Below are 57,671 nucleotides of genomic sequence, written 5' to 3' on the forward strand. Positions count from 1 at the left end.
GTCCTATCTCTAGGATTGTCAGAGGATGTCAAGACCTGGTAAGGTTCTTCGCGTTGCTTCGAATTAAACCACATGCTCCACCGCTTGTGCGGGTCCCCGTCAATTCCTTTGAGTTTCAACCTTGCGGTCGTACTCCCCAGGCGGAGTGCTTAATGCGTTAACTTCAGCACTAAGGGGCGGAAACCCCCTAACACCTAGCACTCATCGTTTACGGCGTGGACTACCAGGGTATCTAATCCTGTTCGCTCCCCACGCTTTCGCGCCTCAGCGTCAGTTACAGACCAGAGAGTCGCCTTCGCCACTGGTGTTCCTCCACATATCTACGCATTTCACCGCTACACGTGGAATTCCACTCTCCTCTTCTGCACTCAAGTCTCCCAGTTTCCAATGACCCTCCACGGTTAAGCCGTGGGCTTTCACATCAGACTTAAGAAACCGCCTGCGCGCGCTTTACGCCCAATAATTCCGGACAACGCTTGCCACCTACGTATTACCGCGGCTGCTGGCACGTAGTTAGCCGTGGCTTTCTGGTTAGGTACCGTCAAGGTACGAGCAGTTACTCTCGTACTTGTTCTTCCCTAACAACAGAGCTTTACGATCCGAAGACCTTCATCGCTCACGCGGCGTTGCTCCGTCAGACTTTCGTCCATTGCGGAAGATTCCCTACTGCTGCCTCCCGTAGGAGTCTGGGCCGTGTCTCAGTCCCAGTGTGGCCGATCACCCTCTCAGGTCGGCTACGCATCGTCGCCTTGGTAGGCCTTTACCCCACCAACTAGCTAATGCGCCGCGGGCCCATCTGTAAGTGACAGCAAAAGCCGTCTTTCATCTTTCGGACATGCATCCAAAAGTATTATCCGGTATTAGCTCCGGTTTCCCGAAGTTATCCCAGTCTTACAGGCAGGTTGCCCACGTGTTACTCACCCGTCCGCCGCTCGTTCCACAAGCGCACGCCCCGAAGGGCGATTGCTTGCTTCCCGCGCTCGACTTGCATGTATTAGGCACGCCGCCAGCGTTCGTCCTGAGCCAGGATCAAACTCTCCAATAGATTGTTTGATTAAGCTCATAAATAGTAAATGGTAATGTAAATTACCGAATTGACGTACTGGTTGTTTTGTTCAGTTTTCAAGGTTCAAATGTTTATCGCCTTCTCAAAAGCGACTTTATTATCATATCAAAACGGTAACTTTAAGTCAACTGTTTTTTATAAGTTTTGAAATCACTCATCAAAGCGACGTCAATTAATATAACACATCTAGTTAATAAAAATCAATAGGAAATTTTTGTTTACTTCATTTCACCACCGTTATTCGCGGTGGATTAATAATATATCATGTAAGATACAGAATATCAATACAATTATCCCATGAAAATAATACCAATGATATTAACAAGTACTCCTAAATTTTTTCATTAAAAGAAAATAAAATAGCCATTCCTTATAAACGAAAAAGGGAATGACTATTAGTTATCAAACCATCGATGTTAAAAAACTACTTCACCTTTCCATTCTAACATACCACCAACCATGTTTCGAACGTTAAAGCCTTCTTTTTCCATATATAGACATGCATTTAAACTCCGTCGACCAGAACGGCAAACCAATACATATTCTTTCTCTGTATCTAAGTTAGCAATCGCTTCGGGTATATTTTGTAACGGAATATGCTTTGCACCTTTTATCATCCCATTTGCCACTTCCTCATCTTCTCTTACATCTATAATGACATATTCGTTTTTATCCGTTTCTATTAGTTGATCTAATTGTTCCGGTTCTATTTCTTTTATATTCATTCTTCTACTCCCCTTTAATTCATTTTAAAAGGGATAGGGTAACCCCATCCCTTTTTATAACATATTAATTCGCGACAATGTTTACTAGTTTCCCAGGCACAACAATGACTTTTCGAATTGTTTTTCCTTCTAGCCATTCTTGTACTTTTTCATCTTCAAGTGCTAATTTTTCCATTTCCTCTTTAGAAGCATCTTTCGATATAACTAGCTTTGATCTTACTTTGCCCATTACCTGAATCACTACTTCTACTTCATCTTCCACAAGCATGCTTTCATCATAAGTAGGCCATGCTTCATAAGCAATGGATTCGTTGTGACCGAGTAGATTCCAAATCTCTTCTGCTATATGTGGCGCAATTGGAGAAAGCATTTTGGCAAAGCCTTCTGCATACTCCTTTGGAATATGTGTTGCTTTATAACAATCATTTATGAACACCATTAATTGTGAAATGCCTGTATTAAAACGTAGGGCTTCAAAGTTTTCGGTTACTTTTTTCACTGTTTCATGGTAAACACGTGATAATTGATTGTTTGCTTCATCTGTTACTTTTTCATCAAGCTCATGATTGTCATTTACAAACAATCGCCAAATTCGATCAAGAAAACGACGAGAGCCGTCCAATCCGTTTGTACTCCAAGCAATTGATGCATCTAACGGTCCCATAAACATTTCATACAATCTTAAAGTATCAGCACCATGAGTATTTACAATATCATCCGGATTTACAACATTTCCTTTTGATTTACTCATTTTTTCATTACCTTCACCTAGAATCATCCCTTGGTTGAATAGCTTTTGGAACGGTTCTTTTGTTGGTACCACACCAATATCATATAAGAATTTGTGCCAGAATCTTGCGTATAGTAAGTGAAGAACAGCGTGCTCAGCTCCGCCAATATAAATATCAATCGGAAGCCATTTTTCTAGTTTTTCTGGATCAGCAAGTTTTTCACTATTAGTTGGATCAATGTAGCGTAAGAAATACCAACAGCTACCTGCCCATTGCGGCATTGTATTCGTTTCACGACGACCTTTTTTACCGGTCTTAGGGTCTGTTACTTCCACCCAATCCTTTATATTGGCAAGTGGTGATTCTCCTGTACCAGATGGCTTGATTTCATTTGTTTCTGGTAGTAGTAACGGAAGTTCTTCTTCAGGAACTGCTGACATTGTTCCATCTTCCCAATGAATAATCGGAATCGGTTCACCCCAATAACGCTGGCGACTAAACAACCAGTCACGAAGTCGATATGTGATTTTGCGCTCGCCTACTCCTTTTTCAACAAGGGCTTCGATTGCTTTTGCTACTGCTTCTTCTTTACCTAGTCCATTTAAGAAGTCAGAATTAATATGTTTACCATCTTCAGTATAAGCTTCTTTTTCAATATTTCCGCCTTCTACCACTTCTACAATGGATAGGTCGAATTTTTTCGCAAATTCATAATCACGCTCATCATGGGCTGGAACTGCCATAATTGCACCAGTACCATATGTCATAAGAACATAGTCTGCAATCCAAATCGGCATTTTTTCCCCATTCATTGGGTTAATGGCATAGCTTCCTGTAAATACACCTGTTTTATCTTTCGCTAGGTCCGTCCGTTCCAAATCACTCTTTGCTTCCATTTGTTTTCGATAGCTCTCAATAGCATCTTTTTGTTCTGAAGTTGTAATTTCCTCAACTAATGGATGTTCTGGAGCTAATACAGCATATGTTGCCCCAAAAATAGTATCCGGTCTTGTTGTAAATACTTCAAATGTATGATTGGAACCATCAACAGTAAAGGTTATTTGTGCACCCTCTGATTTACCAATCCAGTTGCGCTGCATATCTTTAATGCTTTCTGGCCAATCAAGTTCTTCTAAATCATCTAGTAATCGGTCAGCATATGCAGTAATTTTCAACATCCATTGCTTCATTGGCTTCCGGATTACTGGATGTCCACCACGTTCACTTTTCCCATCAATAACCTCTTCATTTGCTAAAACCGTTCCTAATGCAGGACACCAGTTAACTGGAACTTCATCTATATAAGCGAGACCTTTTTCATATAGCTTCAAGAAAATCCACTGTGTCCATTTATAGTAATTTGGATCTGTTGTATTAATTTCACGATCCCAATCATAAGAAAAGCCTAATGACTTAATTTGTCGCTTGAATGTATTTATGTTTTTTTCCGTAAAGTCTTTAGGGTTATTTCCTGTATCTAGCGCATATTGCTCAGCTGGTAAACCAAAAGCATCCCAGCCCATTGGATGCAGTACTTCATAGCCTTGCATCCGCTTCATTCGTGACAGGATATCCGTTGCTGTATAGCCCTCTGGATGCCCCACATGAAGACCTGCACCTGATGGATACGGAAACATATCCAACGCATAAAATTTTTCTTTTGTGCTGCTCGTATCTGTTTTAAAGGTTTTATGTTCTTCCCAATATTGTTGCCATTTCTTTTCAATTTGGCGATGATTGAAATCCATTTTCCTTCCTCCTTTTTCGTATGTACGTGTTACTATTATCACTTTAAACCTTTAACGCTAAACTACTTTAAAGCAATAAAAAAACTCTCATCCCAATAACTGGGACGAGAGTTTATATTCCCGCGGTACCACCCAAATTAACACCATTTAAGTGTTCACTTAGTCTATCCTTAACGCAGATTCACGTCAGATACTACTAAAAATTCATATCTGCTACATCAAAGGCGAGTTCATGAGGATCAAGGATAGCTTCCACCAACCGCTATCTCTCTGATTTCCGTGATCGTTCACTACTAATCCTTCTCATCGTATTTGAGGAATAAGCAAAAAGTGCCACTTTCATTTTCTTGAGAAAGCACTACAACTAATTCTAGAATTAAATTTGTTATCGTAATCGTATTTTAATGAAGGATGGAAAGATTGTCAAGATAAGTCAGAAATTTGGGCTATATTTATCTTTTTTCACGTGAAAAGTCGGGAAAATTCCCGACTTTTCTATCAGCTATATTCATTTAAATCATTTTCATCCAAATACATATCATTTAACAGTCTAGAAACTTGTAAGTGTAATCGGTGCAGCTGCTCTTTTTGTTGTGCATTTGCACTGATTCTCATGCGCTCAATTTCTGCTTCTGCTTCTTCTAGCGCTAGTTGTGCTGTACTATACTCATTATCCACATTAAAACCATTCCGATTCGTCTCATCTAATTCTTTTTTGGCAATTTCCATTTTCTCGTTAATTTCTCTTAAAAAATTCTCCATAGAGTCACGAGTGGTCATTCACATCACCTCAATTGTAATTTTTACATTTGCGAAAAAACTATACGAGGTAGTTCTGTCCTTTTTGAAATTGCATCAATCGTGCTAAAATCAATTTAGATAAACGTTTTTGGAGGTAGACAATGTTACAACGAGTACTTACTTTTTCACACACTTTATTAAAACAATCTGTTGAAATTGGTGATTATGTCATTGATGCAACAGCAGGAAATGGACATGATACAGTTATGCTGGCTAAATTGGTGGGCGAAGCTGGTCACGTACTATCCTTTGATGTGCAAAAACAAGCTATAGTCAAAACGACTGAACTCCTAAACAAAGAAAGCATACATCACGTCACAGTCATTCAAGACAGTCACCAAAATTTGGAGAATTATTTTACAGAAGAAATGAAAGGAAATATTGGTGGAGCTATTTTTAACCTCGGGTATTTACCAGGAGGAAACCATACGATAACAACAAAACCAGATAGTACAATCCAAGCTATTGAGTCCATTTTACCACATCTAAAACCAGGAAAACTCCTTGTTTTGGTCGTGTATTATGGACATGAGGGTGGAAAAGTAGAAAAAGACCAGATACTGGCCTTTTTACATCAATTAAACCAACAGCAATACAATGTGCTACAATATCAATTTATTAACCAAAAAAATGATCCACCCTTTTTATTAGCAATCGAAAAAAGGCGTTAAGTTCTAATTAAATGATATAGCTTTGTGTTTAAATAAAAGAACTTAGCTTTAAAACCAGCCACATTCAATAATTGTTTCACCATTTTGCGGTAATTGTTTAATTTTTTCACTTTTTTGTCTGCTAAGTACATACCAATTAATCCATTGTGAACCAATTGGTGAAATCTTTTATGAGGAATAACATGTAAGTATTTTTTTGCTTGTTCCATAAAATATAAGAAGCGCTGTTCTAATTCCTGTTCAGTTTCATAGAAGCTGCAAAAGTTCAGATCACCTTCTTCCAGGTCCTCTTCTTGATCGATGTAATAATCGAGCATGATATGCAAGCCCTGCATATAAGGGAAATAACTATGATAAATGTTGTCAATATGGGCTTTTGTTAGCAATCCAGATAAACCGTATGAAACGAGACAAAAAACGCCTAGAGTAGAGCCAGCACACGCTGAAAATTCATACCAGGTCAGGTCTGGAATCGTTTCTTTATGTTCCTCATACCAAGATTGAAGGCGGGAAACTCTTTCTTCTAATGCAACATGCTTATGAACCTGTAAGTCACAATACAACGAAACAAGTTGAATAAGATATGGCAAAAGCTCATCGTAGTTCTTTATATTAGAAACTATTTCTTGACATTTTTTTACTAGGTCGACTAAATAATCACTGTCATTTTGATCACTACGGTAGGCATAATAGTTGCCACTAAGTCTACCTGGTGTAACCGCATCAATCATCGCTTCATGTAGACAAGAAAAGTCATCTGGGTCTAATGAAGTACTACGGTCACATAAATTATCTAAGTAATCACTGATGGTTTGAAAGGCAACGATAAACGCAATTGCATCCTTTCGATTCTTTTTAGCTAGCAACGCATAGATACCTCCACCTTCACAATGAAAGGTTTTCGTATCGATGCTTGCTAAGGCTTGTTTTCTTAATTCTTCATTTTCAATTTGTGATGCTCGTTTTTTCCAATATGCAAGTTCTTGGTGCACTTCAGGGAAGATTTTTCGATAAACAGCTGACATTAACAAAATAGGGGTTTGCGGTATTTTTAGGCTCAAAATAAATATCCTCCAATATTAGTTCTCCACGACCTCATCTACAAACTTTTTCGCATATTCGAATACTTCTTCACGTTCTGGTTCATTAAAAATTTCGTGATATAACTGCTCCCATTCATTGTACCTTTTTTCCGGTATGGTTAACTGATTAAACCAATTTCTTACATCCTTCACATTAATTAAAAAATCCCTGCCCGCTTGCATTAATAGAGTCGGAACAGGTGGATAGTTTTGTACTTTTTGAAAAGCGATTCGAATAGCACGTTCAAATTCATGATACCAACGAATGGATACCTTTTTCAAAAATAAAGGATCTTTTTGGCGATTATGGTATCGTTTATTTCTTGTGGATACGCATGGCTCAAGTCGTGTCCGAACCTGTAGCCTCGGGAAAATCTTCTCAAGTGTTCTCGATATAGGAATCACCCATTTGGGAGGTCTGGATGCGATTCCTAATCCAGGGGAGGAAAGGATAACTCCTTTAATATATTCTGGTTTTTTTTCTTCCATCATTCTTACAACAGCTAAGCCCCCCATACTATGCCCAAGCAATAATACTGGTTTATTGTATTTTTTGGCTTCAATTGTCCATTGCTCAATCGCTTCAATATATTCATCAAATGAATCGATATGTCCTCTTAACCCCTGGCTCATCCCTTGACCAGGTAAATCATCATAGATCACATTAAAACCTTCCTCATACCACTTTTTTGCAAGCCAATCATAGCGCCCCGCATGTTCAAAAGCACCATGAACAAGAACGATGGTCCCCTTATTTGATTCGCTTACCAATTTTCTCAAGGACAATGCCTCCTCATCATTTGGTATAATAATTTTAATATTGATAAAGGGAGGAAATAGATAATGATTCGTGAATATAAGGGCAAAACGCCCATAATCGATAAAACAGCATATGTCGCAAGCGATGTCGTGGTGACTGGTGATGTTGAAATTGGTGCCTATTCGAGTATATGGTTTAAGACCGTTATTCGCGGAGACGTCGCACCAGTTCGAATTGGGAAAAACGTCAATGTCCAGGACCAAAGTATGCTGCATGAAAGTCCAAATAAGCCTTTAATTTTAGAGGATGGTGTAACTGTTGGCCATCAAGTGATGCTACATTCTTCCATCGTGCATAAAAACGCATTAATAGGTATGGGCTCCATTATCCTAGATGGAGCAGAAATTGGTGAAGGTGCATTTATTGGAGCTGGAAGCCTAGTACCACCTGGGAAAAAGATTCCACCGAATACACTCGCCTTTGGACGTCCAGCTAAAGTAATTCGGGAATTAACCGATATAGATAGTAAAGAGATGAATCGAATACGCCAGTCCTATGTGGAAAAAGGGCAATATTACAAGAACAACTGACCTATAAAAACGAAAAACAATCCCCATAGTGACGGTAACTAAGTGGATGGACTTTTTAAGTATGAGACTAGTCAATCCCTTTTCTAGTCATAAAAACATTTACTCCAAAAATAGGGAAGACATCCTACTCTCCTTACATCTTTTGACACACGTATCAATGACGAAACTTCATACACTAATAACAGGAGGAGGTTCAAAAAGTTGTTCACCTTACTATTTACTTTTAGTATTGGGGTAACATTTTGGTTTTTATCTAATCACGTTAAATTTTTCCGCAAATCACTAAAAATATACGGGCTACTTTTTACAACCTTGGCTTTCACGTTAGTTATGGTTAACCTTTACGATACGAAAAATATATGGTACCCACGTCTTGAAACCATTTGGGCAGCGGAAAAAAATCATGTAAATGACGCTGTTCCCGTTACAAATATAACGGAAGAAAGTATTGTGAATTTAGAGGAACCAACATTCATTAAAGAAGAAATTCATTTAGAGGCACCACACATTTTGCAATATCCGGAGTTACCGCGGGGATGTGAAGTAACGTCACTTGCGATGCTTTTAAGTTATTATGATTATGATGTGGATAAGATGAAATTAGCCGAGGAAGTCAAAAAAGACCCTACACCTTATACAGTAAAGAATGGCAAAATCCATTTTGGTAATCCGTACGATGGGTTTGTTGGTGACATGTACTCTTTAACAACGCCTGGACTTGGTGTTTATCATGGGCCATTAGTCGAGCTTGCGAATCAATATGTAAAAGAGCATCATGAGGTTGTGGATTTAACTGGTGACTCCTTTTATAAAGTATTAGAGGCATTAAACAATGGGCAGCCTGTCCAGGTCATTATTAATGCAAAGTACAAAAAATTACCGGATAGCGCTTTTAAAACATGGCAAACCCCTTCAGGACCAATTGATATTACCATGAGTGAACATTCTGTCTTAGTTACCGGATATGACGAAGAACATATTTATTTTAATGACCCGTTAGATCGCCAATCCAAGGCGCCATTTGATGACTTTGTTGCTGCTTGGGAGCAAATGGGTAAACAGGCTATTACAATTGAAAAAGTAGAGGAACAAATCGAAATAAGTGAGATATAATCAAAAGCTGAAGAGCTTCTAATTGCCCTTCAGCTTTTATTCCTAAATTATTTACTTGCAGCTAGCTTGCTTAACGTTTTATCTTCATTACGAAGGTCTTCTATATTATATTTGCCTTCTATAAAAATTTGATGCCATTGCATAAAGACAAGAACAGTCCAGATTTTTCTGCTGTAATCCCCTTTTCCTTCACAATGGGCATGAAGTAAATCCAATACAACGTTTTTATGAATTAAATGATCTGTTTCACTTTCTTTAATTAATTGCTTTGCCCAGTCATGCAATTCATTTTTTAACCAATGACGAATTGGAACTGGGAAGCCAAGCTTTTTACGATTCAATACGTGATCAGGGACAATACCTTCTACCGCTTCACGCAAAATAGATTTTGTCGTTCCATTAGCTATTTTTAAAGAGACTGGCAATTCGCTTGCTACACGGAACACTTCTTTATCTAAAAATGGTACACGAAGCTCCAACGAATGAGCCATTGTCATTTTATCCGCTTTTAACAAAATATCCCCACGTAACCAAGTATGAATATCCACATATTGCATTTGATTCACAAGTGGTTCGTTTTTTACATTCTCATATAGAGGATTCGTAATCTTGTTATACGGGAAAGCTCCATTAAATGGTTTTAACAAGGAACGCTTTTCCTCCATTTCAAACATTTTAGCATTACCAATATAACGCTCGCTTAATGGTGTTGTACCCCGTTCTAAAAAGCTCTTTCCTTTGACTCCTTCAGGAAGTATTTGTGCAACTCTTCTTAGCAATCCTAAAGCAGGAGAAGGGATTGAGTGAAATACTTTTAAGGATTCTGGCTCACGATAGATGTTATAGCCACCAAACAACTCATCCGATCCTTCTCCTGAAAGCACAACGGTAACATGCTTGCTTGCTTCTCTTGCAACAAAATACAAAGGTACACAGGCTGGATCTGCTAATGGGTCGTCCATATGCCACATGATTTTTGGTAGCTTTTCAATATATTCTTCTGGAGTAATCACATAGGAGATATTCTCCACTCCTAATTTATCAGCAGTTTCCTTCGCAACATCAATTTCAGAAAATCCTTCACGCTCAAATCCTACGGAAAAGGTTTTTATTTGTGGGTTAAATTGTTTTGCTATGGCTACGATTATAGATGAATCGATACCACCAGACAAAAAGGAACCAACTGGAACGTCACTTCGCATATGAACCTTAACCGAATCCATTAATACATCTTGAATGCGTTTTTTCCAATCGGATTTTTCCATGATTAGTGGATTAAATTGTGCATGGAAATATCGATGTATTTCCAGCTCCGCTCCTGGTTTTTGAACAAAGTAATGACCGGGCTCCATTTTTTTTATGCCTTCTGTTAACGTAAATGGTTCTGGAACATATTGAAAGCTTAAATAATGATGCAATGCTTCAACATCTACAACTTCTTCATCTAATGCCAAACTTAAGCTTTTCTTTTCACTTGCAAAATAGGTTTTTCCCTCAACATTCGCATAGTACAACGGTTTAATTCCAAAATGATCTCTTGCACCATATAACGTCTCTTCTTCTTTATCCCAAATTAAAATGGCAAACATACCACGTAATTGTTCAAACGCTTTTTCGCGATACTTGTGGAACATTGCTAAAATAACCTCTGTATCGGAATCTGTCGCAAACTGAAAATCATCTTTTAAAAGCTCATTTTTAAGCTCTAAATAATTATAAATTTCTCCATTAAAAATAATCCAATACCGTTCATTTTGGTATGGTAACGGTTGTTGTCCACTCTCAATATCGATAATACTTAATCTTCTAAAACCAAAAGATATATATTCATTATGGTAATAACCTTCATCATCTGGTCCACGATGGGTAATGACATTGTTTTGCTTTTCAAAATGCTGTTTATTAACATCTTCACTGTTATGTCTTATTAAGCCGATAAAACCGCACATGTTTGTTATGTCCTCACTTTCATGTTTCAAATACTTGCCAAATTGAGTATATCATAAATTATTTAGACAATACGATATACATTCGTTTAGAAAAGAAAATAAAAGGGCGTAACTCGTTAGTAGGAGTTAGCCCTTCATTTAAACTTTATTTTTTACTGTACATGACTTTTTAATTCGTCCATTTTGTCTGTTTTCTCCCAAGGGAAATCAGCATCTGTGCGTCCAAAATGACCATATGCAGCAGTATTTTGATAGATTGGACGTCGTAAATCCAACATTTTAATAATTCCTGCCGGACGTAAATCAAATGTATTGCGAATCGCTTCAACAAGCTTATCTTCAGGCGCCTTACCAGTTCCAAAAGTATTTACAGAAATGGATACTGGCTGCGCAACCCCAATAGCATAAGCAAGCTGTACTTCACAGGATTCAGCTAAGCCCGCTGCTACAATATTTTTGGCAACATAACGAGCGGCATAGGCAGCGGAACGGTCTACTTTTGTAGGATCCTTCCCACTGAACGCACCACCCCCATGACGTGCATAACCTCCGTACGTATCAACGATAATCTTACGGCCTGTTAAACCAGCATCTCCTTGTGGTCCACCAATAACAAATCGACCTGTAGGATTTATAAAATACTTTGTTTCCTCATCCAGTAATTCTCTTGGAACTACTTCATTAATGACATGTTTTTTCAAATCCTCATTAATTTGTTTTAATGTAACTTCTGGAGAATGTTGAGTTGAAATGACGATTGTATCAATACGTACCGGTTTATCATTTTCATCATATTCTACCGTTACCTGAGTTTTACCATCAGGACGCAAATATTCTAATGTACCATCTTTCCGTACATCTGTTAGTCGCTTAGCTAACTTATGAGCAAGAGAAATTGGTAAAGGCATTAGTTCTTTCGTTTCATTTGTGGCAAATCCAAACATTAAGCCTTGGTCTCCTGCACCAATCGATTCAATTTCTTTATCGGACATTTGCCCTTCACGTGCTTCCAATGCTTCGTTTACACCTTGAGCAATATCTGGTGATTGTTCATCAATCGCAGTAAGTACCGCACAGGTTTCCGCATCAAACCCATACTTTGCTCTTGTATATCCTATATTTTTCACAGTTTGTCGTACAATTGTTGGAATATCAACATATGTTGAAGTTGTTATCTCTCCAGATACTAATACGAGTCCTGTCGTAACTGTTGTTTCACAAGCTACTCGAGCATTCGGGTCTTTAGATAAAATTTCATCTAATATGGCATCAGAAATCTGGTCACAAATTTTATCAGGATGACCTTCTGTTACTGATTCTGAAGTAAATAGCCGACGCTTAACAGCCATTCTTCTGTATCCTCCTTTATCATAAACCACAATAGTTAACGGAACACTAATTTGCATATTTAATGAAATATCCTATTAAAACGTAAGTGAAATTGATTGGGCGAACCCTAATTCCTACTTATGTTATCAGATTTTCCGTTCGCGAATTATCATAACGTTATCGGAAAAGATTGTCAATAAAGTGAAACTTATACTAGAATCTCTTTTTTCACCAAATCCAACTGACTATGGAATCAGTAACTGTTTATGTCTTAACTCGTCACCTTTGTCCATCTTATGAGTATACCTATATTAAAAACCTTCCCTCTATGTAGTCTTACTATTCAATTTCAGATGGGTTAAGCCCAATTATTACAATTGGAAATTATTTATGAAATTTTATGAAATTAGTATGGACTATTGAATATAATGTGTTATACTAATAGACAAATTGAAGGTTTGTATTATACAAAGTTTTGAAGAACAAATAGATGTTTGAGCGGAATATAATTATACCACAACTTATGTTAACTTCTATCTATTTGTATAATAATTCGGAGTAAAAGGATGGTATGTCATGACCAATTTTTTAAACGTTCGCGAAAGTTTGCTTGATGTTAGCTCATTAGAAAATTTACAACAAAATCTTTCGACACCAGCATTGGTTGAAAAAGTTTTATCTCGCCAAGAAGGTCAACTTGTAGCAAATGGAGCTATTCAAGCAAACACTGGAAAATATACTGGGAGATCCCCGAAGGATAAATTTATTGTTAAGGATGATACAACCGCAAACAAAGTAGATTGGGGAAATGTTAACCAACCGATTTCCAGAGATGTATTCTTGAACCTTTATAAGAAAGTAATGACTTTTTTAAAAAATAAGGATGAAGTATTTTCATTTCAAGGCTTTGCTGGAGCAGATAAAAATTTCCGCCTTCCTATTCAAGTTGTGACGGAGTATGCATGGCATAATTTATTTGCTAGTCAATTATTCATCCAGCCTACAGAGGAGGAGCTACAAAGTCATCATCCACAGTTTACACTTATTTCAGCTCCTAATTTTAAGGCAGATCCAGCCGTAGATGGAACCAATTCCGAAACGTTTATTATCGTTTCATTTGAGCATAAAGTCGTATTAATTGGTGGTACAGAATATGCGGGAGAAATTAAGAAGTCTATTTTTTCTGTTATGAATTATTTGTTACCAGAATCAGGGGTACTACCGATGCATTGTTCTGCTAATGTTGGGATAGAAGGGGATGTTGGTTTATTTTTTGGCTTATCTGGCACTGGTAAAACAACACTTTCTGCAGATCCAAATCGTAGTTTAATTGGTGATGATGAACATGCTTGGTCAAACAATGGTGTGTTTAATATTGAAGGCGGATGCTATGCGAAGTGTGTAAATCTATCACAGGAAAAAGAACCCCAAATATATAACGCGATTCGATTCGGCTCCGTTTTAGAAAATGTCGTTATTGATGAACAAACAAGAATGGCCGATTACGACGACACGACATTAACCGAAAATACGCGTGCAGCCTATTCAATAGCTAATATCGATAATGTCATTTTACCTAGTATTGCGGGGCATCCTAGAACAATCATTTTCCTAACTGCGGATGCATTTGGTGTTTTGCCACCTATTAGCAAGCTAACAAAAGAGCAGGCTATGTATCACTTTTTAAGTGGATACACGAGTAAGGTTGCCGGGACAGAGCGAGGGATTACAGAGCCAGAAGCTACATTCTCCGCATGCTTTGGAGCGCCATTTTTACCATTGCCTGCAGCTAAATATGCTGAAATGCTTGGAGAAAAGATAGATCAATTTGAAGTGAATGTATTTCTAGTGAATACCGGATGGACTGGTGGACCATACGGAACAGGAAATCGAATGGAGTTAGCTCATACACGAACGATGGTTCATGCAGCATTAGAAGGAGAACTAAATAAAACCGAGTATGTGAAGGATCCTATTTTTGGTCTTTCCATTCCTGTCCATTGCCCAGGAGTTCCAAGTAAAGTATTACTACCTTGGAAAACGTGGGAAAGTGAAACAGAATACACGGATAAAGCACAAGAGCTAGCGATGAAATTCCATGATAATTTTGCGAAGTTTCATAATGTCTCTACAAGTATTGCAAACGCTGGTCCACTGTATCATCGTTACTAAAAAATTGCTTCTCTCATATCTTTTATATATATTGTTGTGGCTATTCTTTCTAAATGGAAAGGATAGCCTTTTTTTTAACTCTCCAAAAGAATCTTTTCTTTCGAGATATACTGTAAGCAATTAGGTAATACACCATCTTTCATCATAAAACTAAAAGAAGGATTGTTCGTAATATTTTTGGGGAGGGTATCCAGTATTACCGGCCCTTCTGTTTCAAAGTAAGAGGGTTGATCGGTTAACTCAAGCACATGAGCAAAGTAAACATTTTTAATGACATTTCCACCTTTACCATCCACATAATACTGTCCAATGTAAGTTAACTCTTTAACCACACCGCCTGTTTCTTCCAACACTTCCCTTTTTGCAGCTTCTTCTGGAGTCTCTCCTTCCTCCACTTTTCCACCTGGAAACTCTAAGCCACGGTCCTTATGCTTTGTTAATAACCATTTACCAGCATAACGAGTAATAATCCAAACATGTTTTGGATTTATTGCAAATGGATTTCGTTCAAAAGACAATGTCACTTCATTATCGTAAAAATCATTAAATTTAAGCATTGCATTCACTACTTTCACTCTCTGAATACTAGAAGAATAGTTTAGTACTCATACGTTACATCATGCAAGATCCATCCTTGACTTTGCTTATAAACAAAGTCCATATGAATTGTATAAGTACCATATAAGTCTGATGTGTTTGTTTGCGTTACTACTTTATGGTTGTCCGTTACAGCATCAACCGAATAGTCATTTGATTCAACAAACCATGCAGGTGTTTCGGTTGGTACAATAAATAATTGGTTGTCATGTTCTCTATAATATAAATCCACCATTTTTTTTGCAAGTGAAAGGCTAGTATAAGGTGAAAAGCTTTCCACTAATTCATCCTTATTGCTGTAACTCAATACACGATAGGATTCATCTGTAGGTTGAACAAGATGGTTCATAACGTTTGTAGAAATGTCACTAATTGTTTCTTTTGTTAATGCCTCTTCAACCATTGCTACAACTGGTTCTTCGATTATAATACTTCCCGATAAATCTGAAATCGCTAACAACATCGAAATGCTAATGACAACAAAATTAATCTTAATCATCATAGATAAAACGCTCCCCGAAACAAGTCTTTATTCTATCTTTATGCAATAGCATTCAATCTATTTCTACTTTTCCTAGTATTTTGTATTAATTTTATGGAGAGCATGGGTAACCCCCTGTCCTTATTGGACAAGGGGGCATCATTAATTGTCTGGATTTTCTAAGATTCCCATTGATTTAATATGACTTCTTGTTTTCTCATCACCAAGGTCATAAAGCTTTTGAAATACGTTGATCATCCCTTGGTCAAATTGGTCATTGGAAGCATCATTATGATATTCCATTATTGGTACATGTGCACGTAAGAACGTTAAATTATCCGCATCATACATTTCATCAAATAATTCCCTGAGCTCTATGATTTCATGTGGATTGGCATATATAACAAAATCATCATTATTCTGAGCTTTTAATCGAGAAATTTCTTGCGTACCAATACTGACATAAAATCTCTCTTTACCTGTGTTTTCCACGTTCCAAACCCCCTCATTATAACGGTACCTTTATGCATTTAGAATAACCTAAAATGGTTAATTTATGAGAGCGATAGGAAGTAAACATACACATTATGTAAAAAGGGAAAGAATCGAGACATACTCGAATCTTCCCCTTATTGAATACTGCTAGCCTTACTGATTTCTTCTTTAATTAAACAACGTCCTTTACCATGAGGTATACACATAGGTGTCCCGAATAGTGGATCATAGGTAACATCACAGCTCATACGAAATACGTTTTTTACTAAGTCAATTGTAATAATATCTTCCGGTTTACCCTGTGCCCAAACGTTCTTATCTTTTAGTGCAACAATATGGTCTGCATAGCGACAAGCCAAATTAATATCATGCAATACCATAACAATTGTACGATTATCTCTATTATTTAGTTCGAATAATAAGTCCAACACTTCAATTTGATGGGTTAAATCTAAGTAGGTCGTAGGTTCATCAAGTAAAATCATTTCAGTATCCTGGGCTAATGTCATGGCAATCCATGCACGTTGTCGTTGACCACCAGATAGAGAATCCACAAGACGATCCTTTAAATCAATCAAATTTGTGGCAGCTAATGCATCCTGTACCGCTTTGTCGTCTTCCTCAGACCAACGTTTTAAAAATCCTTGATATGGATAACGACCTAGGCGCACTAGTTGCTCCACAGTTAATCCTTCTGGCGTAGTAGGACTTTGCGGTAAAATCGCCATTTCCTTTGCGACTTCCTTCGTTTTCATTTTCGCAATATCTTGACCGTCTAATACGACCTTCCCAGTTTTCGGCTCCAGAAGCCTTGCTAGAGAACGAAGTAATGTAGATTTTCCACAACCATTGCTCCCGATAAAGACGGTTACCTTTCCTTTTGGAATGGTTATATCTAATGAATCGATGATTATATCTTCGCCGTAACCTAACGTTAACTCCTTGGCCATCAAGGATTCCATTTTCATCTCTCCTTTAAGAGAAGTAAGAAAAGCGTGCGATAAACAATTTAAGAACACTCTCCGTTACCGTAACATATGATAATTCTTCTTACTATATACTTTAAATGAAAATGATTATCATTGCAATTGTTATATTTTCCATCTAATAGGTCCCTTTTTAATCTTCTCTTCTGTTCCCCTTCTCTACCCAATCCATTAAAGTACGTCGTAATAACTTTTTGGCAGCATTTCGAGGGAGTGAATCTACAAAATAATACGCTTTCGGTAATTTATATCTAGCTAAGTGCTTTGTTAAATATTCCTGTAAAAAGACCTCTGTTACTCGAGCTTTATCGTTTGTTACGATGAAGGCAACCGGTGCCTGTCCCCATCTCTCATCCTTAACTCCTACTACACCAGCATCCAAAACTCCCTCCATTCCCTTCAAGGCAGATTCAATTTCAGCTGGATATACATTTTCACCACCCGAAATAATTAAATCTTTTCGTCGATCCAGAACATATAAATAACCATCACGATCAACATACCCAAGGTCACCAGTATGAAGCCAGCCATCCTCAAATGTAGAGGCATTCGCATCGGGACGTTTATAATAGCCTTTAGTTACCATTGGACCTTTTACGACAATTTCCCCAACCTCATCGACATTCGCTTGTTTCTTGTCTTTTATAATTTTTAATTGCGCTGGAAATAATGCTTTCCCTGCCGAACCAAGCTTAGTTAATGCGTCTTCAGCACTTAACGTAACAATTTGGGAAGATGTTTCCGTCATCCCATATGACTGAAAAACCGGTATCCCCTTTTCTTTACAGGCTTCTAATAACGATTGAGGCGCTGGTCCACCGCCAAGAAGCATACACCGTAGTGAACTAGGATACCGTTCATTACCTAAATCTCGTACTAAGGATTCCAAAGTAACAGAAACTACAGACATAATGGTGATTCCTTCGTTCATAAGCTCCCTTTGAACATCCTCTAGAGAAAAGCCGGTATGTAAATGTACTGGCATCCCATAAATGACACTTTTCACTAAAATAGATAATCCACTAACATGAAATAACGGTAATGCTGCTAACCATCGATCCTCTTCATGTAAGCCTAAGTTTAGTGCTGATGACGTAGCACTCCAGAAATGATTGCCATACGTTTGCTGTACACCTTTTGGGAAGCCAGTAGTCCCAGATGTATACATAATCGTAAAAACATCATCCAAATCCATTTCAATTGGAAGCTCAAAATTTTCTGGAGTTTGTTTACGAACCGTCCCGAACGAAAAATATTTATCTTTTGTCAACGGAAGGATTTCTTTTACCTTCTCCGCCAATTTATCTTGATAAATAATACTTGTGCTTTCCGAATCTTCATATTGAAAACGTAATTCAGAAGGAGTTAATCGGGTATTTAATAAAATCACCTTTGCTTGAAGATAGCTAAGTGCATGAATGGCTACAACCATTTCATAACTATTTTTCGATAAAAGAGAAATGTGTTCCCCTTTTCGTATCCCTAAACGATATAATTGACTTGCAAAGCAAATAGCATCTTCTCTTAATTGTTGAAACGTAATTTTCGTTCTATCAATCAACTGAATAGCTGTTCTATGTGGTGTTAAAAAAGCTCTTTTTTCTAACCAATGTGGTATGACAGTCATAAAAACACCTCCGATGCAAATAGTGATGGCATAATGTATCTATCCTTTTTATAATGGTATAGTATCCAATTTATTGTAGCAATAATTTGGTCTTAAAGCGGATTCTTAATCAATTATCAATATAGACTATCCTACAAAGGAGCTGTGTAATGGGATTAACAACGAAGCGCGTGATATGTTACATATTTGGTTTGATGATAATGTCTCTTGGAGTAACACTAACCATAAAAGCAAATGTTGGCGTTGGCGCATGGGATGCTTTAAATGTCGGACTATCCAAGTATGCCTTTACGGTTGGGTCTTGGGTTATTATTATTGGTGTTATTTTAATTGTGATTAATGCCGTTCTGATGAAACGAAAACCAGACTTATATGCCTTATTTACAATTGTCATAGTAGGCTTATATGTGGATGGATGGTTATTTGTATTTAAATCATTCCAAATGGATTCCTTGGTTTTTCAAGTTAGTTTGTTTCTTTTAGGCATGTGTGTATTAGCATTAGGGGTTACTATATACCTGCAAGCAAAGTTTGCCCCTAATCCAGTAGATAATTTGATGATCGCTTTACATACGAGGTTTCATATGAAGTTAGGATTAGCTAAAACAGTCGGGGAAGTTATTGCCTTTATCTTTGCCTTGCTTGTAAAAGGTCCAATTGGATTTGGTACTATCGTTATTACGATTTTCATTGGACCAATTGTGCAGTTTTTCTATCCTAAGGTTGAAGGGATCATTTATAAGGATAACTAGTACTTTTTTGAAATTTATATTTAAGTTTATCTTTTTACCGTGGCTTTCTTAGGATATGGTGGCATTATTCAACAGTATCTATTAGGATTCATACAACATCCTGCGCTTTTTCTAATAAAACATCATATAATTCCATCAAAACTTCATAAAAAATACCCTTATCGCATAAGTGATAAGGGTATTTTTATCGTCATTAAGGGAAACGCGGGAATTGTTTAAAGTCTGGCTTACGCTTTTCTTTAAACGCATCTCTTCCTTCTTTCGCTTCATCTGTTGTGTAATAAAGAAGTGTCGCATCTCCACCAAGTTGTTGCAATCCTGCTAAGCCATCCGTATCTGCATTGAAGGATGCTTTCAAGAAACGTAGTGCTGTTGGCGATTTTTCTAGCATTTCCTCACACCATTGAATCGTTTCTTCTTCTAGCTTTTCAAGCGGTACTACAGTATTTACTAATCCCATGTCTAATGCTTCCTGAGCATTGTATTGACGGCATAGATACCAGATTTCACGAGCTTTTTTATGTCCAACAATACGAGCTAGATAGCCTGCACCATAGCCTGCATCAAAGCTTCCTACCTTAGGACCAGTTTGTCCAAAAATAGCGTTATCTGCAGCAATCGTCAGGTCACATACAACATGTAATACATGACCTCCACCTATTGCATAACCAGACACCATTGCAACTACTGGCTTCGGCATAACACGAATTAAACGTTGGAGATCTAATACATTTAGTCTCGGAATATGATCGTCTCCTACGTATCCACCGTGACCTCTTACTTTTTGGTCTCCACCTGAACAAAATGCTTTATCGCCAGCACCAGCTAAAACAATTACTCCAATATTCGAATTGTCACGAGCACGAGTAAATGCATCAATTAGTTCTTGCACTGTATGCGGTGTAAAGGCATTGTGAACTTCAGGTCGATTAATCGTAATCTTAGCAATTCCATTATAAGATTCATATAGTATCTCATCATAGGTGCGTTCCGTAGTCCATTCTACTGCCATATGTAATCCTCCTTACTAACATTTATGTTTTTCCTCATTTAAAATGAAGTCACTAACTATTTTACCAAACTTTTGAGATTCTTCCACATGAACTGCATGTCCAGTCTTTTCAACAATGCACAATTTGGCATTGTTAAACTTTTTCAGCATTTGTTGATTGAGGTTCATAAACTTTTGATCGTACTCCCCAACGATTAAGAGAATAGGAACTTGCAAGTTATGTAAATGATGCCACCATGAGGGCTGCATACCAGTTCCCATATACCGTAATGAATCGGCTAAGCCTTTGTCAGTATGACTGAGACGCTCCATACGAATTTGTTCTTGTTTTTCCGTTGCCAAATTCTTTTGTGTTTGAAATAAAGGAATGCTTTCCCAATATTCTACGAAGGCGCGAATTCCTTCCTTCTCTAGAAAATCAGCCAATTTTGTATCATGCTTCACTCGTTCCTCCCGCTCTTTTTTTACTTTTAAGCCTGGAGAGGAGCTTTCTAATATTAAGGTAGAGACAAGATTCGGATATAAGCATGCAAAGGATAAAGCTGTTCTACCACCCATAGAGTATCCTAACACATGTGCTTTATCCAATCCTAATGCCGTTAAAATAGAGGCAATATCACGACAAACAGACTCCATCGTGTATGGTGTATGTACCTCCGTTTTTCCATGTCCAGGTAGATCAATAGAAAGCACATGAAAATGCTTTGCCCATTCTTCTTTACACGCATCCCAGGTATGTGACGTGCCCGTAAAACCATGTAAAAGCAGTAAAGGTGACCCTTTACCTGCTTGTTCTGTCCAATAATCATTATTGTTTACTTTCACAAACATGTGGATCACCCTAATAAAGTTACTATATTTTGTTCAATTATTGCCCATTCTTCCCGATGCCAAATTACATTTTCATTCCGATTGGTGTTTATTTCTAACACATGAATACCACCAGTTTGATAGGCCTGTTTTAACTCTTTTTCAAAGTGCTCCCAAGAAGTAATATTCGCGTAATGCCCTCCATACATGTCAACCACCTTCTCAAAGGATAGGTTCAACGGGGTCCCAAACAATACTTCAAAATGGCTTTTATCCTCCGCTTGTGGTAGAAAAGAAAAAATTCCTCCACCATTGTTGTTTATAAGAACAACTGTTATATCAATATTGTATTGGTTGGCGACAAGTAAACCATTCAAATCATGGTAAAAGGACAGGTCCCCAATAAGTAGCGTTACTTTCCTACCATGGGATGCTGTTCCGATTGCTGTGGATACAATACCATCAATTCCATTGGCACCACGGTTCCCAAACACTTTAATATCTTTATTCGTCGACATAAAGAAGGTATCTACATCACGTACGGGCATACTATTCCCAGTAAATAAAATGTGATCGTTATCCATTGCTCGTTGCATAATGGTTACAGCATGTCCTTCTGTCAGCGTTGGAGAAACATTTTCCCATTGTTTTCGAACTATCTCGTTCATAGTAACCCATAAGGATGTCCAACTTTGTTCCATTTGCATAGGATAGTTCGCGAACCGATGACAAAATTCATGTGGGTCACAATACACAAATTGTGTTTTTGTCATCGTAGGCTCACGATGTCCCGCATCTGGTTCGATGACAAAATGGGGAACGCCACGATTCTCCTTCAAAAAAAATAGATAAGGCTTCGACACTGGCATTGCTCCAAATCGAATGATAAAATCTGGCTTTACCTTGTCTCTTACCTTTTTACTTTTTAAAATGGAATCATATCCTTCAATTAACAAAGATTTATCATGTTCACCTGCGCGAAGCTGTGACAAAGGGTCTGCTAATACGGGAATGTTCCATTTGCTTGCAAGTAGAAAAATAGAATCCCTAAAGGTTGGATCCATTTGTGGTCCACAAATAATTAATCCTTTTTTCTTATTTTCTAGCTGTTCAATTATGGCTTCCACTTGTACATTTGAAACAACCTTATTGCCAGGATAATAGGAGTGATAGCCACTAATTGAATCCTGCCAAAGGTCTGGTAAAGTGAAGTCTGGAACAAGCGGCTCTCGGAATGGAAAATTCAAATGAACCGGACCTGCATTTTGGTTTTTCGCTTCAAACACAGCACGAGCAGCGATACTACGAACGTAGGAAAGCATTTGATTTTCTGCCTCAGGCATAGCCATTTCGTGATACCATTTCACAAAGCTACCGTACATTTTAATTTGATCAATCGCCTGGGGAGCACCAACATCTCGTAGTTCCTGAGGCCGATCTGCAGTTAAGACTACCAAAGGCACCTGACTCAAATGAGCCTCTACTATTGCTGGAAAATAATTAGCAGCTGCCGTACCTGACGTACATAGTAATGCAACAGCTTTCTGTTGCTCCTTTGCCATTCCAAGGGCAAAAAATGCTGCAGAACGCTCATCTAAATTTACCCAATGTTGAATTTTACTATGCTCAGCAAAAGTTAAGGCAAGAGGAGTAGAACGAGATCCTGGTGAAATGACTACATCCTCAATACCACATTTCACTAATTCATCTACGAAATTAGCTACATAGTAAGTTAAATGTTCTGTATGATTCATGATTCTCCCCCTAGTGCGTGTAGCATCGGTTTAAATTTCATTTCCGTTTCTGCATATTCTGCTTCTGGATCAGAATCTTTAACGATTCCACAGCCCGCAAATAAGGAAGCATCTTTTCCTTTGACTAATCCTGAACGAATCGCAACTGCAAATTCACCATTACCGCTAGCATCTACCCAGCCTATTGGAGCAGCATACCAGCCACGTTTAAGCGCCTCTTCATCCTGGATAAATTGAAGGGCTTTTTCTCGTGGTACACCACCCATTGCTGGAGTTGGATGCAGTCGCTCTACTACGTCCAAAATGGAATATTCAGGAGCTAGCTTACCCTTCACTGGTGTATATAAATGCTGTAGGTTTTTCAATTGATATAGAACAGGTGAATCTGGTACCGTTACTTCATCACAACATCCTTCAATTGCTTCTTGAATCATACGAACAACAAAAGCGTGTTCTTCACGGTTTTTTTCATCGGTTAATAGTTGATTTCCGATTTCCTCATCCTCAGCCATTGTTTCTCCTCGAGGTGCCGTTCCTGCAAGACAAGTAGACAATAATTCATTTGCTTCTACTTTCACTAAACGCTCTGGAGTTGCTCCTAGGAAACAGTCATCTCCACTTTCAATCGCAAATAAATAGCTATGTTTTTGCTGTTCTCTTAATTGAAGCAAAACAGTAGGTATACTAACTTCACGATCAAACTTCACCTTTAGTTCACGGGCTAATACAACCTTTGAAAATGTATTTTCACGAATCAATGAGGTCGCTTTACGAATCGTTTCTTTCCATTCGTCCTGAAGTACCGCTTCTTTCTTAATGATGGAAGCCTGTGTAAAACTTGGACGTTGTTTAGCTAATGTATTTTTGAATGCATCTAATTTGTTCACATACGTAAGCATTGAGGAAGACTCTTCTAGTTTTGTTGTATAAGTCAGATAGGCTTCATCTCCACGAATAGCTAGGAGAAATTCTGGTACAACCATTCGCTGCTTTCCAAAATTACGCCACTCCCTGCTCACTTCATTTGGATTAAAGGAAAAGCCTCCAAGTAATAAAGGACCTGTACCAGGCAATTTATATGGATTATCTACATACCCGTTTTGAAGTAGTGCATCCCATTGTTTTTCAATTGAGATATATGCATCTGCTTCATCCTTTATACATTCAACTGCACCTGCACCTATTAAACATAAACGATCATCAGGTGTTGTCCAAAAGAAACGAGTCCCTTTATAAGGAGCTATGTTTGCAAAAATAGCGATGGGATCATTAGTCAGATTTATCTTTTCTGTATAACTATATAAGGAATTAGAATATTTAGCGTTAAGCTTTTGAAATGCTCTCACTAACGATTCTTCTATAGGTTTTTGCTTCGTGTTAATCATTATTCTTTACCCCCAAAAGGAAGACAAGTTTTCAATCTATAAAAAATTGTATCATTAAAAAAACATACTATGCCATTTCCGTAAAAATGCTAAGCACCAATCTTTATTTTAGTACCTTTTTCGTTTATGCTCAAGCAAATATCCTTACCACCATTTCTAAACACTTCCATTATTACCTAGAACTATTGAGAAAGCGACCTTAGACATGCCTGAAGTAAGTATTGTTATCCAGGCAGGGAGAGAAGTTATTTTTATAAAATATAACGCTGTTGTATAATTATTCCATAAACAAAATGGGAGGAATACATATGGATCTTTCAAATACGTTAATGGCCGCACTGGGGATTGAAGTAGAAGAATTATCAGCTGAAAAAGTAATACTAACGATGCCAGTTGGCCCAAAGACGCATCAACCGATGGGATACTTGCATGGTGGTGCAAGTGTAGCCCTTGCTGAAACTGCAGCTAGTATAGGAGCTTTTCTTCATGTAGACCAAACAGAATATAATGTTTTCGGAATTGAAATCAACGCAAATCATATTAAAAGCAAGCGAGATGGAATCGTAAAAGGAATTGCAACCCCAGCTCATGTCGGTCGAACAACAATGGTCTGGGAAATCAAAATCATCGACGAACAAGGAGAACTCATCTCCATCTCCCGCTGCACAATCGGAGTTGTGAAAAAGAAGTAAGAGGGGTGCCTGTATATGGGGGTGCCTGGCACCACCCGAAATTTGTCGAACGCTGGCGAATTGCAAATAATTATTCTCCGTTTCTACAAATAAAAAGACGGTACTCCATAACGAAGTACCGTCTTTTTTATCTAATTAATTTAAACTTAGCCGTTTTTTCTCAATCCATGGTTTTAGCTTTATAAATAAAGGAACAAGTAATAAGGCAACTACTATTCCTTTAATCGCATTAAACGGTAATATACCTATAAATACAGTTGATAGCTTCACTGCTGGGAGCGCCATATCTGGTGCTTCCACAAACCAAGCATAAGCAGGTAACACAACGAAATAGTTCAATACGGACATTCCAATTGCCATAACAACTGTACTTGCAATTAAGCCAGATACCACACTCTTCACTGTTTTAAATTTGTGATAAAGAATACCCACCGGAACAACAAACATAACTCCAGCTAGAAAATTAGCAGCTACTCCAATAGGATCACTAACGCCTGTATAAATAAGATGTAATCCGTTTTTCAATCCCTCTACAATAATACCCGCAATTGGTGAAAAAATAAAAGTAGCCATAATGGCAGGTACGTCACTAAAATCAATTTTTAAATAAGGCGGTAAAAAAGGAAGTGGGAAATTAAGAAACATTAATAAAAACGAAATAGTGGATAAAATTGCTAAAATAACTAGTTTTAAACTTTTGCGTGATGAATTCATTATTCATCTCCTCCTCCATCTATTATAGTTCGATTCACATCTCGATGAAGGGAAGCGTCTGCCTTCTAAAAACAAAAAACCCTAAAGCTTATAGGGGCTTTAAGGTTTAAGATCATAGGCAAATAAAAGCATTTTTTGCCGATTCCATTCGACAAAAGGATACTTCGCTTCGCATCTTCTCCCATCCAGACTTTAACTGTCGGTCCTGGACTCGCACCAGGTCAGCTAATAGATACCTATTAGGTCACGGACTTAAAACGTACATGTACGTTTATCACCGTCGGTCGGGAATTGCACCCTGCCCCGAAGATGGAATCGTATTAAATTATACTCCTATTATAAATCAAATCTAATTAAGTGTATATTGTTTTGCTCAAATTATTCATTTTCTAGCGGATTTAACGATTCACTTCCTGTTAAATTCTCAATCATTTTAACTAATAATGCAATTTCCTCATCCATGTCTTTTATACTCGCTGTTTCCACAGGGGAATGCATGTATCGTAACGGCAGGGAAACTAGTGCTACAGGCACACCCGTACCAGTATATCGCATTTTATCTGCGTCTGTGCCAGTTTGTCTAGGTGTTAGTTCATATTGAACATCAATATTCAATTGCTTCGCAGCGTTCTGGAGCATTTTATTAATTTTGCGGTTAATTGGTGCCCCTTTTGCTAAAACAGGTCCTTTTTCTAATCGGATGTCCCCATGCTTCGCTTTGTCAACACCTGGATAATCGGTTGCAAATGTAACATCACAAGCAATTGCCATAGTTGGATTTACACCTGATGCTGCAAAATATGCCCCTCCCAAATTTGTTTCTTCGTTTACTGTACTAGCTGCATACACGCCAACATTAATGTTTTTCTCCGATAGTATTCTTAATACCTCAGCTACCATAAAGGCACCTGTACGATTATCAAGACCACGTCCGGAAAGATATCGATCCATTAGTAATTCCGGTTCTCTTTTATATACTGCAAGGTCCCCAATTTGTACAAAGTCTTCTAGCTCCGCTTTCGACTTCGCACCACAATCTATGTATAAATCCTCAAATTCTAATTTTTCTTTTACACCGCCGTGATGCTCTGCATTTGCTCCAATTACACCGGTGAACGTTTTGTTTTCACCCAATACAATCACTTTCATGCCTACTGCAACCTTTGGACTGATCCCGCCCATTTTACTAAAGCGTAAAAATCCATCTTCCTCAATTTTGGTTATAACAAAAGCAATTTCATCACAATGCCCAGCTAATAACACTTTAAATTCCGCCTCAGGATTTAACACGCCAATAACATTGCCTGCATTATCCGTACGAATTTCATCAGCATAAGGCTTTACATACTCCATCCATTTCTTTTGAATTTCCATTTCCATACTAGATGGGGAAGGGGTTGATAATAATTCGAGTAAAAATTTTTGACTGCTTTGATCCATAAAAAGTCCTCCTCAATTGAAGTTACAATATTTTTCATCATACCAAATTTTTTAATATATTACTTGTTTTCTTGTACAAACTAATACTATGTTTTCGATCTTTAACAGAAAGTTGAGGCCTATTTCATGATCTTACGATTACTTTGGCGGAGGTATTTTCAATTACCTCTACTATTACGATTATTAATTACTGTTCTCGTTGCTATGTTATTTTTTGGGACTATCATTCATTTTATAGAGCCAAAGCAATTCCCTACCATTTTCGATGGCATTTGGTGGGCATTTGTAACCGGATCCACTGTAGGCTACGGGGATTTCGTACCGATATCAACAATCGGAAAACTAATCGGTATTTTAATGATTTTAACTGGTGGCGGGGTGTTAACCTACTATATGGTTACTATATCAACAGAAACTGTTCGACGGGAGAAGGAGCTAGAACAAGGAAAGACAGCATTTAAGGAATGCGACCATATTATTTTAGTTGGATGGAATGAAAGAACTAAGCAACTAATTAAAATGATTAAAGACTTGGTTCCAAACGATGACGTCGTCTTAATCGATAATACACTAAGAGAATCTCCACGAAAAAAAAATTACCATTTCCATTTTATTAGAGGAGACGCGTCCCACGATGAAACATTACAAAAAGCAAATATCCAAAAAGCGAAGTGTATTGTAATTACAGCCGATCAATCAAAATCCGAAAGACAAGCTGATCAATTAGCCATTTTAATGACTGTTGCGGCAAGGGGCTTAAATCCTAAAATATCAATCGTTACTGAAATTTTAACAAGTGATCAAATCGCAAACGCCAAACGAGCAGGAGCTAATACGGTAATACGATCGAATGATTTTATGAGCACATTATTTTTTCATGAAATGTATCGTTCTGAACCGATAAAGCCCTTTGATGCAATAGTAAAACAGCTTGAAAGTCAACAATATAATGAATATGTATTACCAAATACTTTAATTGGTACCTCGTTTGTAGAATGTTGTACGATTTATGGAAAACAAAACGAATTATTAATTGGGATTATTCGAGAAGGAAAGATTATGATCAATCCTCCTTCTCAAATAAAACTCCAAGAAGATGATCATTTAATTGTACTCACACCGTTACGTAAGTAAAGCACCTTCCACTCTTTTAATGATTTCATTCCCTTTCTCCACATATTCATTAGGAACATTTGTATCTGGATCTTTTGGAGCTTGGAACTGATTGATACTTGCAGTGAAGTTCCCAATCACTGCTTCCTCATCTGTTCCACTTTCGTATTGGTGACCTAAGATGAACGGCGCCCCCATTCGTACTTGTGCCCCTGGCTCATCTAATTGCCCTATTTCTGTGCGAAATGGAATACGTAAAAAGTAATACGTTCCATCATTGGTCATTTGATAATCGAAGTATCCATGGTCATATTCCCAATTACTTCCGATCACAAAGCCAAGTGATTTTAATTTCAATTCTAAATCATGTAATCGATAAATTTGATTTTCAATTGCTGATTCAATCGGTTTCATATTGAACTCCTTTTTTTCTCTTTTAGGATTATTGTATCCTCCTCTTATTTTCACATGAGCGTCAAAACTTATCCCCATTACCGGAAAAAAGGAAAAATGGAAGGACTTTGTCTCATCAACAAAGTCCTTCCATCAAGAATTATGCTTTAAATCGTTTCTCTAGCTCTTCTTTTTCCTTTTCATAACCTGGTTTACCTAAAAGGGCAAACATGTTTTTCTTATATGCTTCCACTCCTGGTTGATCGAAAGGATTCACACCAAGTAAGTAACCACTAATTGCACATGCTTTTTCAAAGAAATAAACCAAATATCCAAATGTATATGCATCTAATTGAGGAACCTCTACGATTAGATTCGGCACTTGACCATCTGTATGTGCTAGTAATGTCCCTTCAAATGCTTTTTGATTGACGTCATTAAATGTTTTACCGACTAAATAATTGAGACCATCTAAGTTCTTTTCATCTTCAATCATTTCTAGATCTTCTTTCGGCTTTTGCACCTGTAATACGGTCTCAAACATTTGCTTGTATCCATCTTGAATATATTGGCCTAGAGAATGCAAATCAGTTGAGAAATTAACAGATGCAGGGAAGATACCTTTTTGGTCTTTCCCTTCACTTTCCCCAAACAATTGCTTCCACCACTCAGCGAAATATTGCAATCCTGGCTCGTAATTTACTAAAAGCTCGATCGTTTTACCTTTACGATATAAGATGTTACGAATCGCAGCATATTGATAAGCAGGATTTTCCATTAAGGAATCTGTGCTTAATTCTTGCTCTGCTTTTTGAGCACCTTCCATAATCGCTTTAATATCTACACCTGTAACTGCAATAGGCAGCAAACCTACTGCTGTTAAAACAGAATAACGACCACCTACATCATCTGGAATAACAAAGGTTTCGTATTCTTCGTTCGTTGCTAATTGTTTTAAAGCACCTTTTTCCTTATCTGTAGTAGCAAAAATGCGATTTTTCGCTTCTTCTTTCCCATACTTATCTACCATAAATTTTTGAAAAATACGGAATGCCATCGCTGGTTCTGTAGTGGTACCACTTTTAGAAATAACATTTACCGCAACGTCCTTACCTTCTAATAAATCAAATAATTCTTTTACATATGGTCCACTAATATTATTACCAACAAAAATCACTTGAGGATATTTACGCTGTTCTTTTGGTAACAGATTATAGAAGGAATGGTTTAACATCTCCATTGCTGCTCTTGCCCCTAAATAAGAGCCACCAATACCAATAACAAGTAAAATATCCGAGTTTTGCTGAATCGATTTTGCTGCTTTTTCGATTCGCTGAAACTCTTCTTTATCGTAATTAGTTGGTAAATCTAACCAACCCAAAAAGTCATTACCTGCACCATTACGATTATGTAGTAATCCATGAGCAGTTTTCACTGCACTTGTCATATACTCTAATTCATGCTCCTCGAAAAAGTCCCCAGCATAATCATAGCGAAAACGAATATGTGTCATTTGCTTTACTCCTTTAATTACATGTTGTTAAATATTGTCTACTTTTTTCGTTTGTATTATAACACACGAAGACGAAACCCTAATTTAAAAACTCTTCCCTATCAGTTGAAATCACCTTTGCTCATATGAGTAATTATAAGGACATTTTTAAAATGGTTTCGACGTCTTGTCTTTCGAGCTTTGTAAAGTTACCAAATGGCCCGTTTAACATAGCACGATCAACCATTACATCCAGCTTCGAATCATCAATCTCGTAGTCGGCAAGCTTTGATGGCGCACCAATAGAATTCCAGAAGTTGATTAACGCATCAATACCTTCTAAAGCAATTTCCTTATCCGTTTTACCAGAAGGACTTATATCAAATACGCGAATGGCAAATTGCTTAAAACGCGCAACATCAACATCTACATTATGCTTCATCCAATTTGGGAAGATAATCGCAAGACCTCCACCGTGTGGAATATCATACACCGCTGACACTGCATGCTCTATATTATGAGTTGCCCAATCACCACGATAGCCCATTTGCAGCATACCATTTAAGGCAATGGTACCAGCATACATAATGGTTTCACGATGATCATATGAATGTAAATCTGCCAATAATTTTGGTGCTGTTTCAATAATTGTTTTTAGAACTCCTTCACACATTCGATCTTGCACAGGAGACAATGTAGCCTGATGGAAATATTGTTCTAAAATATGAGACATCATATCTACAATCCCATAAACGGTTTGGTTTTCCGGAACGGTATACGTATGCTCTGGATCCAATATGGAGAATTGCGGGAACAGTAGGGGGCTACCCCATCCATGCTTTTCATTTGTTTCCCAATTGGTAATAACAGCACCAGAATTCATTTCTGACCCAGTTGCAGCTAGTGTCAATACCGTACCAAATGGGATTACCTCTTGTGGTTTTGCTTTTTTTGTAACTAAGTCCCACGGGTTTCCATCATACTTTGCTGCTGCACTGATTGTTTTCGTACAATCAATAACACTACCTCCACCCACTGCTAATAGAAAATCAACGTTTTCTTGCTTACATATATCTGCACCTTTGATTACTGTTGTTAAACGAGGATTCGGCTCGACGCCAGACAGCTCCAAAACATCGATGTTTCTTGACTTCAAATATTGCAAAACTTGCTCATAAATTCCATTTTTCTTGATGCTTCCTCCACCATAAACAACTAAAACTTTCTGAACTTCGGCAGGGATCAGCGTAGGTAATTTCTCTAACTCGCCTTTACCAAAAACGAGTTTTGTTGGATTATAAAACATAAAATTTTTCATATGTATACTCCTTTCCAAACGATTTTCATTCTTATTATCAACTAAAGTTGGTAAAATTACAAAGAAAGACACAACCGAAATCGGCTGTGTCTTCCTACTTAATTACGAAATGTTTCTTCACGATCTTTTGATTGTTTAATCCAGTCCTCTAACTTATCTTTAAGGGTATTAAATCCAGCTGGAGAAGTGGATTCTTCTTGCGCAGCTTTTGCACTAGCTTTTGGTTTATTAGAAGGTTTCTTTGTTTGTTTCGGTGCTTCTTCTGTTGCACGAATGGAAAGAGAATATTTTCCTTCGCTTTCATTAGCACTTAACACTTTTACTTTCACTTCGTCCCCAACATTTAAATGCTCATTAATATCCTTAACAAAACCATGGGTCACTTCGGAAATATGAACCAATCCTTGTGTTTCCTCATCTAAAGATACAAAAGCACCATAAGGTTGAATTCCTGTAACTTTTCCTACTACAACGTCCCCAACTTGAAATTTTTCTGCCATAACGAACAACTCCCGACTTATTTTCTCTTTTTATATATACGCATTTAATGATTTTAACACAAACAGTAGTGACAAGCAAAAAAAGTATTATATAAAAAGGTTATTTAAAATTGGTTGATATCCCTCTCCCATATTTTTTTCTATTCTACTGTAAACATACGTAAGAACATTGTCGAACACTTTTTTATAAAAAAGTGGATTTACATGTTTAAAAATTATTGGAAACGGTAATAGTATTACTGTTAAGACTTTCTCGTATTCCCCCTGTGTAGCAAAGCGTTAAAATACGCTTTGCTCTTTTTTTTGCCCATCCATCCAATCGATAAAATAATTTTCAATTTTTCTAAGTATTTAGTAATATGAAAGACAAGAATATAAATAAAGGAGGGTTACGATGTCCGAAATTTTTCATAACCAATTAGATCGAAAAAATACCCGATCTGTTAAGTGGGATTTAGTGGAAGCCTTATTTAAGGATAAAGAGGTACTACCAATGTGGGAGCGGATATGGACTTCCCCACAGCACCTGCAGTCGAGGAGGCTATTATACAACGGGCGAAACATAATGTTTATGGATATAACGTTACAGATGATCTCTTGCATCAATCCATCCAGCAATGGTTAAAGAAACGACACCATTGGGAGATTGAATCGGATTGGATAAGCTATAGTCCTGGTGTTGTTACATCCTTACATATGATTGTACAAGCGTTAACAGAGGAACAAGATAAAATTCTCATTCAGCCTCCAGTGTATCCTCCGTTTTACGGTGCCATCGAAAAACATGGACGCACTGTCGTGAAAAACCATTTACAATTACATAATGGAAGATACACAATTGATTTTCGGGATTTCGAACAAAAAGTAATGGATAAACAAGTCACTATGTTTATCCTATGTAGTCCACATAATCCTGTGGGAAGGGTTTGGGAAGAAGAAGAGTTACGGAAAATGGCTGAGCTATGTTCTAAGCACAACGTAATCATTGTTTCCGATGAAATCCACGCTGACCTTACGTATTCCAATTATACACATAGGCCAATAAGCTCTTTACAAAAAGAAATTCAGGAAAATATTGTGACGTGTATGGCTCCTTCTAAAACGTTTAATTTAGCAGGCTTACAAGCATCCTACATTATTACACCAAATAAAAAGTGGAAAGCAAAAATTGACAAGCAATTTTTAAGCCAAGGTTTACATGGTTTAAATACATATGGGATTATCGCCATGGAGGCAGCGTATTTAGAGGGAGAACAATGGTTAAACTCCTTACTTCAAATTTTAGAGGATAATAAAAATTATGTAATGGAGAGCTTCCAAAAACACACCGACAAAATAAAGGTAATCGAACCAGAAGGTACGTATCTTTTATGGTTAGATTGCCGAGACTTAAAGCTTGATAATACCGCTTTAAAACAATTCTTTCAAACCGAAGCAAAAGTTGGATTAAATGATGGAGCCTCTTTCGGTGATGATGGGGAAGGCTTTATGCGAATAAATATCGCCTGCCCTAAACCTATTTTGGAGGAAGGTGTTACCCGGATTTTAAAGGCATTAGAGAAGAAATAAGCTAAAAGGTCTGGTCAATATATACAAAAAGCATGCGAAGCATATACGTTCGCATGCTTTTCCTTTATTCTTCCTTTTGTGGCCCATCATCTATTGGGTTGGACGGGGATTCGGATTTATCGTCTTCCTTTAATGTGATCTGACCACATGCAATTCGCGCTCCAGAATTTCCGGATGGTTGTGTCATTCCATCATCTAGTCCTTCCGTAATAACAAGTGATGTGCCCTCTCCTTTTAACAAGGAATATTTATCATCCTTTAACGAAGCCTGTTGTACCGTTACTTCTGTTTCTAACTTCCCTTTATCATCAACCTCTACATTGGGCAAATCTCCTAAATGGGAGCCTTCTGGGTGCATAAGCCCATGTAGTTTAGAGTCTGGATTTACATGATTACCTGCAGATTTAAAATCAGGACCTTCACACTTCGGGAATTCATGAATATGGATTCCATGCATTCCTGGAGGGAGTCCAGCAAGTTTTAAGGCAACTTTAACACCATCTGGTTGATCCGAAAGTGTTGCTGTACCTACCGAATCTCCATCAGGATTATATACGGTAATTTCCATTGGTGATCGCGTGTTGTCGGTACACGCTGTGAGAAACATAATAATACTTAGAAGGAAAGATCCTAATACTTTCATCATATTCAACTTCCTTTCTCACCTTCTTCCAACGTAGTTTTACCAAAAAGGACTCAGTTTATGAAAAACAACTTCTAAGGTATATGATTTGGGTGATTCACTTTCTTTCTAAAGATTGATGAATTCCGATTGCTATGTGACTGATATTTTATATATTCAACCGGTTTGCGTTCTTAGACGCTCCCTATGTGACCGGTTTTTACTCATTCATCCTGTTTCGGGTTCATAGGCAACCTCTAGCGGACCAGTTTTTACTCATTCATCCTGTTTCGGGTTCATAGGCAGCCTCATCAATAATGAAACGAGCAAGAGCTTTATATCATCTAAGTATTCCAGCCAAAAGTAACAAAAAAATCCAAACAAGTTACAACACTTTATTGAAAATGCTGTAATTTGCTTGGATTTCATTTAACTTATTTAGTTACCCTTATCTTTTTCACTAGTAAGCATTTGCTTCGAATACTTTTGCTCGATTTGTTTTTCCTCTTTTTTAGAAGCTTTAATAATGATACGAAAAACAAGTATTGCTGCTATCGCAAAAATAGCCATCATAAACAAGGAAGGTATATAATCTGTTTTATCCTCTGGAAAGTAAAGAAAATCCATCATTATGCATCACACCTTATTAGATTTACAAATATTATTATACTTACCAATACAGCCTGGAAAATGCCGATTTTTATTATTCTATATTTATTATACTAATGAAAAATGTAATTTACCAAGCTAAACGATTGAAATGCCAAATATTAACTTGGGACCTTTAAATCCTTTTTCGGTTTTTTTTGAGGCTTTCCATAGATAAGATTTGTTATTTTTGGTGCTTTTTCAAAAATAAGCAATCCAATAAAAGCGGATGCAATTATGTATACACCGGCAAATACTTTTATGACCCCGGTTGCAATACTAGCGATAACTACAGAAAACTCTCCCCTAGCACATATAGATAGACCAGCTCTTAAAGATAACCGTTTCGAGAGGCCATATAGACGGCCGCCTATTACCCCCACCAACACTTTGGCGATAATAGACCAAATTATAATTGTGATTAAAAAACCTATCATCGGAACACCATTACCAAATTCAACGGTCGTTCCAAAATAAATAAAGAAGGTAGGCAACATTAGATTTTTAACCGGCTCAACTGTATGTTCAACTTTTTCAATTTTATTAATTTCCGCTAACATCATACCTGCCAAAAAGGCGCCTAAGACTTCTGATAGCCCAAGGAATAACGCAAGTCCTCCATAAGCTAATGAAATACCAATTAACAAAGCAATTTTAAAATCTTCATCGGCAATTTTATCCAAAAAGTTCTCAAATCGTCTAAATAACGTTTTGCTTAGGAAAATGGCACCTAATGTTAAGGCTATTATTTTTCCTAACAAGAACAGAAAATCAAGAGAAGTAAAATCCCCACCAGCACTTAATCCCATTAAAACAGCAACGACAATAGGCGCCACTATGTCCTCAAAAATAAGCAATCCTAATATGAATTCTGTTTCCCTATTCGCCATTCGGCCTGTGTCTTGTAATTGTTTAGCTGTTATAGATGAACTGGTAGCATAAACAATACCACCAATTAAAAATGCCGTAAAAAAGTTAAGATTAAAAAGGAGACCCAGCAAAAATACTACACCTAAATTCAGGAGGACATCTATTAATCCCGCAGGCCAGATTTTTTTTGCAATACCACCTAATCGTGATAAATTAAACTCTAACCCTAAGAGAAAGAATAATAAGACAATACCAATTTCACTCGCAAAATGTAATAGTTCATTGTGGGATAAAGCACCAGCTAAAACAATACCGAATAAAATGTAAAGAATAACACTAGGAATCTTTATCTTTATACTTAAGTACCCGAGTAGGAATATACCTAATAAGATAAGACCGGCAATGAGTAAGCTTGGGAGTTCAATGGACAACTGACATCATTCCTCTCCTTTACAAAACGCTTCGACAAGGGATACTTGATCTTTCTTCCCCATCGTCATAATTAAATCTCCTGCTAGTAATACAGTACTTGGCTCTGGAGCAGCAATAATATCATCACCACGTACAATACCCATTACGGTCGCACCGGTTTTTTGACGAATGTCAGATTCCTCTAAAGATTTATTAACAAGCGGAGAGGAGTCTTTTAATTTGATCCAGTCCATTATGATTTGATTTTTAAACAATTTTATCTTATCAGCCTCAACCGGTTGGTATGTTGCACCTAATAATTGTGCACCAAGTTCTCGTGTTTCATCCGCGGTTAAGTCCATTGCAAAATCTGCTTCATCATTTTCCGCATCCTCAAAGAAGTACAATTCACGCTTCCCATTATGATGCACAACTAATACAAGCATGCTCTCTTCAGCTGTAATAAACGTAATTTTTTGCCCAATTCCGGGCAATGGCGCTACAGAAATATTCATCGTAACAAATTCCTTTCTAAGGATATTTTACTGCAATTTATTCGCACTTGTTTAATATGTGAATTTAGTATTTATGGTAATTGCAATTCACATCTTATCATAAAAAATATCCGGCTTCTATAACGATTCTAAATTTGTTTTTAAAACTGCGTTATGATACTTTTAAGTGGATAATATATGAGGAGGTCTTGTTCCATGAGTGTACATATTGGTGCAAGTAAAGGTGATATTGCAGATAAGATATTACTACCAGGAGATCCACTACGCGCTAAATATATTGCAGATACATATTTAGAAAATGTTACATGCTATAACGAAGTGCGTGGTATGTATGGATTTACTGGAACATATAAGGGTGAAAAAGTATCGGTACAAGGAACTGGTATGGGGGTTCCATCCATCTCTATTTATGTAAATGAACTTATTCAAGAATATGATGTTCAAAAATTAATACGAGTTGGATCTTGTGGTGCCATTCAAAAAGATGTAAAAGTGAGAGACGTAATTTTAGCACAATCCTCTTCTACAGACTCTCAAGTAAATCGAATGGTTTTTGACGGCATTGATTTTGCTCCAACTGCGGATTTCAATTTATTAAAAGCCGCATACGATGTTGGTTCTGATAAAGGGCTTCCATTACGTGTTGGAAATGTTTTCACAAGTGATAGCTTTTATCGAGACAAGGCGAAAGAAGTAAATGAATTACTTGCTGCATACAATGTTTTAGCAATCGAGATGGAAACAACAGCACTATATACATTAGCAGCGAAATACAATAGACAAGCTCTTTCTATTTTAACCGTTAGTGATCACATTTTAACAGGCGAAGAAACAACTGCAGAGGAAAGACAAACGACTTTCCATGATATGATGGAAATTGCGTTAGATGCTGTACTTAAGTAAAAAATCGTTAGCTGCCCATAGAGCGGGCAGCTTTTTTTATACTTTTTTCCATCCTTTCAAATTTATGCACATCCATTACAACACTTCATATATTGTCAACAAGGAGTTGATCATGATGAATAATTTCTATCTTTTACCTACTCAATATTATATTCCGAATCAAGGCTTTGTCCCAAATTTCACAAATCCCTATCGACAGCAATACCCACCAGTAGATACTGCACAATTCACAAAATCAGCAGAAGCTTTTCAAAGTTTAATGATCGATGCGAAACGGATTATTGACCAGTTTGCAACATCAAAACAATTCGCTAAAAACGTGATGGAACATGCCCAAAAATCAGATACAAAGACAGTGTCAAAGTTAATTAAAGAGACAGGAATCAAAAACCCAGTTCGAGTAAAATTTACTCCCGATGGAATTAATATTGAATTGGATGCTTCAGTTGAAGATGTGGATTGTTGTAAACTCGTAATGGCTTTACATTGGTAAACTAATTGTTAACCAAATAAAAATTATAGTTGACAATAGGTTTTAATCCTATTATGATAGGCTCTAAGAGAGGAGGACTTAGAAATGTACAAACACTCTAATTTTAGGGCTATCGATTTAACAGTAGGAGCATTATTTGTTGTTTTAATGGCTATAGGAGCGAATATTGCTATTTGGCTTCCATTTTTAAAAGTGACTTTAGGTGGAGCAACCGTTCCCATTTCTCTTCAAACCTTCTTTGCGATACTAGCTGGATTACTATTAGGGAAAAAGTTAGGTGCCTTTTCCATTTTTGTCTATTTACTTGTAGGTGCTGTTGGTGTTCCAGTATTCGCAGAAATGCAGGCTGGAATCGGACAGTTTATTACTCCAACAGGTGGATTTCTGATTTCCTTTCTATTCGTAGCTTGGGCTTCAGGTTGGATCACAGAAAAGGTAAAAGAACGTAACCTTCTTACATATATGATCGCTGCACTTGTAGGTCTAATGATAAATTATGTTATTGGTACTCCTTATTTGTATTTCATCATGAATAATGTAATGGAAACGTCCATTTCTTTATCGGGAGCTAGTATGATGATGCTACCGTTTTTTGTAAAAGATTTTATCCTTACCTTTTTTGTTGCTTCCTTAGCCAAAGTTCTCGTTCAACGGACTAATCCTATTTTTCCTACTCAACACATTCAACATTAAGTATTTGTTGATTGAAAAAGGTAGGTATACATTGTATACCTACCTTTTTCTTTAGTTTATGATGAGCTTTGCTAACGTCCGAGCCATAACACCAGTTGAACCTTTTGGCCCTAAATTATGATTTGTATCCGCCATAGCAGTTCCAGCAATATCTAGATGTACCCAAGGAGTCGCTTCAGCAAATTCCGCTAAAAATGCACCAGCTAAAATCGCATGCCCTTTACGTCCTGGTGAGTTATTTAAGTCTGCAACGTCGCTATTCCGTACTTGTTGTTTAAAGTGATCGTTATATGGTAATTGCCAAATAGGCTCATCCACATAATTTGCCGCAATTTCGACCTCCTTATAGAAGTCTTGGTCATTCGTCATAGCACCAGTTAGCTTGTCTCCTAATGCAGTGATCACTCCGCCAGTTAACGTAGCAACATCGACAATTTTATCTACATGAAAACGTTTTGCATATGTAATCGCATCGGCCAAAGCCAACCTGCCTTCCGCATCGGTATTACGAACTTCAATCGATTTGCCACTCATTGCAAAAATCACATCATCAGGTTTAAATGCATTACCACTAATCATATTATCTGTAGACGGGATAACGGCAATCACATTTTTCTTAGGCTTCAGTTTTCCAATTGTAGCCATTGCACCAAGTACAGCCGCAGCTCCACCCATATCGTTTTTCATGCCCATTAAGCCATTTTTCGATTTTATCGAGTATCCCCCAGTATCAAAGGTGATTCCTTTTCCGACTAATGCAATAGCATCCTTCCACTCTGCCTGACCCTGATATTTTAAAACAATCATCTTAGGGGGCTCTGTAGAACCTTGATTTACCGCAAGCAACGCCCCCATACCGAGTCTTTCCATATCTTCTTTTTCTAAAATTTCGTATTCCATTTGATATTCTTTTGCTATTTGAAGTGCTCGTTCCGCAAGCTTTGTTGCCGTTAGCATATTACCTGGAATGTGCACCAAATAACGGGCTAAGGTCGTGCCCTTTCCAAACGCATAGCCTTTTTCTAATGCTTTCTTTACTATTTCTTTATCTACATTTGAAATAATGGTCACACGCTCAATTGGAATGCGATTATCTTTCTTTATCGTTTTAAATACAGGTTGTGCGTAGGTAGCCATTGGTAGTGCTTCAGCTAAAACCTCCGCTACTTGTTCTATAGAAACGGAAGGGGTTGCAAAATAATCTAAGTCTATAACAATATGTTTATTCTTATCTTGATGCAGCTGCTTAAATAAAGTACCAAATACATTCCTTAGTTGATTCAATGTCAGCTCATTTTTCTTTCCTAAGCCAATAACGTATAAGCGCTTTTGCTCAAGTCGTTTATTTGTATATAGCTTCGTAATACTTTTATACGCTTTCGATAAATCTCCATCTTCCATCAACAATTCTAGCTCATTGTCTAGATTTTTATTGATATCATTGTATAAAGAATGATTACTTTGGCTCTCCTCAAATAGGCCAATAATAATCGCATCACCTTGAACACTCTTGTATTCACTTTTAATGGTAAACAATAAAATACACCTCCAATTCTATTATAACGAAGTTTCATAATATTTTTAATATGAATGAACAAGATACGTACCTTGATAGAAAATTAAATTTATCTAAGTCCTACAAAAAATAGTATAATGGGTGCAATCAAACGCTTACAGGACAAGTAAAAAATCCAAACCAATACATACCCATAAAAGCATGTTTTATCATGGTTTGGATTCTTCGCAAATGTTCCTCTTATGTTCATACAAAAAATTTCCTATGTTATTCAGCTAGTATTTTTTGACGGAATACTTGAAGGGATTTGGTTTCATTTAATTGATCTAATTGATCGCTTGTTAACCTTCCATTCCCTTTCTGTACCACATACACATCGATTTCTTTTTTCCCCCAATTTTTATAAACATCGTCAACAGTTTCATAGTAAAGATCAATTTTATTTCCAGTAATTGCTCCTCCTTTATCCGCTACAACACCGTATCCATAGCCAGGAATAAATAGTATGGTTCCAATCGGGAAAACACTTAAGTCTGCTGCAATAGTAGAATATAAATCTCGTCTTACCTCTACTCCCGAAAACGTGATTCCATACGTATGGTGTTCGGGACTTTTACCAGTCGATTCATATCCAGCAGTATAACCTGTAGCTATAACCTTTTGGCTAGGATATTGCGATAAATCAAGAGCTTCCTCTAACGTCTCTTGCTGAATCTTTTGACTAGATACATATCTTTTACTTGGTTTTAATTCTTTTAATTTCTTTTTACTTAAATTTGTAGCTCGTGTATTATGTGTTGAATTTTTCGCTGTTTTTTCAAGAGGAGTAGTTGAAACAATCTGCGTTTCCCCTTGATGAAACCATTCACTTAGGTCCTTTGTTGTAACATTGGATATAGTAGAATACGTTGTAAACAAAGCACCCAAAACTAACAATCCCATCAATATACCTCTGAAAATATTCATTTTCATTCGATAACACCTCTCCGTGTCATCGTTTCCAATATGAAAAAATATTATACATAGATTGATTGGTAATATATGGATTGGCTTTTCGGACTATTAGGGAAATTTTCATCAGGTATTAGACAAATCGGGGATTAGGTAAAAAAACACAGTACCATTTCAGATACTGTGTTTTTTTTGTTCTTAAAACATTCTGTATCCTCGAGATCGTAGTGTTTTAATTACAACACCAGAGACTATTGTCCCGAGAAATCCAAATAGTAAAAAGAGGATATCAACCATTTTTAAATGAATTAACCTATCTCCTAGTTCAGATAAGGCCCATATTGTATCCGTAAAGTATTTACTAAACTTAAAATCATCTACAATTAAAAAAACAATGATCGGATAAACGAAGGACATGACCCATGTTTTTCTTAATAACATATTTAGAATAAAAGAAATTCCGAAAAACAAGACAAAAAATAGTAGAGAACCTACAAATAAATGCAAAATATTCAAACCTAGTTTCCTCCTTAAACATCTACAACGGTGTTTACCTAATTTCTTTTCCGATATTACCATTGAATATCATATCATAAAAGAAAAGCAAAGACAGTGATAAACCGTCTTTGCTCTTGTCTAAAAATTTATAATGTATTTACGATTAATGGAAAATATCAAACTTACCTTTTTTCAATACAAGTCCAATTCCGCCTAATTTCATTAAGTAGCGGTTATCACTCATTTTCTTCATAAAGGATGCAGACCAGCCAAAGAGCTTCTTGTTACCAAATACAACTCCCATTGCATCACGTGAACCTAAGGATGCTAGAGTACCAAGAATGTTTGGTTCAAATTCTTGTAGCTCACCACCGCCTCGAATCAGTGTTTTCAGATTTTGAGCTACAACTGGACCTTGTTGCATTGCCATTTGAGCAGTTGGCGGGTATGGACGACCAGATTCTTCATTCATAATTAGAGCACAGTCGCCTACTACAAATACATCATCGTAGTCCGGCGTTCTTAGATCTGGGCGAACTTGTACTTTCCCACGATTCACTTCAAAGCCAGATTGTTCAACGATTGGGTTACCCTTAACACCGGCAGCCCAGATAAAGTTTTCTGTCTTAATCTCTTCTTGTTGGCCATCATGTTCCACAATAATACTATCCGCTTTTGCTTCTTTAACAGCAGTACTTAGTCTAAATTCTACACCCTTCGCTTCTAATTTATTAAGAGCGTATTCTACTAATTCTGGATCAAAACCTGCTAGTGCAGATGGACCTGCTTCCACTGTAATAATACGAACTTTACTACGATCGATATCATATTCTCTACATAGTTCTGGAACACGGTTCGCAATTTCCCCTGCAAACTCAATTCCTGTAAATCCTGCTCCACCAATAACGATTGTAAGTAACTCTGGACGATCTTCTGGTTCGTTATTGTAACGAGAGAAATTATATTCAATATGCTCACGAATCAAACGTGCATTATTCACATTACTAATCATAAAAGCATTCTCTTCTAAACCTTTAATACCGAATGTTGCAGATTCGAATCCTAAACCAATTACTAAGTAATCGTATTCTAATTCGCCATCTTCTAATTGAACTTTTTTCGCCTTCGGATCAATCGAAACAACCGTGTCTTGAACAAAATTTACTTTGCTAAAGTCCACAACATCTTTAATCGCAATTTTCACTTGCTCTTGTGGGGCTGTACCAGCAGATGTTTCATGTAATAAAGTTGTTTGATAATGATAGTCATGCTTATTTACTAATGTTATATCTGCTTCATTTGTGCCAATAAGTTTTTGTAATTTAACGGTAGTCATCATACCGCCGTAACCTGCTCCTAAAATAACCACTTTAGGATTCTTCATTTTTATCACTTCCATTTGTTTTTTTGATTAACCTTAGTATAAATCGAAGTTTGTGACAAAATTCACTTATGAATATATAATGAATGATATTAGATCAATAAATAAGTGCAGTGACTCATATTTGTCACAAAATCTTAATATATTTTTCTAAATTCAATCATAGAACTTTTCATCTATCTTTTCAACCCTTTACCTATCTTTCAGACTTTTCAGATTTTTATACTTCAAAATTGGCTTCAAAAGGTCAATTTGTACTAAGATTATGTTAAAATAAAATACGACCATACAGAATGGAGGAATTTTTTGTGACGGATAAAGTTTATGACATTACAATTATAGGAGCAGGTCCGGTCGGTTTATTTACAGCATTCTATGGTGGATTACGTCAAGCTAGCGTAAAAATCATTGAGAGCTTACCACATGTGGGTGGACAATTAACCGCACTATATCCTGAAAAGTATATTTATGATGTTGCAGGTTTTCCAAAAGTTCGCGCCCAAGAACTTGTAGATAACCTAACAGAACAAGCAAAAATGTTCGATCCTGAAATCGTATTAAATCAGTCTGTTGAAACAGTAGAACGATTAGAAGATGGGACATTAAAACTAACTACTTCTAAGGAAGTTCATTATACAAAGACAATGATAATTACGGCTGGAAATGGTGCATTTCAACCAAGACGCCTTAACATACCTGATACAGAGCATTTTGAAGAGACAAACCTACATTACTTCGTTCAAAATATGAGCGTTTTTAAAGATAGAAAAGTTATGATTTGTGGTGGTGGGGATTCAGCTGTAGACTGGGCTCTCATGTTAGAGCCAATTGCAGAAAAAGTTACCCTTGTTCACCGTAGAGATAAATTCCGTGCACATGAACATAGCGTGGAGCAATTAAAAAACTCTTCTGTTGAAATTATGACTCCATATAATCCTATACAATTAATTGGAAATGAAAAAATTGATAAAGTAGAATTACAAAAGCCGAAATCAGATGAAACCATTACGGTTGAGGTAGATGACTTGATCGTAAACTATGGCTTTGTTTCATCATTAGGCCCTATAAATGATTGGGGATTAGAAATCGAAAAGAATAGCATCGTTGTAAACACGAAAATGGAAACAAATATACCTGGTATCTATGCAGCTGGTGACATTTGTACATATCCTGGTAAAGTAAAACTAATTGCCTCTGGATTTGGAGAGGGACCAACGGCTGTAAACAATGCCAAAACGTATATAGATCCTGATGCTAAAGTACAACCGAAACACTCTACTAGCATGTTCGGACAATAATATAATGGAAACATTCTAAATGGAAGAGGCTGGGGTATAACGAAACCGTTTGAATCAAAAGGCAGATAATAGACTAAATTAGCGTAGTGTCTTCCCGAGCAGTATTTCTTAGCAAGTCAAAGTTCGGGGCTTCCTTTTTAGAAAAAACTATTGTCCCAGCATCTTTTTAGCAAAGTGAGAAATAGGAAGGCTTAAAAAAACAATTGCCACAGTCCAATTAGACTGTGGCAAAAATTTATCCGAGCATTTTAATTTAACAGTTTTCCGGTGCGCCTGCATTTGTAGCTGTTTTAAAGGAAGAGCCACAACCGCAAGATACAATCGCATTTGGGTTGTCGATGGTAAAGCCGCCACCCATCATGTTTTGTTTAAAGTCAATCGTAGTTCCATTTACTAAAGGAAGATCGTCTTTACGTATCACTACAGGGATACCTGAAGCTGTGAACGTCTCGTCCTTTTCACTCACTTCATATTCAAAACCTAAAGCATAGGATAGACCACTACAGCCTCCACCTTTTACTCCGAAGCGAAGATGAACTGTCTCTTGGTCCTCATCTTTCATCATTTCTTTAATTTGGTAGCTTGCACTTTCTGTAATATTTAAAGACATTTTAGCCTCACTCCTTTATCTATATTTTAAGTATACTGCCATCGCAATCGTATTTCAATGATCGGGATTCCAATAATAGTTTCCCTGTGCGATATATTCAGCGGGGCCCCGCATCCAAACATGCCCGTCTTTAGACCAAGTAATCCAAAGATCACCACCACTTAAATGAACACAAATTTCCTGTTCTTTACTCATTTTACCATTTAAGATGGCCGCCACAACTGCTGCACAGGCACCTGTACCACAAGCTTGCGTTACACCTGAGCCCCTTTCCCAAACTCGAAAGTTCAGTTCTTGCTCGTTAACAAGTTCGATAAACTCCACATTCACTTCTTCTGGAAAACGTTCATCTTTAGAGATAATTGGGCCAAGTTTATATAAAGGAGCCTCCTCAATATCTTCCACAAAGAAAACTGCATGAGGATTGCCCATCGAAACAGCAGTAACTTCTAAGCTTTCACCATTTATTGAAAAAGCTTCCCCAACCACTTTATCTATATTTACACCTCGCATTGGAACTTTGTGACGTTCCAATATTGGATGCCCCATATCAACGGTGATGGAATGTACACGGTCGTTCTTCACTTCCACATATGCTTTCACTATTCCACCTTTTGTTTCAATTCGAAAATCTTTATCCTTCACCAATTTGTGTTCATATGCAAACTTTGCTACACAACGTAGTCCATTTCCACAATTCTTACCTTCTGAACCATCTTTATTAAAAATTCGCATCCCTACATCTGCCACTGTTGAAGGCGTAATTAATATCATACCGTCTGATCCAATCCCAGTGTTTACATTTGATACAGAGCGGGCTATTTCTGGTAATTCCCCTTCTACTAACGGAAACTCAACAGTATTAATATATATATAATTATTCCCTAATCCATGCATTTTGGTGAATGGTATATTCATGCTTTTCATCCTAACTTTTTATAAAGTATATGTAAATTATAAATTTTACGGTTATGGTAAACAAGAAAATTCTCACAGTCCGTAAAAGGGATCATCCTCCAGTTCCCGATAAACCTTTTCCACTAATTCCTCAGGTGTTTCAGCCATAACACGTTCTCCATTCACAATAGCAAATAACGTCATTGCACAAATTCCACAATTCGTAGTGCAGCCGTATTCTACAACATCAAGATCTGGATCCTTATCTAATACTTCAAATGCCTTTTGAGAACCACTCGCTAAATTATTCACACAAAATTCTATAATAGGATTCATTCTGCTCACTCCTCTGCTTGTCCATCTTGATGTATTAAAACGACATTACTGAGATGTTTCGTATATTTAGGATCTCAAGTTCATATGCGCATAATAAGGAACGAAATTCCCGTTCCTGTTATACCGATTTAGAATTACCTAATCACTTCTTTAATTCTTTAAATCCCTTTTCATCTAATATCCGATAAATGGATTTAAGCTTTGGGTTTCCTTCTCCTACCACTTCATCGTTAACAAGAACGACAGGATAAAAAAACTCATCATTTAACACTCTTTGTGCAAAAGCCTGGTGTTTTTCATTCTCTGGTGGGGAAAATATATCGATATACGTATATTCAATTTGATCTTTACCATATTTACGTCCAATTGCTGCCTGTAACCATTCGTATGTTTCTTTGGAGCTTGGTAAGTTTACACAACTTGCACAAAGTTGTTCAGCACCATATACTGTAATTTCAACCGTTTCAGCCATTTATTATACCCACTCCTTTTTGTCACCACTACTTATCATTTTACAAAATGTTGCGAAAAAGATAAAATGATAAACATTCTCAATTAATTTAGTTGTAACAATAGATTTTTTTGTAAAAACATCTTATAATAAATATATAGTAAGAAAGGAGAAGATGGTCGATGTTTGAACAAGTAAATGAAGTTATAAGCAAACTACGTCCATTCTTACTGCGTGACGGTGGGGATGTTGAATTAGTAGATGTTGATGAAGGTATTGTTCGTCTTCGTCTTATGGGTGCATGCGGAAGCTGCCCAAGCTCAACCATTACATTAAAAGCTGGTATTGAACGAGCTTTAGTTGCAGAAGTTCCAGGAGTTCGTGAAGTAGAACAAGTATTCTAGTACAATCATAAAACAAAAGTAGCTGATAAAAATCAGCTACTTTATTTTTTGGGGCCAATTGTTTCAATCGTTTTTATTTGGACACCTGTTTCCTCCACTTGTAGGATTTGAAATTCTGCCTCAGTGAACCTTTCCTTCCATTGTTTCATTTTGTTTGCCGCTAAACCTTTTTCCATAATGCTAATCATGGTTGGTCCAGCACCGCTCAAAAAGGTACCATAGGCGCCTTCTTTTTTCATAAAGGTAGTAAGTTCATCAAAGTGCGGGATAAATTGCTTCCGATACGGTTGGTGAAAAAGCTCCTTTTCCAACACTTCCCCTAGTAATGCATAGTTTTCTTGGAAAATTGCAGCTGTGCATACATTCCCAATAGCGCTTCCTTCTATACTTTTAACAAATGGTAGCTCTTTTGGTAAGACATCTCTTGCCACCTTCGTTCGTAGTTCAAAATTAGGAATCATTGCAACAAATTCAATTGAATCCATCTTTTTCTTATTCACATAATAAAGTTCGTTCTCTCTATAATATGCTACTACACAGCCTCCAAGAAAAGATGGAGCTACATTGTCTGGATGCCCTTCCATGTCAGCGGCAATTTTTACTTTTTCATCTAACGTTAGCTCTAGACCTAAGATTTGATTCACTAACTCTATAGCCGCAACAGTAATAGCACCGCTGCTTCCTAAGCCTCTTGCAATCGGTATTTCACTTAAAACCTCGACTTTATATGGTGGTAGAGCAGTAAATCCAAATCTATGGGCTACTTTAATAGCCATTTCATAAAGCATGTTGTCTTTTCCTTTAGGTAGGTGTTGAAAATCTTTATCTTTTTGTATAAATACCCATTCCTCATTGGGATAACATTCAATTATCAAATATAAATTGAGAGCAATCCCGATAGAATCGAATCCTGGTCCAATATTGGATGTGCTACAGGGCACTTTTATCCGTACTTGTTTTTCCCTCATGCTACACAACACTCTTTCTTATCTCATCTACTATTTTTTCAGCATCATTTGGGAGCACTGTTGGTGTCACATCACTATTTTCAACTGCAACGATTGGATCTTTTAACCCATTGCCAGTAAGCACACAGGTTATAATGGCACCTTTTTCGATTTTACCTTGTTTAGACGCCTTAAGAACACCTGCAATGGATGCACACGATGCTGGTTCTGCAAAAACTCCTTCATGTCGGGCAAGCCATTTGTATGCTTGTAAAATTTCCTCATCTGTAACCTCATTTATTTCCCCACCAGATTGTTGGTATGCTTCCACTGCCAGCTCCCAGCTAGCTGGGTTACCAATCCGTATTGCCGTTGCGATCGTTTCTGGATTTTCGATAACTTGATTACGAGCAATGGCAGCCGCACCGCTTGCTTCATAGCCCATCATCTTTGGTAAACGATATGAATGAATTTCCGCATATTCTTTAAAGCCTTTCCAATAAGCAGAAATATTACCCGCATTACCAACCGGTATAAATAAATACTCCGGAGCATCTTCTAATTGATCGCAAATTTCGAACGCTGCCGTTTTTTGACCTTCTAATCGATATGGATTAACCGAATTAACAAGTGTAATTGGTGCGTTCTCACTTAGTTCGCGAACAATTTTTAATGCATCATCAAAGTTGCCATCGATTGCATATATTTCAGCTCCATACATAACGGCTTGGGCTAGCTTACCTTGAGCAATTTTTCCATTTGGAATGACAATAATGCATTTTAAACCTGCCTTTGCTGCAAAAGCTGCAGCCGATGCAGATGTATTACCGGTTGATGCACATATGACCGCTTCAGAACCCTCCTCCATGGCTTTGGCCATAGCCATAACCATTCCACGATCCTTAAAGGAACCTGTAGGATTTACCCCTTCCACCTTCGCATATACTTCCGCTTCCACAAGCTCAGATAATTTATCTAATTTGACTAATGGTGTGTTTCCCTCTTGCAATGTTAGGAAAGGTGTCTGATCCCCGATTGGTAATAGATTCTGATAATGCTTTAATAAGCCTTCCCATTTAGGCATTTATGCTCCCCCTCTAAAAAAAGAACTCTCCACATGTACATTTGTATGTATGTAGTAGACATTATAGCTTTTCATTTTTTATTTGGCAACAGGAAAAAGCAAAAGAATATTAAAATAGGTGCTTAGCACTCTGTAACTTTTTTCAATTACATTAGCGCCTTGCACCTATAGAATTCTTATTTGATTGTTTCAAGCCAATCTAGGCTAGGTAGAGTGTGGTCTACATTTCTATTTATGTATTGATGAATCTGCTTCAGGCAATATTCATATTCATTCTGATAAGAGAAAAAGGCTTTTAATCTTCTATATTCATAATCATTATCTTTAAGCTGACTAATAATTTCAGTTGAGTAATCAACGAAGTGTATAGGAAATATCAATCTAGCATAAAATAAACGCCAACTAAATAAACTTAATGGACGCTTTTGATTGTAGGCTGTAAGCATATTTCCAATTGTAGATAACCCATCTCTTCCCTGAGTTAAAATAATGTGACGTGTCAACTCTGCTAAATCTCTAGAGGGGTGGTCATAAACGATACGATTTGGGAGTATGGCTTCTGTGTTCGGAAAAGGAAGAATGCGCTCAAATGCAAAAACTGGCTGATCATACTGATTATATTGTTTTTCATGGTTGGTTTCTTGTAGGTATTGAATCGCATTTTCACCTATCCCGATGAAATAAAAACAGCTTTCTAGCCAAAGTCGTTCCATGTCTGTTAATTCATCTTTTTCGAGATAGCTTTGTTTAACAAAATCGAATTGATCCACAATCTGTTCCCAATTTTTCTTCCAATGACCGTATCGATTTACATATATCGGAGAATAAGGAAAACTGCGAGACGTATTGTGAAAACGTTCAAGAAAATGGATTAGTTCATTATAATCTTTTGGTGCCTGTACTGGTTGAAGTTGACATACGTAAACATGTTCTTCTTTATTAATGGGAACTCGATAACTTTCCGATACGGATTGGACTGGCACAGCCATATGGGGAAAACCGGACTTTTGAATAAAATCAGCGATAACATATTGCTCTGTTATTTCATTTTCATCTATGTAGTCACCTGGAAGCACGAGAACCCAGCCATCTGCTTCTTGAAAGGCTGTATAACCTGAGATGGTGGACTCATATTGAAATTGATAAGGATAAAAGCGCCTTAAAATGTCTTTCAAACTGCTCACTCCCTTATTTAATGAACGATAAAGGCATAGTAGTAGTTCATTTATCGTATAATAGAACGTTTCCTTCTAATAACTATATGCGGACAAACAATACGAAATGAGTAAGGTGGGATAAAAAATGGAAAATAAAAAAATAAAGCCTTTAGAGCAAAAAGCAAGGGAATGGTTAGAGCAAAGGGGAGTTACCATTCAGCATATAACCGAATTAGTTTATTATTTACAGTCCCCATATCATGAAAATCTTGAAATGGAAGAATGCAAATACAACGTGGAACGAGTTCTGGAAAAAAGAGAGGTACAAAACGCAATTCTTACCGGAATTCAATTGGATATGTTAGCCGAACAAAAGAAATTAGAAGAACCGCTTCAGACAACGATAGCAATTGATGAAAGCTTATATGGAGTTGATGAAATTATCGCGCTATCCATTATTAACGTTTACGGGTCAATTGGATTTACGAACTATGGGTATATTGACAAACAAAAGCCTGGAATATTGAAGAAGTTAAATGATAAATCAAGCGGAGAATGTCACACGTTTTTAGATGATATTGTTGGAGCAATAGCAGCAGCTGCTTCTAGTAGATTGGCTCATAGTCAAGAGGAATAATGAAGGAAAGGCAGAGGGAATGCTTAACGAGCATTTCCTCTGCCTTTTTACATGTTTTCTATCCAATCATTTAATGTTTGTACCGTATAGGTTGGTTGTTGCTCCACTCTAGCAAGGTCTTCCTTTGTAGACAAACCTGTATATACTAGTAGAGTATCCATCCCAGCATTCATACCAGCTTTTATATCCGTATTATAATTATCGCCAACCATTAACGTTTCTTCTTTCGTAAGACCTAGTTTTTTAAGTGCTAGCTCCATAATAATGGATTCTGGCTTACCAATGAAAATGGGCTCTTTCCCTGTTGATACTTGAAGTACCGCAGTAAGAGAGCCGTTCCCAGGAAGCATGCCTTTCTCAGTAGGGATTGCGATATCGCTATTTGTAGATATGAAAGTAGCACCACTTCTAATGTTTAAACATCCCTTTGCTAGCTTTTCATATGTAATATCCCGATCAATTCCCATCACCACATAATCGGCATCTTCTTCCACAAATTCTACATCAATGTCTGCCAATGCATCCATAATCCCAACTTCACCAATCGCAAATACTTTGGCCTTTTCCTTTTGCTCTTTTATGTAAGATGCAGTAGCTAAGCTTGCTGTAAACACTTGCTCTTCATCTGCTGGAATATCCATTTCTCTAAGCTTCTTTGCTACTTGGTCTGGTCTTTTTGATGAATTATTTGTCACAAATAAATGAGGAATACCACGTTCCTTTAATGCTTCAATAAATTCCTTGGCATAATGTATCCGCTCACTCCCTAGATACATCGTTCCATCTAAATCAATTAAATAGCCTTGATACTTTTTCATTCCAATTACATCCTTTTCTGAATCTTTATTCGGGTTTAAACGCTGTGTAGACACCTAGCTCATTATTTAAATAGTCCCTTACTCTTTCACTAAATTTCTCTAATGAAGTGAAATTATTTTTTAGTACATGAATTAAATTGTCATGAGAAATGTTTAAGTAATCCCGAACTAATACAACTCGTAATTGAAAAACTTCCTTATATTGATTACTTTCTTCTTCTGGTAAAACTTTTTCATCCACTAAAATATCAATGATATCCTCATAGCTTCCTGGATCACGCATGATAAAACCATCTATCATTAAATTCCCCACATCTATCATCGATTCTATGATCATTTGTGTAATGCGTTCTAACGCCATTTTTTCCTGCCATGTAGTAAATTCCTCTTGTTCAAACTGCTGCAAAATACCTTCCATGTATAGTAAGTGCCGTTCAATTTTGTTACGATCTACAAAATACATTCCTGTCACCTCAATTTTTCATGCTTACCATTTTCATCTTATCACACTTTTCATTCGTTGATAAATGCAGCAATGAGCATTTTCATCTTCTTCATTATTTGTTATGATTATCCTTAATAAATTGCTTCTAAGTCTATTCGTAAAACGAGAAAATAAACAGAAGCTGCCGGGGGCAATATTTTTAGGAGGAGATGAAATGTCAGAAGAGCGATTTTTCCTATATGATGAAAAGGAAAATGCGGATATTCGTTTTGTGAGCTTTATGGGAAATGCAAGCAGATATGATTTGGCCATTATTAAAACAGATAAATACTATGGTAAATCTATCGTACTCGATATTCAAGGCAACCGTTTTGCCATCATCGGGCAGGATGATTTAAACGAAAAAGGATACTTAGAGCACGCTTTTCAATTAACCGAAATTCAAGGTGAAGAACTACATGCCTTTCTCTCAGAAATAATCTAGTTATTTTAGCCTTGTTTCTAATATTTACAGTTCGAGAAAACAACATAATTTATCCTCCTTTGTGAAAAGTAATCATAAAGGAGGTTTTTTCTTGGGAAAAAATCGATATGATAAAGAATTTGATCACGACAAATTGGAATTTGATGACTTTGCAGATGTAGAGGTTCAACGGAAATATATGTCTGCTCAAGAACTTCCAGAAGGGCCGTATGGATCACCAATTGGTAAAAATGAGCCTTTGGAGAGTAAAAACACAATCGAAGGGCAACGACATTATACTCCATTTAATTACGAATACAAGAGTTTGCATGAGGATTTACCAAGGCAGTTTCCCGGTGCTCACCCAACCCATGATGAACCAGATAAGGACATAAAACCACCTCAAGACAATCAATAAAAAAACAACACCCCATGGTCTCATCACATGGGGTGTTTGTTAATCCATTCTTTTCATAACAAAATAAGCACAACCAAAGTTACAGTATTCATATAAATAATCCTTTAAGGTTGAAATTTTCGTATCAAAATTAGCCTTCGGATTTTGGTCATCATAAAATCCGCGCATGCGCAACTGACCATAGCCCCAATCGCCAACTATAAAATCATATTTCGTTAGTATATCACTAAAACGCTCTCGTACAACTTCTTCCTGGAAAGCATCCTTATACTCATCAAGTATTTCATATTTTTTTCCTAAAAGTTCAATCATCCTAATCACCTATCATAAGCATACCACGATATACTTATATTTTTACTTAAGTTTATCATATTTTTCCTAATAAGTTCGAGCATAATTTTTAGCATGAAGATATATTTTTGACACAACCTAGAAATAGTACGTAACTAAATAGACATTTGGTACTCTTTGAAGAAGGAGGCAATACATTGAAAAAATATTTAATGGTTGGAGCATGTGCAGCTACATTACTTATTTCGGCCTGCGCCAAGGATGAAGCAGGCTTAGGAGATGAAGATCAACAAGCATTACGAGGAAATGATATGGAGATTCGAAACACTCGAACATCTGAAGAACAGCAAAGTACTCAGTTTGGATATGTTCGTTATGACAAAAAACAACTAAATCAAGATCAGGAACAACAGAACGTACCAATGATGGACAGAGAAGCAACTGCTAATATGATTACGAGGACATTGCTGAAACTTAATGGCATTGAGGAGGCGGCAACTTTAGTTACGGATGATGCGACTTTCGTTGCCTATACAAAATCGGAGGATGCAGAACAAGAATGGGCAGCTGACACAGTAAAACGTACAGCATTAAGTATGCTCCCTAGCTGGTTTGATGTATATATTTCCGATCAACCAACTGCCTATGAAGATTTACAGGCATTAGGAAATAATAAAGTTACAGAGGCGGATGATAAAAAAGCAATTGATAATTTAAAGAAACGGTTCCGTTCCGAAAGCCCACAAGGACAGGACCCAGAAAATTATCAACATAATGGAAATGGAAACAATATGTGATGATTAAAACAAGCAACACTTTCGTTGCTTGTTTTTGTTTAACATATTTTTATACAAGTATTACCATTTATGTTTTTACCGGGGAAATCAAAAGATAGGAGTATGAACAGTTTACTCGGAGGGGAATCATATGAAAACATTGGTAAGCATTCTTATTTTAGGAATGTTACTTATATGCTCGATAACAATCGAAGCAACAGAAACACCTTCTAAAGAAGGTCTTTTCAAAGAAAGAATGGCCTTATATAAAAAAACAGAAGCTCTCACCCAAATTCCATGGTATTACTTTGCTGCAATTGATCAATATGAGCATAACGTAAATGATGAAGAAGCATCGAAGACAGATATAATTGGGATTACGATACCCTTAGAAAAATGGAACGGAATCGCAAACCCAAATGAGGCGAATGCACAACCAATAGCAGATGTTGACCTATTTAATGGATTTGGTAAGGATGGGAACGGAGACAACTACGCGGACCGCACTAATGATGAGGATATTCTTTATGCCTTTGCAGAGTTTATTTTAAATAATGGTTGGTCCAAGCAAGATATTAAAATTGCCTTATGGAATTATTATCAACGAGAACTAACCGTCCAATCCATCATGAACATGGCTAAAGTTTATAAAACATTTAATACGTTAAATTTAGAAGATAATGTATTTCCCGTCCCTTTACATGCGAACTATAGCTATCGAAACACGTGGGGCTCTCCAAGAGGATTTGGAGGCAGAAGAATACATGAAGGCACCGATATTTTTGCAAATTATGGCGTACCTGTTCGGTCCACAACTTATGGTGTTATTGAGATGAAGGGCTGGAACCGATTTGGTGGGTGGCGTATTGGGATTCGTGACACACATAACATCTATCACTATTACGCACATTTAAATGGGTTTGAGAAAAATGTAGAAGTAGGCAATGTAGTTAAACCAGGAGATGTCGTTGGCTATGTAGGCGCTTCTGGATATGGCCCGCCAGGCACCTCAGGTAAATTCCCTCCCCACTTACATTACGGAATGTATCGGGACAACGGTAAAACAGAATGGTCCTTTGACCCATATCCGTATTTGAAGAAGTGGGAAAGGCTGGAAAGAGTGAAATAAAATGAAGAGAACCCGAAGAGGAACTTCTCTTCGGGTTCATCCTTTTTATTCCGCTTTTTGTTTAGCAACCTTTCTCGCATGCATCACACTAACTGCTAAACCACCCCAGATAATCACAATACCCACTACTGCCATTACAATAGCTCCAGCTGTCATTATTGGGACACCTCCTTGCTGTCTTTTGAACTTGTCGGAGCTTTATAGTTATAGGATAAATCATTATTTGGCCATTTTTTCATTGCAAATACCGCTCCTATCGCCATCGCTCCAATTGCTACTAGCCAGCCATAATTGAACAAGAATTCGAGAGGATATCCACCATAGAAGGTACGGTCTCCTGTTGCAGGATCAACTGTCCCTACTAAATCTTTCTTAAGATTTTGAAGCATCATGTAACCAAGTACAATCGGTGTAATAACCCCTAAGCTGAATCGCCACCACAAACCTAGTTTGATGTCAGAAACAGAGTTTGCGTGATTTTGTAAATCTTTTAGCGATTTTGCATACCATGCGACTGCAACCACTTCAAACAGTCCTGCTAATGCAACACCATATGAGTTAATGAAATAATCTACAGAATCTAAGAAGTTTAAGCCACCTTTTGTTGCATAGATTAAACCAATAAGAGCAGCAAGACCTCCACCGGCAAATACTGCAGTTGACCTTGAGATATTTAATTTTTCTTGCAGCCCTGCAACATAGGTTTCGGAAATAGAAATTAAAGATGATAAACCTGCTAATACTAAGGATGCAAAGAACAAAATACCAAATGCATCCCCCCAGAATCCACCCATTTCATTAATAATAGTAGGAAATACCGAGAATGCTAAAATTACTCCATCGCTCACAACTTCTGTTACAGGTTGCTCTGTTGCTGAAGCCATAAATCCAAGAGCAGCAAATACCCCAATACCTGCTAATAATTCAAAGGAAGAGTTAGCAAAACCTGTAATGAATGCATTGTTTGTAATATCCGATTTTTTATCTAGATAAGAAGAATAGGTAATCATGATCGCAAAGCCAATCGATAAACTAAAGAAAATTTGACCATATGCCGCAACCCATACTTCACCATTCATTATTTCACTCCAGTTAGGTTGGAAGAATGTATTTAATCCATCCATAGCACCATCAAGAGTTAACGCACGAATAACTAAAATAAGAAATAATACCACCAATAAAGGAATGAAGATCTTGTTTGCTAGTTCAATACCTTTTCGAACACCTGCAAAAAGAACTCCTAAAACAACGAACCAAATAACAATTAAAACAACCAAAATAATTGGTACAAATCCACCGAATACTCCGGCATCAGCTACTTGAAGAAAATCAGATAGTAAGAACCCTTGTGTGTCATCTCCCCATTGTTGGCCAATAGAATAATATGCATAAATTGCAGCCCAAGCAATAATAACACCATAATAAGTGGAGATAACAAATGATACGAGTACTTGCCACCAACCAATCCATTCAAAGCCTTTACTTACTCTACCTAATGATTTAGGAGCAGATCCCCGATACTTATGACCGATTGTATATTCCATAATGAGTAGTGGAATACCAGCAGTCAGCAAGGCAAATAAGTAAGGAATAAAGAATGCTCCTCCTCCATTTTCATAGGCAACTGCTGGAAAACGCCAAATGTTACCTAATCCAATGGCAGAACCCATTGCAGCTAATAAAAAGCCTAATCGTGTTCCCCACTGCGCACGATTCATATTACTTCTCCTCCCTTTTTTTACATTTCCTTGTACATTACAAATAATATGACCCTGGTACAAGATAAATGTTTTAAAAATATTCATTTTTCTGATAATTAAAACTTGTCTGTATTATACAGTCTTATGGTACTAGTGTCAAAGGGAATTTTTGATTGTCCGTGGGCTATTAAAATTTATCGAATGATAAAGAAAAAGCCCCTATTTATAGGGACTTTTCTTCAATCTCATCTTTTAATAAATATTTCATCACAAAGGAAATAAGCAATAGTAAAATAATACTTACTAAAATGGACAGAAGGATTTGCTCTGTTATACCTAGAACGATATAACCGGTAGCAGCTACTACCGCTCCAATAATTGCATATGGGAGCTGGGTCATAACGTGATCTATATGATTGGAGCCTGCTCCAGTTGAGGACAA

The 57,671-nt window shown here is 37.1% G+C and carries 61 protein-coding genes, 1 rRNA gene, 1 riboswitch and 1 other annotated feature (1 of these 64 running past the window's edge); of the genes, 18 read left to right on the top strand and 44 right to left on the bottom strand.

Features of this window, described 5'->3' with window-relative positions; all coding sequences use genetic code 11:
• The 4 genes from C1A05_RS11995 to C1A05_RS12010 all read right to left on the bottom strand — a co-directional run.
• Positions 1 to 1,045 (bottom strand): 16S ribosomal RNA (locus C1A05_RS11995); the annotation flags it as partial.
• A 437-nt stretch (positions 1,046 to 1,482) separates the two neighbouring features.
• Positions 1,483 to 1,791 carry a rhodanese-like domain-containing protein gene (locus C1A05_RS12000; protein ID WP_102028484.1) on the bottom strand — a complete coding sequence of 103 codons (309 nt, stop codon included), beginning with the start codon at positions 1,789 to 1,791 and terminating at the stop codon, positions 1,483 to 1,485.
• A gap of 64 nt (positions 1,792 to 1,855) precedes the next feature.
• Entirely contained in the window at positions 1,856 to 4,270 is a 2,415-nt protein-coding gene (gene leuS / locus C1A05_RS12005) for a leucine--tRNA ligase (protein WP_102028485.1), read from the bottom strand.
• A gap of 97 nt (positions 4,271 to 4,367) precedes the next feature.
• Positions 4,368 to 4,586, bottom strand: a binding site (T-box leader).
• 182 nt (positions 4,587 to 4,768) lie between these two features.
• A complete protein-coding gene (locus tag C1A05_RS12010) occupies positions 4,769 to 5,050 on the bottom strand; it encodes a DUF2524 family protein (protein ID WP_102028486.1) in 282 nt (93 codons plus the stop codon).
• A 122-nt stretch (positions 5,051 to 5,172) separates the two neighbouring features.
• On the opposite strand from C1A05_RS12010, the gene C1A05_RS12015 reads away from it, so the two are divergent.
• Entirely contained in the window at positions 5,173 to 5,742 is a 570-nt protein-coding gene (locus C1A05_RS12015; protein WP_102028487.1) for a tRNA (mnm(5)s(2)U34)-methyltransferase, read from the top strand.
• Here the strand turns inward: C1A05_RS12015 and C1A05_RS12020 are convergent.
• Entirely contained in the window at positions 5,739 to 6,803 is a 1,065-nt protein-coding gene (locus tag C1A05_RS12020; RefSeq protein WP_373419476.1) for a tetraprenyl-beta-curcumene synthase family protein, read from the bottom strand. The genes C1A05_RS12015 and C1A05_RS12020 overlap by 4 nt on opposite strands.
• 18 nt (positions 6,804 to 6,821) lie before the next feature.
• Positions 6,822 to 7,604, bottom strand: a complete 783-nt coding sequence (locus C1A05_RS12025; RefSeq protein WP_102028488.1) for an alpha/beta hydrolase — start codon at positions 7,602 to 7,604, stop codon at positions 6,822 to 6,824.
• Between the two features lie 63 nt (positions 7,605 to 7,667).
• On the opposite strand from C1A05_RS12025, the gene C1A05_RS12030 reads away from it, so the two are divergent.
• Both C1A05_RS12030 and C1A05_RS12035 read left to right on the top strand, forming a co-directional pair.
• Positions 7,668 to 8,174: a gamma carbonic anhydrase gene (locus tag C1A05_RS12030; protein WP_102028489.1), complete on the top strand. Its 507-nt coding sequence runs from the start codon at positions 7,668 to 7,670 to the stop codon at positions 8,172 to 8,174.
• A 201-nt stretch (positions 8,175 to 8,375) separates the two neighbouring features.
• The gene (locus tag C1A05_RS12035) at positions 8,376 to 9,287 is read left to right on the top strand and encodes a C39 family peptidase (RefSeq protein ID WP_234998510.1); all 912 of its coding nucleotides are present in this window, start codon (positions 8,376 to 8,378) and stop codon (positions 9,285 to 9,287) included.
• A gap of 47 nt (positions 9,288 to 9,334) precedes the next feature.
• On the opposite strand, the gene asnB is transcribed toward C1A05_RS12035, so the two are convergent.
• Together asnB and metK are read right to left on the bottom strand one after the other, a co-directional pair.
• Entirely contained in the window at positions 9,335 to 11,236 is a 1,902-nt protein-coding gene (asnB, locus tag C1A05_RS12040; protein ID WP_102028490.1) for an asparagine synthase (glutamine-hydrolyzing), read from the bottom strand.
• Positions 11,237 to 11,388: 152 nt separating this feature from the next.
• Positions 11,389 to 12,585: a methionine adenosyltransferase gene (gene metK / locus C1A05_RS12045; protein ID WP_102028491.1), complete on the bottom strand. Its 1,197-nt coding sequence runs from the start codon at positions 12,583 to 12,585 to the stop codon at positions 11,389 to 11,391.
• 556 nt (positions 12,586 to 13,141) lie between these two features.
• Between metK and pckA the strand changes: the two genes are divergently transcribed.
• Complete coding sequence (gene pckA / locus C1A05_RS12050) at positions 13,142 to 14,737, top strand: phosphoenolpyruvate carboxykinase (ATP) (protein WP_102028492.1); 1,596 nt, start codon at positions 13,142 to 13,144, stop codon at positions 14,735 to 14,737.
• A gap of 74 nt (positions 14,738 to 14,811) precedes the next feature.
• On the opposite strand, the gene ytkD is transcribed toward pckA, so the two are convergent.
• The 5 genes from ytkD to C1A05_RS12075 form a co-directional block, all read right to left on the bottom strand.
• Positions 14,812 to 15,294, bottom strand: a complete 483-nt coding sequence (gene ytkD, locus C1A05_RS12055; RefSeq protein WP_102028712.1) for an RNA deprotection pyrophosphohydrolase — start codon at positions 15,292 to 15,294, stop codon at positions 14,812 to 14,814.
• 41 nt (positions 15,295 to 15,335) lie between these two features.
• A complete protein-coding gene (locus C1A05_RS12060; protein ID WP_102028493.1) occupies positions 15,336 to 15,836 on the bottom strand; it encodes a hypothetical protein in 501 nt (166 codons plus the stop codon).
• 141 nt (positions 15,837 to 15,977) lie between these two features.
• Positions 15,978 to 16,307 (bottom strand): hydrolase, encoded by a 330-nt coding sequence (locus tag C1A05_RS12065; protein ID WP_102028494.1) that lies wholly within the window; start codon positions 16,305 to 16,307, stop codon positions 15,978 to 15,980.
• Between the two features lie 137 nt (positions 16,308 to 16,444).
• A complete protein-coding gene (locus tag C1A05_RS12070) occupies positions 16,445 to 17,272 on the bottom strand; it encodes an ABC transporter ATP-binding protein (RefSeq protein ID WP_102028495.1) in 828 nt (275 codons plus the stop codon).
• A 157-nt stretch (positions 17,273 to 17,429) separates the two neighbouring features.
• The gene (locus C1A05_RS12075) at positions 17,430 to 18,923 is read right to left on the bottom strand and encodes an o-succinylbenzoate--CoA ligase (protein ID WP_102028496.1); all 1,494 of its coding nucleotides are present in this window, start codon (positions 18,921 to 18,923) and stop codon (positions 17,430 to 17,432) included.
• 149 nt (positions 18,924 to 19,072) lie between these two features.
• Between C1A05_RS12075 and C1A05_RS12080 the strand changes: the two genes are divergently transcribed.
• On the top strand, positions 19,073 to 19,675 hold the full coding sequence (locus tag C1A05_RS12080; RefSeq protein WP_102028497.1) for a YczE/YyaS/YitT family protein: 603 nt from the start codon (positions 19,073 to 19,075) through the stop codon (positions 19,673 to 19,675).
• 193 nt (positions 19,676 to 19,868) lie between these two features.
• On the opposite strand, the gene menB is transcribed toward C1A05_RS12080, so the two are convergent.
• Genes menB through C1A05_RS12100 form a run of 4 tightly spaced genes read right to left on the bottom strand, consistent with a single transcriptional unit; the run spans position 19,869 to position 24,636 of the window.
• A complete protein-coding gene (gene menB, locus C1A05_RS12085; protein ID WP_102028498.1) occupies positions 19,869 to 20,687 on the bottom strand; it encodes a 1,4-dihydroxy-2-naphthoyl-CoA synthase in 819 nt (272 codons plus the stop codon).
• Between the two features lie 15 nt (positions 20,688 to 20,702).
• Positions 20,703 to 21,518, bottom strand: coding sequence for a 2-succinyl-6-hydroxy-2,4-cyclohexadiene-1-carboxylate synthase (gene menH, locus C1A05_RS12090; protein WP_102028499.1), 816 nt, complete (start codon positions 21,516 to 21,518; stop codon positions 20,703 to 20,705).
• A gap of 5 nt (positions 21,519 to 21,523) precedes the next feature.
• On the bottom strand, positions 21,524 to 23,251 hold the full coding sequence (gene menD, locus C1A05_RS12095) for a 2-succinyl-5-enolpyruvyl-6-hydroxy-3-cyclohexene-1-carboxylic-acid synthase (protein WP_102028500.1): 1,728 nt from the start codon (positions 23,249 to 23,251) through the stop codon (positions 21,524 to 21,526).
• A complete protein-coding gene (locus C1A05_RS12100) occupies positions 23,248 to 24,636 on the bottom strand; it encodes an isochorismate synthase (RefSeq protein WP_102028501.1) in 1,389 nt (462 codons plus the stop codon). Before C1A05_RS12100 ends, menD begins: the two co-directional genes overlap by 4 nt.
• Positions 24,637 to 24,944: 308 nt before the next feature.
• Here C1A05_RS12100 and C1A05_RS12105 point away from each other — a divergent pair, with 308 nt between their 5' ends.
• Positions 24,945 to 25,328 (top strand): hotdog fold thioesterase, encoded by a 384-nt coding sequence (locus C1A05_RS12105; protein ID WP_102028502.1) that lies wholly within the window; start codon positions 24,945 to 24,947, stop codon positions 25,326 to 25,328.
• A gap of 135 nt (positions 25,329 to 25,463) precedes the next feature.
• On the opposite strand, the gene C1A05_RS12110 is transcribed toward C1A05_RS12105, so the two are convergent.
• The gene (locus C1A05_RS12110; protein WP_102028503.1) at positions 25,464 to 26,042 is read right to left on the bottom strand and encodes an ECF transporter S component; all 579 of its coding nucleotides are present in this window, start codon (positions 26,040 to 26,042) and stop codon (positions 25,464 to 25,466) included.
• 169 nt (positions 26,043 to 26,211) lie between these two features.
• Positions 26,212 to 26,357, bottom strand: a riboswitch (FMN riboswitch).
• 63 nt (positions 26,358 to 26,420) lie between these two features.
• The gene (locus C1A05_RS12115) at positions 26,421 to 27,482 is read right to left on the bottom strand and encodes a M20/M25/M40 family metallo-hydrolase (protein WP_102028504.1); all 1,062 of its coding nucleotides are present in this window, start codon (positions 27,480 to 27,482) and stop codon (positions 26,421 to 26,423) included.
• Positions 27,483 to 27,608: 126 nt separating this feature from the next.
• On the opposite strand from C1A05_RS12115, the gene C1A05_RS12120 reads away from it, so the two are divergent.
• On the top strand, positions 27,609 to 28,616 hold the full coding sequence (locus tag C1A05_RS12120; RefSeq protein ID WP_102028505.1) for a potassium channel family protein: 1,008 nt from the start codon (positions 27,609 to 27,611) through the stop codon (positions 28,614 to 28,616).
• On the opposite strand, the gene C1A05_RS12125 is transcribed toward C1A05_RS12120, so the two are convergent.
• The 4 genes from C1A05_RS12125 to yugI all read right to left on the bottom strand — a co-directional run bounded on the left by C1A05_RS12125 (position 28,605) and on the right by yugI (position 32,298).
• Entirely contained in the window at positions 28,605 to 29,009 is a 405-nt protein-coding gene (locus C1A05_RS12125; protein WP_102028506.1) for a YugN-like family protein, read from the bottom strand. The genes C1A05_RS12120 and C1A05_RS12125 overlap by 12 nt on opposite strands.
• Before the next feature lie 139 nt (positions 29,010 to 29,148).
• Complete coding sequence (locus tag C1A05_RS12130) at positions 29,149 to 30,501, bottom strand: glucose-6-phosphate isomerase (protein ID WP_102028507.1); 1,353 nt, start codon at positions 30,499 to 30,501, stop codon at positions 29,149 to 29,151.
• A gap of 133 nt (positions 30,502 to 30,634) precedes the next feature.
• A complete protein-coding gene (locus tag C1A05_RS12135; protein ID WP_102028508.1) occupies positions 30,635 to 31,798 on the bottom strand; it encodes an iron-containing alcohol dehydrogenase in 1,164 nt (387 codons plus the stop codon).
• Positions 31,799 to 31,896: 98 nt separating this feature from the next.
• Positions 31,897 to 32,298, bottom strand: a complete 402-nt coding sequence (gene yugI, locus C1A05_RS12140; RefSeq protein ID WP_102028509.1) for a S1 domain-containing post-transcriptional regulator GSP13 — start codon at positions 32,296 to 32,298, stop codon at positions 31,897 to 31,899.
• A 507-nt stretch (positions 32,299 to 32,805) separates the two neighbouring features.
• On the opposite strand from yugI, the gene C1A05_RS12145 reads away from it, so the two are divergent.
• Entirely contained in the window at positions 32,806 to 33,867 is a 1,062-nt protein-coding gene (locus C1A05_RS12145) for a MalY/PatB family protein (protein ID WP_306373260.1), read from the top strand.
• Positions 33,868 to 33,931: 64 nt separating this feature from the next.
• Here C1A05_RS12145 and C1A05_RS12150 read toward each other — a convergent pair whose 3' ends face one another.
• From C1A05_RS12150 to C1A05_RS12165, 4 genes are all read right to left on the bottom strand, one after another.
• Positions 33,932 to 34,513, bottom strand: a complete 582-nt coding sequence (locus C1A05_RS12150) for a superoxide dismutase family protein (RefSeq protein WP_102028510.1) — start codon at positions 34,511 to 34,513, stop codon at positions 33,932 to 33,934.
• Between the two features lie 414 nt (positions 34,514 to 34,927).
• Complete coding sequence (locus C1A05_RS12155) at positions 34,928 to 35,119, bottom strand: hypothetical protein (protein ID WP_102028511.1); 192 nt, start codon at positions 35,117 to 35,119, stop codon at positions 34,928 to 34,930.
• A 140-nt stretch (positions 35,120 to 35,259) separates the two neighbouring features.
• On the bottom strand, positions 35,260 to 36,438 hold the full coding sequence (locus tag C1A05_RS12160; protein ID WP_102028512.1) for a cation:proton antiporter: 1,179 nt from the start codon (positions 36,436 to 36,438) through the stop codon (positions 35,260 to 35,262).
• Between the two features lie 6 nt (positions 36,439 to 36,444).
• Positions 36,445 to 36,933 carry a cation:proton antiporter regulatory subunit gene (locus tag C1A05_RS12165; RefSeq protein ID WP_102028513.1) on the bottom strand — a complete coding sequence of 163 codons (489 nt, stop codon included), beginning with the start codon at positions 36,931 to 36,933 and terminating at the stop codon, positions 36,445 to 36,447.
• 195 nt (positions 36,934 to 37,128) lie between these two features.
• On the opposite strand from C1A05_RS12165, the gene deoD reads away from it, so the two are divergent.
• The 3 genes from deoD (at position 37,129) to C1A05_RS12180 (ending at position 39,022) form a co-directional block, all read left to right on the top strand.
• On the top strand, positions 37,129 to 37,836 hold the full coding sequence (gene deoD, locus C1A05_RS12170) for a purine-nucleoside phosphorylase (RefSeq protein WP_102028514.1): 708 nt from the start codon (positions 37,129 to 37,131) through the stop codon (positions 37,834 to 37,836).
• Between the two features lie 115 nt (positions 37,837 to 37,951).
• Complete coding sequence (locus C1A05_RS12175; protein ID WP_102028515.1) at positions 37,952 to 38,329, top strand: hypothetical protein; 378 nt, start codon at positions 37,952 to 37,954, stop codon at positions 38,327 to 38,329.
• A gap of 84 nt (positions 38,330 to 38,413) precedes the next feature.
• Positions 38,414 to 39,022 (top strand): biotin transporter BioY, encoded by a 609-nt coding sequence (locus C1A05_RS12180; RefSeq protein WP_102028516.1) that lies wholly within the window; start codon positions 38,414 to 38,416, stop codon positions 39,020 to 39,022.
• A 51-nt stretch (positions 39,023 to 39,073) separates the two neighbouring features.
• Here the strand turns inward: C1A05_RS12180 and C1A05_RS12185 are convergent, their stop codons facing one another.
• The 4 genes from C1A05_RS12185 to C1A05_RS12200 form a co-directional block, all read right to left on the bottom strand.
• Positions 39,074 to 40,558 carry a leucyl aminopeptidase gene (locus C1A05_RS12185; protein WP_102028517.1) on the bottom strand — a complete coding sequence of 495 codons (1,485 nt, stop codon included), beginning with the start codon at positions 40,556 to 40,558 and terminating at the stop codon, positions 39,074 to 39,076.
• A gap of 247 nt (positions 40,559 to 40,805) precedes the next feature.
• Positions 40,806 to 41,510 (bottom strand): 3D domain-containing protein, encoded by a 705-nt coding sequence (locus tag C1A05_RS12190; RefSeq protein WP_159462066.1) that lies wholly within the window; start codon positions 41,508 to 41,510, stop codon positions 40,806 to 40,808.
• Positions 41,511 to 41,687: 177 nt separating this feature from the next.
• Complete coding sequence (locus tag C1A05_RS12195) at positions 41,688 to 42,005, bottom strand: YuiB family protein (RefSeq protein ID WP_234998511.1); 318 nt, start codon at positions 42,003 to 42,005, stop codon at positions 41,688 to 41,690.
• A gap of 145 nt (positions 42,006 to 42,150) precedes the next feature.
• A complete protein-coding gene (locus C1A05_RS12200; protein ID WP_200816494.1) occupies positions 42,151 to 43,371 on the bottom strand; it encodes an NAD(P)/FAD-dependent oxidoreductase in 1,221 nt (406 codons plus the stop codon).
• 305 nt (positions 43,372 to 43,676) lie between these two features.
• Here C1A05_RS12200 and C1A05_RS12205 point away from each other — a divergent pair, with 305 nt between their 5' ends.
• Positions 43,677 to 44,666 carry an NAD(P)/FAD-dependent oxidoreductase gene (locus tag C1A05_RS12205; protein WP_102028519.1) on the top strand — a complete coding sequence of 330 codons (990 nt, stop codon included), beginning with the start codon at positions 43,677 to 43,679 and terminating at the stop codon, positions 44,664 to 44,666.
• Between the two features lie 253 nt (positions 44,667 to 44,919).
• Here the strand turns inward: C1A05_RS12205 and C1A05_RS12210 are convergent, their stop codons facing one another.
• From C1A05_RS12210 to C1A05_RS12225, 4 genes are all read right to left on the bottom strand, one after another.
• Positions 44,920 to 45,276 (bottom strand): HesB/IscA family protein, encoded by a 357-nt coding sequence (locus C1A05_RS12210; RefSeq protein ID WP_102028520.1) that lies wholly within the window; start codon positions 45,274 to 45,276, stop codon positions 44,920 to 44,922.
• Between the two features lie 54 nt (positions 45,277 to 45,330).
• Complete coding sequence (gene dapF, locus C1A05_RS12215; protein ID WP_373419477.1) at positions 45,331 to 46,194, bottom strand: diaminopimelate epimerase; 864 nt, start codon at positions 46,192 to 46,194, stop codon at positions 45,331 to 45,333.
• Positions 46,195 to 46,266: 72 nt separating this feature from the next.
• Positions 46,267 to 46,509, bottom strand: coding sequence for a YuzB family protein (locus C1A05_RS12220; protein WP_102028522.1), 243 nt, complete (start codon positions 46,507 to 46,509; stop codon positions 46,267 to 46,269).
• 142 nt (positions 46,510 to 46,651) lie between these two features.
• Complete coding sequence (locus C1A05_RS12225; protein WP_102028523.1) at positions 46,652 to 46,981, bottom strand: YuzD family protein; 330 nt, start codon at positions 46,979 to 46,981, stop codon at positions 46,652 to 46,654.
• 161 nt (positions 46,982 to 47,142) lie between these two features.
• Here C1A05_RS12225 and C1A05_RS12230 point away from each other — a divergent pair, with 161 nt between their 5' ends.
• Positions 47,143 to 47,364, top strand: coding sequence for a NifU family protein (locus tag C1A05_RS12230; RefSeq protein WP_102028524.1), 222 nt, complete (start codon positions 47,143 to 47,145; stop codon positions 47,362 to 47,364).
• Positions 47,365 to 47,405: 41 nt separating this feature from the next.
• Here C1A05_RS12230 and thrB read toward each other — a convergent pair whose 3' ends face one another.
• The 3 genes from thrB to C1A05_RS12245 all read right to left on the bottom strand — a co-directional run bounded on the left by thrB (position 47,406) and on the right by C1A05_RS12245 (position 50,570).
• Positions 47,406 to 48,332 carry a homoserine kinase gene (gene thrB / locus C1A05_RS12235; RefSeq protein WP_102028525.1) on the bottom strand — a complete coding sequence of 309 codons (927 nt, stop codon included), beginning with the start codon at positions 48,330 to 48,332 and terminating at the stop codon, positions 47,406 to 47,408.
• Position 48,333: 1 nt separating this feature from the next.
• Positions 48,334 to 49,395, bottom strand: coding sequence for a threonine synthase (thrC, locus tag C1A05_RS12240; protein ID WP_102028526.1), 1,062 nt, complete (start codon positions 49,393 to 49,395; stop codon positions 48,334 to 48,336).
• Positions 49,396 to 49,571: 176 nt separating this feature from the next.
• Positions 49,572 to 50,570: a hypothetical protein gene (locus tag C1A05_RS12245; protein ID WP_102028527.1), complete on the bottom strand. Its 999-nt coding sequence runs from the start codon at positions 50,568 to 50,570 to the stop codon at positions 49,572 to 49,574.
• Positions 50,571 to 50,697: 127 nt separating this feature from the next.
• Between C1A05_RS12245 and C1A05_RS12250 the strand changes: the two genes are divergently transcribed.
• Entirely contained in the window at positions 50,698 to 51,189 is a 492-nt protein-coding gene (locus C1A05_RS12250; protein WP_102028528.1) for a phosphatidylglycerophosphatase A family protein, read from the top strand.
• A 47-nt stretch (positions 51,190 to 51,236) separates the two neighbouring features.
• On the opposite strand, the gene C1A05_RS12255 is transcribed toward C1A05_RS12250, so the two are convergent.
• Both C1A05_RS12255 and C1A05_RS12260 read right to left on the bottom strand, forming a co-directional pair.
• Positions 51,237 to 52,007 carry a TIGR01457 family HAD-type hydrolase gene (locus C1A05_RS12255; protein WP_102028529.1) on the bottom strand — a complete coding sequence of 257 codons (771 nt, stop codon included), beginning with the start codon at positions 52,005 to 52,007 and terminating at the stop codon, positions 51,237 to 51,239.
• A gap of 25 nt (positions 52,008 to 52,032) precedes the next feature.
• Positions 52,033 to 52,470: a DUF86 domain-containing protein gene (locus tag C1A05_RS12260; RefSeq protein ID WP_102028530.1), complete on the bottom strand. Its 438-nt coding sequence runs from the start codon at positions 52,468 to 52,470 to the stop codon at positions 52,033 to 52,035.
• Between the two features lie 196 nt (positions 52,471 to 52,666).
• Between C1A05_RS12260 and C1A05_RS12265 the strand changes: the two genes are divergently transcribed.
• Entirely contained in the window at positions 52,667 to 52,936 is a 270-nt protein-coding gene (locus tag C1A05_RS12265) for a DUF3055 domain-containing protein (protein WP_102028531.1), read from the top strand.
• A gap of 91 nt (positions 52,937 to 53,027) precedes the next feature.
• Complete coding sequence (locus tag C1A05_RS12270; RefSeq protein WP_102028532.1) at positions 53,028 to 53,333, top strand: cytosolic protein; 306 nt, start codon at positions 53,028 to 53,030, stop codon at positions 53,331 to 53,333.
• 39 nt (positions 53,334 to 53,372) lie between these two features.
• Here C1A05_RS12270 and C1A05_RS12275 read toward each other — a convergent pair whose 3' ends face one another.
• Positions 53,373 to 53,645 (bottom strand): YutD family protein, encoded by a 273-nt coding sequence (locus C1A05_RS12275; RefSeq protein WP_102028533.1) that lies wholly within the window; start codon positions 53,643 to 53,645, stop codon positions 53,373 to 53,375.
• 176 nt (positions 53,646 to 53,821) lie between these two features.
• Between C1A05_RS12275 and C1A05_RS12280 the strand changes: the two genes are divergently transcribed.
• The gene (locus C1A05_RS12280; RefSeq protein ID WP_102028534.1) at positions 53,822 to 54,421 is read left to right on the top strand and encodes a YhcN/YlaJ family sporulation lipoprotein; all 600 of its coding nucleotides are present in this window, start codon (positions 53,822 to 53,824) and stop codon (positions 54,419 to 54,421) included.
• 130 nt (positions 54,422 to 54,551) lie between these two features.
• The gene (locus C1A05_RS12285) at positions 54,552 to 55,529 is read left to right on the top strand and encodes a M23 family metallopeptidase (protein ID WP_102028535.1); all 978 of its coding nucleotides are present in this window, start codon (positions 54,552 to 54,554) and stop codon (positions 55,527 to 55,529) included.
• Between the two features lie 45 nt (positions 55,530 to 55,574).
• Here the strand turns inward: C1A05_RS12285 and C1A05_RS12290 are convergent, their stop codons facing one another.
• The 3 genes from C1A05_RS12290 to C1A05_RS12300 all read right to left on the bottom strand — a co-directional run.
• On the bottom strand, positions 55,575 to 55,685 hold the full coding sequence (locus C1A05_RS12290) for a methionine/alanine import family NSS transporter small subunit (RefSeq protein WP_102028536.1): 111 nt from the start codon (positions 55,683 to 55,685) through the stop codon (positions 55,575 to 55,577).
• A complete protein-coding gene (locus C1A05_RS12295) occupies positions 55,685 to 57,247 on the bottom strand; it encodes a sodium-dependent transporter (RefSeq protein WP_102028537.1) in 1,563 nt (520 codons plus the stop codon). The genes C1A05_RS12290 and C1A05_RS12295 overlap by 1 nt, the downstream gene beginning before the upstream one ends.
• 205 nt (positions 57,248 to 57,452) lie before the next feature.
• On the bottom strand, positions 57,453 to 57,671 hold the 3' end of the coding sequence (locus tag C1A05_RS12300) for a Na+/H+ antiporter NhaC family protein (RefSeq protein ID WP_102028538.1). Its footprint extends 1,347 nt past the window's final position; 219 of the gene's 1,566 nt are visible here — the last part of the coding sequence; the start codon falls outside the window, past its right edge; its stop codon occupies positions 57,453 to 57,455.

Origin of the sequence: Salirhabdus sp. Marseille-P4669 (assembly GCF_900240405.1) — a bacterium.
GTDB lineage: Bacteria > Bacillota > Bacilli > Bacillales > Alkalibacillaceae > OEQK01.

Bases quoted from the DNA above. Each gene is read 5' to 3' on its own strand.
- C1A05_RS12150 (WP_102028510.1), bottom strand. From the start codon at position 34,513: ATGATGAAAGTATTAGGATCTTTCCTTCTAAGTATTATTATGTTTCTC.
- C1A05_RS12155 (WP_102028511.1), bottom strand. From the start codon at position 35,119: ATGATGGATTTTCTTTACTTTCCAGAGGATAAAACAGATTATATACCT.
- C1A05_RS12260 (WP_102028530.1), bottom strand. From the start codon at position 52,470: ATGTATTTTGTAGATCGTAACAAAATTGAACGGCACTTACTATACATG.
- pckA (WP_102028492.1), top strand. From the start codon at position 13,142: ATGACCAATTTTTTAAACGTTCGCGAAAGTTTGCTTGATGTTAGCTCA.
- C1A05_RS12275 (WP_102028533.1), bottom strand. From the start codon at position 53,645: ATGATTGAACTTTTAGGAAAAAAATATGAAATACTTGATGAGTATAAG.
- ytkD (WP_102028712.1), bottom strand. From the start codon at position 15,294: ATGCTTAAATTTAATGATTTTTACGATAATGAAGTGACATTGTCTTTT.
- C1A05_RS12115 (WP_102028504.1), bottom strand. From the start codon at position 27,482: ATGGATCAAAGCAGTCAAAAATTTTTACTCGAATTATTATCAACCCCT.
- C1A05_RS12210 (WP_102028520.1), bottom strand. From the start codon at position 45,276: ATGTCTTTAAATATTACAGAAAGTGCAAGCTACCAAATTAAAGAAATG.
- metK (WP_102028491.1), bottom strand. From the start codon at position 12,585: ATGGCTGTTAAGCGTCGGCTATTTACTTCAGAATCAGTAACAGAAGGT.
- thrB (WP_102028525.1), bottom strand. From the start codon at position 48,332: ATGAGGGAAAAACAAGTACGGATAAAAGTGCCCTGTAGCACATCCAAT.
- C1A05_RS12070 (WP_102028495.1), bottom strand. From the start codon at position 17,272: ATGGAATCCTTGATGGCCAAGGAGTTAACGTTAGGTTACGGCGAAGAT.
- menB (WP_102028498.1), bottom strand. From the start codon at position 20,687: ATGGCAGTAGAATGGACTACGGAACGCACCTATGATGAGATACTATAT.
- asnB (WP_102028490.1), bottom strand. From the start codon at position 11,236: ATGTGCGGTTTTATCGGCTTAATAAGACATAACAGTGAAGATGTTAAT.
- C1A05_RS12175 (WP_102028515.1), top strand. From the start codon at position 37,952: ATGAATAATTTCTATCTTTTACCTACTCAATATTATATTCCGAATCAA.
- leuS (WP_102028485.1), bottom strand. From the start codon at position 4,270: ATGGATTTCAATCATCGCCAAATTGAAAAGAAATGGCAACAATATTGG.
- C1A05_RS12145 (WP_306373260.1), top strand. From the start codon at position 32,806: ATGGACTTCCCCACAGCACCTGCAGTCGAGGAGGCTATTATACAACGG.
- C1A05_RS12135 (WP_102028508.1), bottom strand. From the start codon at position 31,798: ATGAAAAATTTTATGTTTTATAATCCAACAAAACTCGTTTTTGGTAAA.
- C1A05_RS12220 (WP_102028522.1), bottom strand. From the start codon at position 46,509: ATGAATCCTATTATAGAATTTTGTGTGAATAATTTAGCGAGTGGTTCT.
- dapF (WP_373419477.1), bottom strand. From the start codon at position 46,194: ATGAATATACCATTCACCAAAATGCATGGATTAGGGAATAATTATATA.
- C1A05_RS12100 (WP_102028501.1), bottom strand. From the start codon at position 24,636: ATGATTAACACGAAGCAAAAACCTATAGAAGAATCGTTAGTGAGAGCA.
- deoD (WP_102028514.1), top strand. From the start codon at position 37,129: ATGAGTGTACATATTGGTGCAAGTAAAGGTGATATTGCAGATAAGATA.
- C1A05_RS12180 (WP_102028516.1), top strand. From the start codon at position 38,414: ATGTACAAACACTCTAATTTTAGGGCTATCGATTTAACAGTAGGAGCA.
- C1A05_RS12120 (WP_102028505.1), top strand. From the start codon at position 27,609: ATGATCTTACGATTACTTTGGCGGAGGTATTTTCAATTACCTCTACTA.
- C1A05_RS12165 (WP_102028513.1), bottom strand. From the start codon at position 36,933: ATGAATATTTCTGTAGCGCCATTGCCCGGAATTGGGCAAAAAATTACG.
- C1A05_RS12000 (WP_102028484.1), bottom strand. From the start codon at position 1,791: ATGAATATAAAAGAAATAGAACCGGAACAATTAGATCAACTAATAGAA.
- C1A05_RS12265 (WP_102028531.1), top strand. From the start codon at position 52,667: ATGTCAGAAGAGCGATTTTTCCTATATGATGAAAAGGAAAATGCGGAT.
- C1A05_RS12230 (WP_102028524.1), top strand. From the start codon at position 47,143: ATGTTTGAACAAGTAAATGAAGTTATAAGCAAACTACGTCCATTCTTA.
- C1A05_RS12200 (WP_200816494.1), bottom strand. From the start codon at position 43,371: ATGAAGAATCCTAAAGTGGTTATTTTAGGAGCAGGTTACGGCGGTATG.
- C1A05_RS12060 (WP_102028493.1), bottom strand. From the start codon at position 15,836: ATGATGATTAAGATTAATTTTGTTGTCATTAGCATTTCGATGTTGTTA.
- C1A05_RS12130 (WP_102028507.1), bottom strand. From the start codon at position 30,501: ATGACACATATTCGTTTTCGCTATGATTATGCTGGGGACTTTTTCGAG.
- menH (WP_102028499.1), bottom strand. From the start codon at position 21,518: ATGTTTGTGAAAGTAAACAATAATGATTATTGGACAGAACAAGCAGGT.
- C1A05_RS12030 (WP_102028489.1), top strand. From the start codon at position 7,668: ATGATTCGTGAATATAAGGGCAAAACGCCCATAATCGATAAAACAGCA.
- thrC (WP_102028526.1), bottom strand. From the start codon at position 49,395: ATGCCTAAATGGGAAGGCTTATTAAAGCATTATCAGAATCTATTACCA.
- C1A05_RS12110 (WP_102028503.1), bottom strand. From the start codon at position 26,042: ATGAATTCATCACGCAAAAGTTTAAAACTAGTTATTTTAGCAATTTTA.
- menD (WP_102028500.1), bottom strand. From the start codon at position 23,251: ATGAATCATACAGAACATTTAACTTACTATGTAGCTAATTTCGTAGAT.
- C1A05_RS12295 (WP_102028537.1), bottom strand. From the start codon at position 57,247: ATGAATCGTGCGCAGTGGGGAACACGATTAGGCTTTTTATTAGCTGCA.
- C1A05_RS12105 (WP_102028502.1), top strand. From the start codon at position 24,945: ATGGATCTTTCAAATACGTTAATGGCCGCACTGGGGATTGAAGTAGAA.
- C1A05_RS12255 (WP_102028529.1), bottom strand. From the start codon at position 52,007: ATGAAAAAGTATCAAGGCTATTTAATTGATTTAGATGGAACGATGTAT.
- C1A05_RS12285 (WP_102028535.1), top strand. From the start codon at position 54,552: ATGAAAACATTGGTAAGCATTCTTATTTTAGGAATGTTACTTATATGC.
- yugI (WP_102028509.1), bottom strand. From the start codon at position 32,298: ATGGCAGAAAAATTTCAAGTTGGGGACGTTGTAGTAGGAAAAGTTACA.
- C1A05_RS12190 (WP_159462066.1), bottom strand. From the start codon at position 41,510: ATGAAAATGAATATTTTCAGAGGTATATTGATGGGATTGTTAGTTTTG.
- C1A05_RS12010 (WP_102028486.1), bottom strand. From the start codon at position 5,050: ATGACCACTCGTGACTCTATGGAGAATTTTTTAAGAGAAATTAACGAG.
- C1A05_RS12250 (WP_102028528.1), top strand. From the start codon at position 50,698: ATGGAAAATAAAAAAATAAAGCCTTTAGAGCAAAAAGCAAGGGAATGG.
- C1A05_RS12225 (WP_102028523.1), bottom strand. From the start codon at position 46,981: ATGGCTGAAACGGTTGAAATTACAGTATATGGTGCTGAACAACTTTGT.
- C1A05_RS12125 (WP_102028506.1), bottom strand. From the start codon at position 29,009: ATGAAACCGATTGAATCAGCAATTGAAAATCAAATTTATCGATTACAT.
- C1A05_RS12080 (WP_102028497.1), top strand. From the start codon at position 19,073: ATGGGATTAACAACGAAGCGCGTGATATGTTACATATTTGGTTTGATG.
- C1A05_RS12290 (WP_102028536.1), bottom strand. From the start codon at position 55,685: ATGACAGCTGGAGCTATTGTAATGGCAGTAGTGGGTATTGTGATTATC.
- C1A05_RS12015 (WP_102028487.1), top strand. From the start codon at position 5,173: ATGTTACAACGAGTACTTACTTTTTCACACACTTTATTAAAACAATCT.
- C1A05_RS12075 (WP_102028496.1), bottom strand. From the start codon at position 18,923: ATGACTGTCATACCACATTGGTTAGAAAAAAGAGCTTTTTTAACACCA.